Raw genomic sequence first — 57,671 nt, 5'->3', positions numbered from 1 at the left:
AATCAAAAAAGGGCTAGCTTATGTAGATGATTTATCTGCTGATGAGATTCGTGAATACCGTGGTACGTTAACAGAACCAGGGAAAGAAAGTCCTTATCGCACCCGTTCTGTGGAAGAAAATCTTCAATTATTTGAAGCAATGCGTAACGGAGAGTTTGGAAATGGTGAAAAGGTTCTTCGCGCAAAAATTGATATGGCTTCTCCTAATATTAACTTAAGAGATCCTGTTATTTATCGTATCGCCCATGCAACACATCATAATACTGGAGATAAATGGTGTATTTATCCAATGTATGCATTTGCTCATCCGTTAGAGGATGCGATTGAAGGTGTCACACACTCTCTTTGTACAACAGAGTTTGAAGACCAACGCCCTCTTTATGATTGGGTTGTTCGTGAATGTGAAATGGAAAGCACGCCTCAACAAATTGAATTTGGTCGTTTAAATATTACAAACACGGTAATGAGTAAACGGAAATTAAAACTCCTAGTAGACGAAAAATATGTGGATGGTTGGGACGATCCTCGTATGCCTACTATCTCTGGTTTAAGAAGAAAAGGTGTAACGCCAGAAGCAATCCGTAATTTCTGTATGGAATTAGGTATCTCAAAAGGATCTGGAGCAGTTGATTCTGCAATGCTTGATCATTTTGTTCGTGAAGATTTAAAATTAAAAGCTCCTCGTACAATGGGTGTCCTAAATCCTTTAAAAGTCGTCATCACGAACTACCCAGAAGGACAAATAGAAATGTTAGATGCGGAAAACAATCCAGAAAATCCAGAGATGGGAGTGAGACAAATTCCATTCTCTCGTGAAATTTATATTGAACAAGAAGACTTTATGGAGAATCCCCCGAAGAAGTACTTCCGCTTATTCCCAGGAAATGAAGTGCGATTAAAGCATGCTTACTTCATCAAATGTGAAGAAGTAATAAAAGATGAAGAGGGAAATGTAATGGAGCTTCACTGTACGTATGATAAAGAAACAAAAAGTGGGACTGGCTTTACTGGCAGAAAAGTAAAAGGAACATTGCATTGGGTGGAAGCAACGCAAGCTATCCCTGCTGAATTCCGCTTATTCGAACCACTTATTAGTGATGAAGAGGAGGAAATAGAAGAAGGAAAAACGTTCTTAGACTATGTAAATCCTAATTCTCTAGAAGTGATTCAAGGCTTTATTGAGCCAAATATGAAGGATGTTAAACCACAAGATAAATTTCAATTCTTCCGTCATGGCTATTTTAATGTGGACCCTAAATATACAACATCTGAAAAGCCTGTATTTAACCGCATTGTTTCCTTGAAAAGCTCATTTAAATTATAATATTTGCTAGAAATAAAGGGAGAAGAATAATCACTATTTCGATTAATCTTCTCCCTTTTTTCAATCACTTATATCCATGTCGTTGCAGGCTTAGTTGTATTAGCAAGCCAATCGTACTGCAGCAAACGTAATTCGAATAATTTCAATGGATCATGGAACATTTCCGGATTATTCTTTAAACGTTCTAGTAAATCTTTGTATTCCACTATGTCTTTTGATTTTTCTTCAGCAACCTGCTCTAATGTTACCTTTGGACTGATAAAGAACATCTTGATATCATTTTCCAATCCTTTTTCATAGAAATCAAAATGCTGTAAAACAGCTGCTGAAACAGATGAAACCACTTCAGAAAAGTCTTCCGTTTCGATATACTTTTGATATTTTGATTGGAGCATTTTTTTATTTTGTTGAATAGCTCCGAGTAGCTTCCCTGCACTCTTTAAAAATACTTGAGACGCATTAAAGCGATTGAAAATATTTAATGGATCGATTCGTAGCCCACTTGATAAGCGGCGTGCATCCCTTCTCCAATCTTCAATGATTGTAAAGTCACAGATAAGTTCCAAAGGATGCTCTTTATATATGCCATTAAATCCTTCACAAAGCTCTTGAAGAAATTGCTGCCCTTGCTCTAATTGTTTATGGGAAGAGTGAATCCATTCCTCTATACTTCGATGAACGCGCGGTGATAACGTTTCGTTTATATAGTGATTTATACGTTTATTCATCTCTTCATTAAGAGCAACATGCATCTTAGTAAAATCACTATCTTCTTTTACAAAATCCTTACAGCCTTTTAAAATAGCTGGAATATCTTTCTTCATTGCTTCTTGCGTTTCTGTTTTGATTTCTTCAAATTGTTTTGTAATTGATTCAATTTTTGACGTTTCCATATCCATAAGCTGATTTTTTGCACCAGTAAGCTTACTTACCATTTCCTCATACAATTCTAGTGATCCCTTTAAACTATTTTCCATATCTAGTCGCTTATCTAATAGATTTGTAATTAAATCTTGAATGATGGAAATGCAGCTTTGTAGACGTTCTTCCTTCATGTTTCTTCCTTCAAAATGCTGTTGATAGTAGAGACTGACCTCATCTAATTGCATTTTTCTATCCTCTTGCTTAGAATAGATAAATATTTTGCTATCTGGGAAATAATGCTGAATAGCAGCTGTTGCCTTTTGCAATCGTTTTGTTGCCACTTTCTCATTTTCCGCATCATCCATATAAATTAAGAATTGAACAGTTAAGAACGATGACTTTTCCTTCCATTGCTTTAATCGCTCATATTCATTATAAGAAAAAACAGAGTGTTCATTTATAACAAATAAGAGACTGTCTGCCAGCATGGCATAATCTGCATAAGATTCTTTTTCAACAAAAGGAGCAGTAGTAACAGTCCATCTATTTTGATTTAAAAAGTGAGAAGGTGTATCTAACTGAAACACTCTCGGATTCACAGAATCTGATTGTTGCATCAAAAGCTCTTTATAAAAATTGGTTAGTGTATCAATTGGACGTAATCCAGCGTTCGTTACTTCCTTAATCTCAAGATAATCATTATCTTTTACTGTTAGAATCGCGCTTGCTTCTTCCGCCAGAACAGTTTCCCCTACAAGCTCATTAATATAAGCATTCACACCACTTCCATGTGATCCTACCATCAATAATTGATAATGATCAGATGGAAGGTAATCCTGCACTTTTTGGGTAAATTTCTTATCTAGTGGAATATCATGTTTATCTGCCCAATCTATAATAGATTCAAATAAATTCATAAATTGTTGGAACGAAACATTCGCTTCCGGTGCTTCATTAATGACCATTTCAGCTTTTGATACAACGGAATATTCAATAGAATGTTTAAACATTTCATTCCAAGCTAAAACAGCAGATGCTGCAACTACAACATGTCTTCCAGCAGAAGATAAGAAATAATTGGATAAAAGTGCTGGAACGATTTCTTGTACTTCTTTAATAGGATAGCTACCACTAATTAAATGAGCATATGCTTTTTCTAATATAAGCGTCAGTCCCTCTTCAGCTTCACTTGGTGCTGGCTCATAGACTGTATTAAACACAGTTACCCATGTTAAATAATGTGCGCTATCTTCATAGTTTTTCCATAATGATATCGCCAATCTCTCAAAAGTAGCAGTATCTAATTCTTGAAGACTTTTCAAGTTTTCCATAAAATAAGATGGCTCAAACTGATTGATTACACCAAGGTTGCTATAATGAATCAGCGCTTCATACCATTTTAATGCATCTGTTCTTTTCCCTTCATTAACAGCAAGCTGGATTGCTTTTTCCCAATTTTGCTGTTCTTCATAATACGATTTAGCAACAGTTGTTATATTGGCATAATCAGGATTAGTTGCGACAAGATTATTGATAATCTCTAACGCCATTTCATGATTTTCTTTTTGAAAATATAAAGAAAATAGCTGCATCGAAATTTCTGTCTTTAAAAGATCAGAATCGGTAACAATTGATTTATAAAAGCTTTCTGCAGTTGAATATTCCTCTAATTCCAAATAGGCATCTGCAAGGTTCTTTTGCGCCCATGGTTCTAATTCATTACTAATATTCTCCCATTTAAAAATAGCCGCTTCATAATCATGGTATTGAAAATATAATTCCCCTTGCGCAAAGCGGATAGAAGTTAAATCAGGAACATTTTTTCTTTGTTCAGCAATATATAATTGTCCTAAGACTTCAATTGGTGATTCGTCTCTATCTTTTAAGTATCCTTCATAATACGTTTTTTCGATTAGTTTTTTTTCTAATGTCATAACTTCCCCCTGCCATCCATTTAGAGTGTCTTCCTCTTTTTAAAATACTATCTTTATGCAAAAATCTTTCTAATTATGTCTTAGTAGGCTATCCTTCATTGTAGCAAACTAGATTATTTCATGGATTTCTAATTTGAATCAATCTCTTTACAATATAATAACAGTTAGGTAATCCTACCTGTTTTTCCTACTTAACTGAAGTCTCTATCATAAGATTGCAGAATGTTCGCTCTTTTATCACACTATTATATTTAGATTACTTATTATTATTCTCTTCCTCTAGTGCCAATCGTACCTTTCTTTCCTGCTTTATCTATCCAGAAAAAAAGTTCCTTGTATCTTTTGACCTACTTAAAAATCTTTCTCTAGTTGATTTGATATAAAAAGAAAATGATCATCCCTTGAATTTGGAGACCATTTTCTTTTTTCACTTACGGAGTTGTGCCAGTATTTGCATCAGGAAGGATAATGTCACCAAATCCATTATCTTCTCCACTTCCGCCAGGAGTAGAATAAACCGTAACAGACGTAGACACCGCTTCACTAGAACCTACTTCATTTGTGGCAGTTACTGAGATCATATACGTTTGTCCAGGCTGTGGCCTCTTCAATGTGGCTTGTTGCTCTGACGTCGTTGCTAAGGTTTGAGGGATTCCATTAACCGTAAAGGAAACAATGTATTGGTTATTTTCACCTTCGCTACTAGGTTGCCAATGAATCAAAATGCTATTTGATGCTTGATCATAGGTTGCTTGGAGATTGCTTGGACTGTTTGGTGCTTTGGCTTGTTCCTCCACTGTGATGGCAGTGGAAGCTACATCACTTTTTACTCCTTCTACACTTGCCACAACCGTAAAGACATATTCTTCGCCTTTATGAGGATTCGGAAGAATGACCTTTTTATCCTTTGTAGACGTTAAGTTTGTTGTTTTTCCATCTACTGTATAAGTAACTTCAAAGCTTGTTTCAAAACCGCTAATCGAAGAGTGGTTCCATGCTAATTCAATTTGATTTGCTTCTTCCTCATAAATGGCGCCAAAATCGGTTGGTGTCACTGGTTTCGGCGGTTGTGGTTTCTCTCCACCCTTTACGTAATACTCCATTCCCGATTTCCCAACACTTTCAGGCTGCTTAAATCGCTCTTGACTTGTTGCTGCCTTCGACATAATGGCTTTGAAAACGAGTAGGGAAAGATCGTCTGTTGTGCTATTTAAATAATCACTCGAAGAAGTCGTTTTATCATACCCAGTCCATACGGCTCCAGTATATTGTGGAGTATACCCCACAAACCATGCATCCCTTACAGCATTATTTGGGAGGCTGTATTTCGTAACGGTTTTTTCATCAAAGTTCGTCGTTCCGGTTTTTCCAGCAAGGTCTATATTAGCGATATTCGCCTTAGCCCCAGTACCTGAATGGACGACTGACCTTAGCATATCGGTCACTAAGAAAGCTGTATAATCTGCCATTACTTTTTTCTCAGTCGGTGCTAATTTCTCAACACGCCCATTTGAATAGACAATTTTTGTTATAGTATGGGGTTCTATATAGTAACCAGCATTACCAAAGGCAGAGTATGCACCGGCCATCACAAGTGGAGAAGCCGCATCAATCCCACCAATGGAGTTTGCTTCATTTCCTTTTTGTTCATCTGAAATTGGGAAACCTAGACTTCTAGCAAATTCAGTTGCAGCTTCTGCACCAACTTCTTGAAATGTTTTTAATGCTGGAATATTGCGTGACCAAACAAGGTGGTCTCTAATTGTCTTACTCCCTGCATAGGTACGATTTGCGTTTCGAATCGGAGTCCCATCACTGTAATGATATTTTTCATCTTTTATCTTATGGGCTGTTGACCAGTTCAATTTTTCAATGGCAGGACCATAGTCAAGAATCGGTTTAATTGTCGAACCTGGCTGACGTTTCATCATAATGGCATAATTATAAGAATTAGTTTGAAAATTTCTCCCACCACCAATTGCTTTAATTTCTCCAGTTTGTGTATCGGTAATTACAACAGCTGTTTGCAGCTTTTCATTTTCTGGGAAGCTGACATAATCATTGGTGGACAGCACATCTTCTGTCAATTGTTGTATGTCAGAATCGATGGTTGTATAAATTTCTAATCCATCTTCGAAAATATTCGCATTTGTTTTGTCTTGTACCTCCTTTAACACGGTATTTACAAAGGCCTCATATTTATTTGCTTTCGGTTTCTGTATGTTTATCGTCTCTTCAATAGGGGTACTTTGTGCTTCTATCATTTCTGATTTGGAAATATAATGATGTCTATTCATATAGTTAAGAACCATATTTCTTCGTTCTTCTGCACGTTCTAAGTTGTCTTCAACGATTGGCATGTATCGATTCGGACTTTGTGGAATTCCTGCTAAAAGCGCAGCTTGTTCAAGTGTTAATTGGTTTAATTCATCCACATTTAGACCAAAGAAACGCTCCGATGCTTTTGCTACTCCATAAATATCGCAACCGTATAAGTTTTTGTTGAAATACATTTCCAGTATTTGCTCTTTAGTAAAGCGACGTTCTAGTTGAATTGCTAAGTACCATTCCTGGATTTTTCTTGTTGGTGTTTGTTCAATCGATAAAAAAGAATTTTTTACTAGCTGCTGTGTTATGGTACTTCCTCCACCACTTTCTAACGATCTTGTCGTAATTACTTTAAAAATCGCAACCATTGTTCGTTTTACATCAATTCCGTGATGCTTGTAGAAACGAGAATCCTCGGTTGCTAAAACAGCATCCTTTAATACCTCTGGAATTTGTTCTATACCGATATCATCACGTTTTTCTGTCCCTACCTCGGCGATGACTGTTTTTCCATCACTAGCAAATAAGCTAGACGATAAAGGGTCTTTTAATAATGTTTCGTCAAACTTTGGAGCATCTTTGATAATCAAAATAATTGCACCAACTCCAACCAAAAAGAGTACAACTCCAACGATAAGGCTAAAATATAAGAGTTTTTTCCAGAATCTTCTCTTTGGTTTCTGATTCTTTGATAAACGTTGTTCTTCTTGTAATTTTTTTCTTCGCTCAACGCGAGAATGATTATTTTCAGTCATTCGAGTAGCTGCTAATAAAATATAAACATTCCATTTTGTCTATATTCACTTTCTTAATAGCAGATTTTTCACCTCATTTTCGATTTTGTATGATCTAGTAGAGAAAATAGACACAGCTTTAAATAAATGTTTCTGTTTTAGTGTTATAGATTTTCACTTTAAAAATTCGTTTGAAAAATATGTTTTTTGATTTACAAATCATAGCATCCAATCATTTTTGACAAAATGGTAGAACTGCTAGATTTATGATAATTCTTTTATAAGAGTAAAAATAGGAGGGAATCCATATCTTTTAAATGTCTAACTGGGGAGCTATTTGAGGTTAAAGGGACTTATTTTTCCTAATTTATCAAGAAAGCACTTTGTGATTTAAAATCCGATGTATATAATCAACGAGAATCCAAAGAGGGCACTGAAAAAGTCTAGTTCTCCAAATTAATGAGGTTTTATTTATTTGAAAGCAAATAATAAGTTGGTTTGGAGAGGTGTCCGCTCGACTCCTACGGGAGATGCGAGAAAGTCCGAGACCCTGCAGGAGCGTGAGCTGTGAAGCGGCTCGGCGCTCGCCCCGGTGAGTCGTGCGGTAAGCCTCGGAAAACAAAAGCCTACACTAAGTTAGAATGGTTTGGTAACTACCGATTCACCAGGTAATTCACTTTTTCAGTGGCCTCAATCCAAAATGGTGGGGGCTTACTTGATGTAAGCAAAGAAAGAAATCAATTCTAATATAGATAAAAAAAATTAACGTGGTCTAAACCGCCCCTCACAAAAAAAGGAGACAAACGCTCTTGCGTTTGTCTCCTTTTTTGACTCTTCATTATTTTTTCTTCTCATCCTCTTTTTCAATTTTCTCTACAGGAGAATGTCCCATCCAATCTTCTTGTTTCATCCGTTTTTTTCGTCTTCTTTGTGATACAACTATGACAAGAATAATAAGAACGATTAAAAGGAGAGGAACTCCAAAAGCTCCATAAAGAATATTAAAAAGACCACTAAAAAATTCTGACATGGTGAACCTCCTTGTAAATGCCGTTTCCCAACTTCCCATCGTACTTTCCACTATCTATATATACCTTTCCCATTTCACTCTTTTCTAAACAGAATTTTTAGTTCAACAGCCTTACATGAAAAAATCTCCTTAAATAAATTAAGGAGACACTAGGTAAACATTATATTTTATCCGGAGAAATTCTGTAAATCTGAAATGAGCAATATGTAAAGTTTATTTCTTTTCAGGAAGCTTTTCCAAGTAATCGATTGCCTCTTCCAATGTGCTTACTGGCACGATTTTTATATCTGTGTAGCCTTCTTCCTCCACTTGCTCTTTAATTTCCTTTTCATTGGTATCATCTTCTGTTATATCTTTTGGATAAAAGAATATATCTACATCTGCTTTATGGGCAGCAACTATTTTGTGCTGGATTCCACCAATTTGTCCTACATTTCCCTCTGCATCCATTGTGCCAGTACCAGCAATTTTGTAACCCTTTGTTAAATCCTCTTCCACAATTTGATTATAAACTTCTAAAGAAAACATTAATCCAGCTGAAGGGCCGCCAATATTTTCACTATTAATCGCAACATTGATCGAAGGATTTATTGTCATATTATCTTCAGGTGCAATGCCAATTCCGACTTGTCCTGTTTTTTTATCTAATACAATGACTTCAACGGATGCTTCTTTCTTTTCTTTCCCATGTATAAATTCAAGCTGGACAGTGTCGCCTGCTTGCTTGTCTTTTAAATACGCAATTAATTCATCACTTTTCGTAAATTCTTGGCCATCTACCTTTTGAATAATATCTCCAACTTCTATAATTGACTTTGCTTTGGAATTTTCTAATACTTGTGCAACGAAAATGCCATTATAGTCAAATTGAACTTTTTTTCCTGCTTCATGGAGGCTAGCAATAATCGCATTTTGCTTAGAAGTATCCATCATATGAAGCAATAGCTTATTATACTCTTCGTCACTAAGATTCCCTTTTACCTCTTCCTCTTTTCGTATTTCCGTATGAGGAGCGACTAATCCGTATAAATAAATATATGGATTATTTGCCTTTATCGAATAAACAGTTGTTAAATTGAGGCTTCCTTTTTCTGACTTAGTTCCATCTTCTACCGTCACTTTTGGCGCAAGTGCTTCAATGGAGCCTGGCTGGTTTAAATAATAGGGGGTTGGGATGAATAAGAGAATGATGAGTACCCCAAAAAGTATGGTTAACCACTTTCTTGAAAAGACGCTTTTTCTTGATTTATTCATATTTACATACTCCTTAGGATAATAATTTGCTTCTATAAATATATTTACATACATTAAATGAAAAAAGAATGAATTTCAGCTATTTATTCCATTAAAAAATGGATTTTCTATTTGATTCAATTGTTTTTCTTAATAAAAGGACACCCTTTTCGATTTCCTCTAAAGTTAGTCCACCATATCCCATCACAATTCTTTCCCTGTGTTTCCCTTTTACTAAGCTATATTGTTCAATGGGGTATACCTTCACTCCGGAATGTTCCATTTTATGTATGAATGTTGGACAAAAATCTACTCCTGGTATCTCTACAACTAAATGCATGCCTGCTGATTTACCTATAATGGTAGCGCCTTGAAAATTTTGTTGAATGGCTGAAACCAATCGTTCTCTTTTTTCTTTATAGATTTTTTTCATTTTGCGTACATGTCGATCTAAATATCCTTCCCTGATAAACTGGGCTAATACTAATTGTTCTAGTGAGGATGTATGTCTATCTGAAAACCATTTAATTTGCTCAAAGGAATCGACCAATTCCTCTGGTAAAATAACATATCCAATCCGCAGTCCTGGGGAAAGTATTTTGCTAAAAGTACCCACATAAATCACATGGTTAGGTGCTATACCTTGAATGGACGGTACAGGCGCCCCTTCATAAGTGAATTCACTATCATAATCATCTTCCACAATATAGCAATTCATCCTTTTCGCATATTCTATTAGCTGCAGTCTTCTCTGAATAGATAGGATTCCACCTAACGGAAATTGATGGGAAGGGATTACAAAAACAAAGCTTGGTGATTGTTCTGGCAAACTATTTGGGTTAATTCCATTTTCGTCTACAGGAACAGGAATAATCTTCGCATTACTAAATGTAAAAATATTCCTCATTTCATCTGTCACTGGATCCTCAACTGCAATGCTTTTATTATCTTTTCCAAGCATTTCCGTAATAAGCTTCAACCCTTGAGTAGCACCAGATGTAATGAAAATTTGCTCTGCCTTGCATTGTACCCCTCTTACTCTTTTTAAATAGTCAACTAGTGCATCCTTCAACTCTTTCATCCCTGCAGCTTCTCCATATCCAAAGACGGATTCCGATGAATGTAGACAAATCTCCTTCGTTAATTGAGCCCATTTCTTCCTAGGAAAATAATCTATTGCAGGATTGCCAGCTTTAAAATCAATATATGTCTTTTTTTTATCCACCGTTTTTTTGGAAGTGTCTTTCCTCTTCGGTCTCTCAACAAATGAAAGAGAAGTCCCTAGTGCTACAAAGGTTCCTGCCTTTAGTCTAACCTCCAAATATCCTTCTGCGATTAAACGTTCATATGCTTCTAGAACAATATTTCGGGAAACTCCAATAGAGCCTGCCAATTCTCTCGAAGAAGGTAATTTCTCTCCTTCTTTTAATTGTTTTTCTAATATGCCATTACGAACTTGATCATAAATTTGCTGGGTTAGAGAGATAGATTGAGATCGGTCAATCGTAATAAAAATCATAGGAATTTCCTCCAATAAAAACTAAACTGGTACTATGAAAGTATATAATTTCTGGCTCTATTCTATACCAGTATACCATGATATCATGAAAAAAATGGTCGAAAGGAGTCTTACTATGAAAACGATTGGACTTATTGGTGGTTTGAGCTGGGAATCAACGGCAGATTATTATCGATATATGAATACATTGGTAAAGGAAGAAATGGGAGGATTACACTCATGCAAATGCCTTCTTTATTCCTTTGATTTTGAAGAAATTGTCGCACTGCAAAAAGCTGGTCACTGGGAAAAAGCAACGGAATTAATGATACACGCTGCAAAAACATTGGAAGCAGGGGGCGCTGATGTTGTTTTAATCTGTACAAATACGATGCACAAGATGGCAAAAGAAGTACAAGCAGCCGTTTCTATTCCTTTGCTTCATATTGCAGACGTTACAGGAAGTACTGTAAAAGAAGCCGATTTGAAAAAAGTTGGCTTATTAGGAACCATGTTTACAATGGAGCATTCCTTTTATAAAGAGGCACTATTAGCGCAAGAAATAGAAACGATTGTGCCCGAGAAAGAAGATAGAGAAGTTGTCCATCGGATCATATTTGATGAATTATGCAAAGGAATTATTCTTCCTGAATCAAAGGAAATATATTTGCGCATTATCAACAAACTACTATCCCAAGGTGCAGAAGGTATTATATTAGGATGCACAGAAATACCGTTACTTATTAAACAAGAAGATTGCTCTATTCCATTATTTGATACTACCTTTTTACATGCTAAAGCCGCTGTTTCCTATGCGCTCAGTAAAGAATTCGCTTTAAAATAAAGCTTAGTAAAATCCTTTCTTTCCTCACTCGAAACGAACAAAAAAAATACCATGTCTTATGAACTAGGGTACCTTTATCCTAGTTTTTTTTACATTTTCTCTAAACAGCTGTAAAACAAGCTTAACGTCCTTCCGTGATAATAAAGCGAATCAATCATTTGGAGGGAAACAATTTGAACACTAAATCATGGAAAAAAAAGTTATTACCAATCGCCGTAATCTCCTCTTTATCCGTTGCTGGGATAGCAACAGCACTCTTTGGAACAGAGACAGAAGCAAAAAATAACGGAAGCAGTAATGGCAAGCCTAAAAACATTATCTTCCTAATAGGAGATGGAATGGGTGTTTCTTACACTTCTGCTTATCGCTATTTAAAAGATAATCCAGAGACAAAAATAGCAGAAAATACATATTTCGATCCCTACTTGGTTGGTCAGCAAATGACATATCCAGAAGATCCTGCACAAAATGTGACGGATTCTGCATCTGCAGCAACTGCTATGTCAGCTGGTATCAAAACATATAATAGTGCCATTGCAGTTGATAATGACGAAACTGAAGTGAAAACTGTCTTGGAAGCTGCAAAGGAAAAGGGAAAATCTACTGGTCTTGTTGCAACATCAGAAATTACACATGCGACGCCAGCTGCCTTTGGATCCCATGATATAAGCCGCAAAAATATGAATGCAATTGCCGATGACTATTTCGATGAAATGATAAATGGAAAGCATAAAGTCGATGTTCTATTAGGCGGCGGAACAGACCTATTCGTTCGTCAGGACAGAGATTTAACGACGGAATTCAAAAATGCTGGCTACAATTATGTCACCAATCGCGATGATTTACTGAAAAATAAGGATACCCAGCTACTTGGACTATTTGCTGAAGCAGGCATGCCAAAAATGATAGATCGAGACAAAGAAACTCCCTCCTTAGAGGAAATGACGAAAATTGCTATTGAAAGCTTAAATAAAAATAAAAAGGGCTTTTTCCTGATGGTAGAAGGCAGCCAAATTGACTGGGCTGGACATGATAACGATATTGTCGCTGCAATGAGTGAGATGGAAGATTTCGAAAACGCGTATAAGGCAGCAATCGACTTTGCCAAAAAGGATAAAAACACATTAGTTGTAGCTACTGCTGACCATTCTACAGGAGGATTTTCGATTGCAGCAAACGGGGATTACAATTGGTACGGAGAGCCAATCAAAGCAGCAACAAAGACACCTGACTTTATGGCAGAATTGATTACCAATGGGACATCTGTTGAATCTACTTTGAAAAAATATATCAATCTATCCCTAAAGTCAGAAGAAGTTCAATCCGTTCAGAAAGCAGCTGAAACAAAAGATTTAACTAGTATTGACAATGCGATTGAAGATATCTTCAATAAACGGACCAACACGGGATGGACTACAGGTGGTCATACTGGAGAAGACGTTCCTGTTTATGCATATGGACCTTCTAGCAATCTTTTTGCTGGACAAAAGGACAATACAGATCATGCTAAAGTTATTTTTGACCTACTGCAGGCAAAAGTAAAAATCACGGACAATTAAAAAAGGCTATTTTCGTAATGTTTGTTGCTATCGCCCGCAGCCGGAATATCATCTTGCTGATAGGCGGTGGAGATTTCCATCTCTTAAAATTCAGAGATTCTGAAAAAAATAGGCTTCTCTTCGGCTTCTATTTGAAGGGAAGCTTTTCAATTGGGAGGATTCAACCTTGAAACGCTTTTTTATGTATTCATTTGCCTTTCTCTTATTAGCTGGGTGCAACAGCAATAAAGAGACTGAAGTAAATACCATTCAGGAAGTAGAGAAAATAGAAACAAGCATGCAAAATGTTCATGTTATTCCTGTTTCAACAGATGCATATATTCAAAATCCACAAGTTATTGATGATACTTCTCTAATAGCTGTAGGAGATTTCTACCGGGATAGGAAAGGCGAAGCAACATTAAAAGCCCTTGATGAAGAACCGAAGAGCATTCAGATTGATTCGATAAAACTGACAGTCAAAGATGCCAAAATAATCGATTATCGACCTGCATATAGCTTAATTGACTTCTATCATACCTATACACATGATGAGCAATTCATTTTCGTTAAGTTTTTCGTGGAAATCGTAAATCAATCGAACAAACAAAAGAAATTCTCTCCAATTGCTTTTATTCAGACGAATACAGATGAAATGATCACTTGGGAGAAGGATATTTATTTAGAAGATCTCAATGGGGTGTTAAATCCAGGCGAACGAAAGAAAGGTAATATAGGTTTCATTATAGAAAATTCCTCTATCAATGAAATTCAGTTAAGTACAAGTGATGTTTATAATGAGCAAGAAAAACTGATAGATAAAGCTAAAACACTAGACTTCCATTATAAATAATAATAATAACATAGATTAAATACTTCTAAATCGATGAAAGAGAACAAGTACGTCAGGTAACCTTTTTACAGCGAGCTTGCGCTTGTGTGAGCCAGCAAGGTAATCTTGGCGTAAATTTCCTACTAGCATACAATATCATAATGATAGAACCTCTTTGAAAGTCCACTCCATTATCCTGCGTGATAGTCGTTATATTTCATACAATAGGAATTTAGCGATAACCTACTCGTCCCTTTCACTAATTCATGTTTACGAAAATAGCCTTTAATCTATTATTTTTGGAAATGAACATCTTGTTCAATTGCTTTAGAAAGCGTGGAAGCAATCGAAATATCTTCAAATGATAATCCTAATTGGATTGCAGTTGTAGCAATTTCTGGTCGAATACCCGATAGCGTCGTTTTGACCCCAATTAAGCTTAGCCCATTAATAAGTTGAAAGATTTGATGAGCAACCATGGTATCAATAATAATTACACCAGATAGGTCAATAAATAACTGAGATACCTTTTTTTCTGCACATTGTTTGATTGTGTTTTCCAATATTGCAGCAGCACGGGCAGTATCGATATCTCCAACAAGGGGCAAGAGTGCTCTTGTTTTACTCAAGGAAATAACTGGAGAACTTAGCTCATTAATCATTTCTTGCTGTGCTTCAAGCTGTCGGTTCGAATAATGATGATGCTCCTCTGTATATTTTAAAATTATCTTATCTAGAACTTTCATAACAGAATGATTCCATCCAATTACTCGCTTATGACTAACATCATGTTCTGTAGCATATTCTTCAATTAGCTGAAAATATTGTTCTCTCGTACGAATAAATTCCCGAATAATAAAATGGATTGGCGTATCTAAATGTGCTTGATCTGTTGCAATTTCAAAAATCCATTCCTCTATATCTTCAAGAAATAGTTGCTTTTCCTTAATAAAAATGCCAGCGAGTCTGTAATGAAAATCATTATTTTGTTTTTTCATGATTTCAATTACATGTGGGTCAGATGTTGCATAGACACCTTTCGGATCATTTTTTGTTAGATTGTTATACCACTCTTCTGTTAATCTATCCGTATTATCGATAAAATATTGGTAAACTCCTTCATTATAGTGCAACTACTTCCCCACCTCTAAAATTTGTTAGTTTTAAACACGCCTAGAATTTTCATATTCTTTAATTAAAAGTTTAATAAGATTAGGGGAAATATGCAATTTTTTTATTTTTTAAGCAGTAACCAAACGAATCATATTTCCCGAAGGATCATATGTGTATAAATTATCCTTATCCTTTGTGAGAGTTGCTCCAAGCTCTGTCAATCTTTGTGTCAATTCTTCAAGCTTTTCCTCACTAGGTATCTGTAAATCATAATAAGCTAAACCAACATGATTTTTCTTTGGAACAGGTGCACCAATACCGTTCCAGACATTTAAACCGATGTGATGGTGATAGCGGCCAGTGGAAAGAAAAAATGCCTGAGATCCATATTTTTGAACGACATCAAAGCCCAATCCTTTTACATAAAAATCAACTGTTTCTTCTAATTCTGCAACATGTAAGTGAATATGACCAAGAATAGTTCCATCAGGAAGACCATTCCATTTGCTATTACTAGAAGCTGCAAGCACTCCTTTTGTGTCCATATAGGCCGTATCCATTCTTACAAAGTTGCCATCCCATTGCCAATCTGCTGGATTTTTATCGCAATATATTTCAATTCCGTTTCCATCCGGATCAGCTAAATAGATTGCTTCACTGACATAATGATCAGAGGCACCTTGTAATGGATATCCTGTTTCTAGCAAATGCTTAAATACATTTCCAAGCTGCTCTCTGGAAGGGACTAATATTGCTAAATGATAAAGTCCTGTTGTCCGCATTTTCTTGGGCTCGACTTGATCTAATTCCTCGATAAATAAAAATGCTTCCCCTGTTCCTGCACGTAATGCTGCTTGTTTCTTCTCTTTGCTTGCAATCGAAAGACCAATCACATTTTGGTAAAATAATAGTGACTCTTCTAAATCAGCTACCTTTAACTTGACACTTTTTGCATAGATATTTGGGGTTCTGTGAAATGTCATTTCTTTCTCCTCCTAACCATCTTTCGTACTTACTTTATGTAAGTAATTTTATTTTAATAATAAACGATTGTAAAGTAATCTAATTACAATTCATAATATTTTTACTTAAAATAATATTTATTGTATAATTATTGGAAGGGGGGATATTAAAATGAACCAAATGACAATTTGTCCAAGGTTTGAAAAAGCAATGAGTATTTTAAGCCAACGCTGGACTGGTTTAATTATTTATCAGCTATTGAATGGTCCTCAACGTTTCTGTACTATGGAATCCTCCATTGGAATAAGCGGAAGACTTTTATCGGAGAGATTAAAGGATTTAGAGCAAGCTGGAATTGTAGCAAGAGTGGTATATCCTGAAACTCCTGTTAGAATTGAATATTCTTTAACAGAAAAAGGGCGTTCATTAGAGCCAATTATGAAAGAAATTGAAAATTGGTCCCATTCTTGGCTAGAAGTGTAAATCTAATATAAGGATATCTCTGCAAAACCTTATGGTTTCATGCGAAGATATCCTATTTATTTAATAATAGCTTTTTAATCCTCATCTTTAATGTCTAAATCTTCTGGAATCGGCTCACTCCATACTTCTTCCACAAACTTTTTATATTTTTCTACTTGCTTAAAATGTGTATTAAATTGCTCTTTGTTAATAAGATAATCGGCTCCATCAAAAATTGCTCTAATTTGATTTTGTAAAATCAGATTTTTCACCTTGATTTCTGAAACAGCAAGCAATTCTGCAGTTTCCTTCACTGATAAATACATCGATCCACCTCTTTTTATTTGGCTGTTTTCGTAAAGTTTGTTGCTATCACCCGCAGCCTAAATACACTACGCTTTCCATGGGGCGAGCGGCAAGCCTCCTCGGCTTCGCCTGCGGGGTCTCGCCTTTCTCGCTAATCCCATAGGAGTCTACGTGTATTCAGGCTGCTCCATATTTCTAATAAATTTATTTTTCCTATTGAAAAGGCAACAATCTTTTAGAAAACAGCCTTTTATTCAATAGCTTTTTTTCTTTACACGGATTCCATTTAAAATTAACTCTTTCTTTATATTGTCTTCATTAATCAACTGTATAGTTAAGTTATCGGTACAATCAAAGGAGGATGCATAAATGAGTTTCGTACTAAACAGCCTATTTTTAGTAATGATCTTTTGTTGTTTCTCTTTCATATTTTATCAGTCTTTCTTCGCAAAAACTAGAAAAGTAACTGCTCCACGTTCAACATCTCTTCCATTAGAAAAGCATTCCTGTGATAGCGAAAAGACAAGGGTATTCTCTAAAGATATTAAACTTTACGCAGAATAGCTCTCCCACATAAGAGAATGAATTCATTCTACAAAATCCCAGTTACAAAATACAGATACTTTTGCAAAAAGAAAGATCATCCTTTCTTTTACATCGATACGGATGATCTTGATTCCTCTTATTGCTGAATATCCGTTTCACCCTTTTGAAAATGGAATAGCCACTCTTCCAAAGCAAAGACAGTCATTGGCCTCGCATAATAATATCCTTGGATAATTGGCCATTCATTTATAGAAGCTAAATAGTTAATCTGTTCTTCTCTTTCTACCCCTTCTATTACAATGCTCAAATGCAAGGAACTTCCGAGAGCTATGATTGCTTTAATAATTTCTCCGTCTTTTTGGGACTCCGGAACCCCATCAATAAAGGATTTATCAATTTTCAAGGTGTTTACAGGAATTCTTTTCAAATAAGATAAAGAGGAAACCCCTGTTCCGAAATCATCCAGTGTTACTGTAAAGCCAACATTTCTAAAAGCCTGAACAGATTGAATTGCCCCTTCAATATTACCAACTGCACTTGTTTCTGTTATTTCTAACTCAATCAAATGGGGCATTAACTTGTATTTCTCTACATTAGTGGTTAAGCTTGTCATTAGCCTTGGTGAGGTTACATAGGAGCCAGGTATATTAATAGCTACTGGTATATATCTATCTTGCTGTTGCCATACATCTATTTGTTTAGATACCTCTTCAATAATCCAATCTGTGACATCATACATTTTATCAGATGCTTCTAAAATCGGGATAAACACATCTGGCGACAACTCTCCATACAAAGGATGCTTCCATCTTAATAAAGCTTCTAATCCAGCGACTTCCCTTGACTTTAGAAATACTTTAGGCTGATAAACTAAATATAAATGCTTTTCTAATAGGGCATCCTCTATCTCATTCACAAGATGTTTAGCAAAAGTCTGTTTATGTTTTTCTGGATCATACAGGATGATTTCATTTTCAAAGCGAATGGAATAATGTGTTAAAACAGCGACAGCATTTTCATATAGCTGCTTGGAAGTTGCTTTTTTCTCATTGACTGATAATGCAATTGCTGTCTCTACTTTGATGATTCGATCATCAATAGTTACCGGATTAGATAAAATAGCAGTTAATTGATTTAATTCCAACATTAATTTATCTAAGGCTTCATTAGTTGTACTGACAATCGCAAAACGATTTCCCTCTATTCGGAACAATTCTACATTCGTTTGTATTAGTTTCGTACATAATTCTTCGATATAACCTATAATTTTATCTCCAAAGTAATAACCATACTTACCATTCCATTTATTTAAGTCATGTATATGAAGGATTGCCAGACCACTAAAATAAGTGGAGGATTCGATCAACTTTTCGAACTGTCTTCGGTTTGGAAGCTTTGTTAATGCATCAAAGTAATTTAAGCGATAATCAACATAGCGATCCAATAGGCTAGACAAAATAGAGAATAATAAAATAACAAAGATACCGATTGTTACACCAATAATAATTGCTTTTATACTAACATGGTGTGAGTGCGTATGGGTAAGTTCCATTTCTGTATCTACATAATATCGAATGGCATACATCCCTGCATAATGCATACTTGATATCGCTCCCCCCATCAAAAGGGAGGTAACAATTTTCACGATAAAATTATTCATATATCTTTGTAGCTTCATAAAGATAAACAGCGAAAAAAAAGAAGCTATTATAGCAATGAAAATGGATAAAATAAAATAGCCTAAATGGTAGGCATAATCAGCCTCTGACTTCATTGCTTTCATTCCAATATAATGCATGCTACTTATGCCAATCCCCATAAAGATTCCAGCAAAAGCAATCCATTTACTAGAATTCTTTGCCTTACTAGATATACTGAAAGCCAAAAATGTAGCTAATATAGCTGGCACTAAGGAAAGAATCGTTAATGGTATATTGAAAGTCATTTCAATCGGAAGCTTAGCCGCGCTCATCCCAATAAAATGCATAGACCAAATCCCGAAGCCCATCGTAATCGCCGCTAAACCTAACCATATATAGCGATGAAAAAAACTATGATAAACGATTCGTTCATTCATAGAAAGGGACGTATATGAAGCTAAACATGCAATAAATACAGATAAAGCAATGATAGGAACTGAATATTCAACCTGTATATAGGTTACTTGATCGACACTTGGCAATGTAAAAATAGTAATTTCCCCTCTATAAATACGTCTATGAGGGATATCATTCTTGAATTAGCAGCTGTTCCCATTTACGTATTTTACAAATTTAAAATGACTTTTATCCTAAGTCTTTTTACTTATATACTTGAATATAAAGGATAAATCTATTTTAGACAATGGTTTCATTTTGGTATTATATTACATGGAAAACATAAACAAATATAAAAATGTTAACCCATACTATAAATTTCTTCTACCAATACATAGACTTATATATTATAAACTTGTCCTTATCCTTTTTATTCCCTACTTTTACCTCCCCCTCTTTTTCAAAAAATGGATGGCTCTCCATAAAAAATTGATATTCATCTGAGGGGTAATAGAGAATGACTTTCACCAGGCGACTGTTTTCTTCTAGCGAATACATTATATTGCTGACAATCTTTTGAAAGAGTGGCAGAGAAAAAGGATTAAAGAAATAAAAATAATTATCTTGTGGCTGTATTGAATAATCCTCTGCTTTCCCTAACAGAAAGCGTATCTTCTCTTTCCTACTCTTCCTGTTTTTTGAATAGTGTTCTAAATTTACCAAAGCATCTTGATAATATTCTTCATTCATTTCTATTCCAGTTACAGTAGATTGAAATAAATAATGAATAAAAAAGTTTAATCGACCTTTCCCGCATCCAAAATCAACTATATGATCAGTCTCGTAAAGCGGAAATTCTTGAAACAGCTGTTCTAGATGCTCGTATGGAGTAGGTTCATACCGGTGATAATGGTACGATTTATTGAATCCTAATTGCATTTTTTCGGTTTCGATATGTAATATTTTATCGTAGTTCACTTAAAACACCTTTCTTTTTAATTTCTAAATACCTCCGAGTAGATCAACGTATAAAATTTTACTTTAACTTATCTATTTTTTCTTTTCACGATATTCGTTTGGGGAGATGCCAACTATTTTTTTAAATACTTTGCGAAAATATTTATCGTCTTGATAGCCGATCATATTTGCAATATCATACACCTTTAGATTACTATTTTCCAATAATTCTTGCGCTTTTTGTATGCGTATGGATACTAAATACTCAGAAATATTTATATGATATTCCTGTTTAAATTTTCTCGATATATATTCTCTGCTTATGTAGAAACGCTCTGAAATTTCCTGAAGTTTAATCTCCCGATGAAAATTCATTTTTATGTACTTTTCAATTTCTTGGATAATATTTTTGGACGTTCTTTTATTTTGTCTTTTTACTCGTCTAAGAAACAATGCAATTTCTCTTTTCTTCCTGTCTTTATATGCTTCTAACTGAAATACATCTTCTTTATCAATAAATGACTGAATTCTCTCCTCTAAATCTGTAGGTAGGCTAAAGGGAATATTAAATTCTTTGTACCATCTAGCACTTAGCATCTGATATTCATTTTCCAAATGGAAAAGCTGCCTGAGGCATAATTGCTTTTTTTGAATGAAATCTGTTTGAATTTGTCCAATAAGTGAATGAAAAGCATCCATTTCACCTGTTTGTATGGCAATTTTAATAGAACTACCATAATCCATTAAACTTTTAATCTCTATTTCATCATTATTTATCACAATTTTTTCTTGGTTATTTCTTAAAACATTTCTATTCATTATCATAGACTTAGCATGTTGATAAGAAAGACTCAACTGTACTGCAGAGTTTACTTCGATCCCTATTGCAATCGTACAAGTCAAACCTAATAATTGCTGAATATTAATTTGTATTTCCTTAGCTATGATAAGTGATTCTTTTTTATTTTTTTTTAAAAGAAGGACAATTTCCCCTTTACTTGTTATATATCTGAATGCAATTCCACCACTTTTTTTGCTGAGTTGCTCATTTATTATATTTAATAGCGTAAAAAAGGTAATATCTTTATCTCCACCAAATTGCTCAACGGCTATATTACTTACTTGTAGAAGCCCAATGGTATATGCCGTTGCCTTCGTTAAACGAAATTCTTCCCATACAAATTTGTCCACTGGAACATTGTTAATAATCTGCGTTAACTTTTGGTCTCGATATGCCGGCTTCATTTTATTAATAAGCTGGTTTTTACTACGTTTATTTATTCTTTCCTTCTCCTCCTCTTTCCACTCTTTCACTACCCTTATCAATGTATCATTCAACATTTCAGGATCGATTGGTTTCAACAAATAGTCTGAGCTACCATAATGCATCGCTTTTCGCATATAATGATAATCATCATAACCGGTAACAACAATGGTTTTCCCTTCACAGTAATGCTCATCCATCCATTTTAAAAGCTGAGTTCCATCCAATTTCGGCATTTTCATGTCAGAGAATATTATTTCAGGATTTAATGATCGAATAATTTTAATGGCATCTTCTCCATTACTTGCTTCGTAAATTTCCGTAATCTCATTTCCTTCCCAATCAGCAAGAAGCTTAATTCCTTCTCGTACATGCTTTTCATCATCAACGATTAGTGCCCTCATATCCTCCCACTCCCTCTTGTAAAGATACTGGAATACGAACCATTACTGTAAACTCTTTATTCTCCACACTTTCCATTACTAAGGTCGCTTGTTCCCCATAGTAAAGCTGCAAGCGATCGTAAATATTTTTTAGACCAATTGAGTCTTGTTCTTTTCCCTCCTTCATCGTTTCTTTTCGATACAATCCTTTACGAATGACCTCCAATTTTTCTTTTTTTACACCTCTTCCATTATCCTGAACACTAAATATTAATTGCCCCTCCTTTATATAAGAACAGATGGATATTGTTGCATCCTCCATCGTATCGCTAAATCCATGTTTAAAGCAGTTTTCAACGATTGGTTGGAGAATCATTTTTGGAACGAATATTTCTTTCGTATCCGGTGAAATGTTCATCGTTATGTTCAGCTCTTCTTCAAATCTTTGTTTCTGCAGACCAAGGTATGATTTAGTGTGCTTTATTTCTTGAGAGAATAGGACCATTTCTTCTCTCATATTCATACTGTATCGCATCATATCCGATAGAGAAGTCAATAGTGAATAAACAGGAATTGCCTTCATCTTTAGTGCAAGTGTGCCAATAGACTGAAAGCTATTGTATAAAAAATGCGGATTTATCTGTGATTGTAATACTTTCAGTTGAGCTGATTTATTTTCCAATTGTAATTTATATTCTTGGTCTATTAACCTATTGATTTGTAAAACCATCGATTTAAACCGTCTACCAAGCATGCCAATTTCATCATTTCCTCTGATTTCAAAATCAGTCTCAAAAATGCCTTGCTCCACCTTTTTCATATTATCGATTAAAACCTTAATGGGAGCTGTGATTTTAAAGGAGATGATTATCGTTATGATTAAAACAATGATTAAAGCTACTAAGGCAATAATCGTATTCATATATGCCGTTTCCTTTGCGCTTTTGTAAAGACTGGAGTAAGGAATGCTTTTTATCATATACCAACTATTATCTTGAACAGCAATATTTTCATAAAAGATTACTCCTGAAAAATCCTTTCTATCCCAATTCATGCTATTTTGATGAGGATTATTCTGTACTGCATAAACCCATTCATCCTGACTTTTCTCCCCTATTAAAGCCTTATTAGAAGAGTAAATAATCGTTCCGTTCTCATTTATAATGGAAAGATTTTCATTATCCTTATATAGCCTATTCACAATTCCATTTATTTTTGAAAGATTTATATCAATAGACATAAACCCTAGAATATCGTTAGATGGCACATTTCTAATTTTGTTATGAAAAGATAGGACAGTTGATTTCTCTGAGTTAGGGATAATGGACAATCCATTATAACTATATATCGTATGTGGTGGTTCTATTAATGAATAGTTTGTTTTATCCTGCTCTAATTTACGATAATAAGGATGCAAATAGATTGTTTGATTTTTCCCTCTTCCACTTATTCGAGAGTGATAATTTGTAAAAGAGTCTCTTCCTTTATTAATATATAAATGCATCTGTTCAATCTCAGAACGAGAATTATATACATATGCTAATACACGACGTACCTCCTCCATATTATCTTTGTTATTCTCTCCGACCCCTTGAGTCAACACATTCATGAAAGGAGTATAACGATATAATACAGTGGATATTAATGCAATATCCTCTAAGTAAGTAGTTAGTTCTTCCCTTCCTTTTACCATTAACTCTGTGTTATAAGAAAGGGACTCTTTGTTAATATTCTTTATCGTCTGATAATAAGTAAGGAGTATGCCGGTACCAAAAGGAAGAATAGTAGCAAGAAGTAAGAAAATCATCAGTTTTTTCCGTATACCCCATTTCATTTATGATCGAGAAATTTCAAACAACTTCATCGTTCCAATACACAGCACTAAAAGAAGTCATTCTATAAATTCTCTTCCCCCTCTCAAAATTGTATCCATATAAAAATAATACATAAGGATTGGTCAATATATTACACCTTACTCGTCAATGTAAACGGTTACTTGTTTTATTAATCTCATTATATTATAAATACAGGAGGTGCAGAAAGTGAATAATCAAAATAATGTAGAAAAAATAATCCCCCCCCTTGTTCAACAGTCAAATGTGAGCAGAAAACATTCACTCTCTACAAAGAGAAAGAAAAAATGGAAGGAAGTAGGGTTGTTTTCCCTTTTTGTAGGTCCAGTCTTTATTGCGTTTACAATAGTTGTTCTCGTTCCATTCTTTTCTGGTATTTATTACTCATTTACTGATTGGAATGGAATTACAGGAGAAATCAAATGGGTAGGATTGGAAAACTTTCAGTACATATTCACAGAAGATACTCAGTTTCTCCAATCTTTCAAACTCACTGCTCTGTATACCATTGTGGCAATTATTTTGACAAACACAATTGGCTTTGGTCTAGCCTTGCTTGTAACGCAAAAACTAAAATCTAGTAATTTATTACGTACGGTGTTTTTTATGCCTAATCTACTTGGCGGCCTCTTACTCGGATTTATCTGGCAATTTATATTCATTAGAGGGTTTGCCTCTATTGGGGAACTAACTGGAATTCCACTATTTGAGCTCGCTTGGTTAGGAGATAAAAATACTGCCTTTTGGGGAATTGTAATTGTCAGCGTATGGCAGGGTGCAGGATATATTATGCTCATTTATATTGCAGCCTTACAAAATATTCCGAAAGAACTAATCGAAGCAGCAAAAATCGATGGAGCGAACCATTTTCAAGTCTTACGAAATATTAAAATCCCGCTCGTAGCACCGGCAGTCACCATCTGTTTATTCTTAACAACTGCATCTTCATTTAAAATATTTGATGCGAATCTTTCCTTAACAAATGGAGGGCCGTTTAAATCAACAGAAATGTTAGCGCTTAATATTTATACAGAGGCATTTGTAAATAATCGCTACGGAATCGGGGAAGCAAAAGCACTTATCTTCTTTATTGTCGTAGCAACCATCTCCATTATACAGGTTATGATTACAAAGAAAAAAGAGGTGGAATCTTGATGGAGAATAAATACACTAGCAAAACTTTATTGGTGGAAATCTTCGGTATAATATTAGGCTTGCTATTTTTAATTCCATTTTATTATGTTATTTCGAATTCACTAAAATCTTTTGCCGAAATATTAACCAATACATCTGCATTACCAAGTTCACTTCATTTTGAAAATTATCTAAATGCTTTTGAAAAGTTAAATTTTCTTAAAGTATTTAGCAACTCTCTTCTTGTAACTATTGCAAGCAATCTTGTATTAGTAGTGTTCTGTTCGATGGCCGCTTACATGCTTGTCAGAACAAAAAAGAAAATAAGTAATATCATCTTTATGGCCTTTGTTGCCGCAATGATTATTCCTTTCCAATCGATTATGATTCCACTTATTAAAACAGCATCTAGCTTACACTTACTTAACAGTATTTGGGGTCTAGTGTTCATGTATCTAGGATTTGGGTCTGGGATGACAATCTTTTTATACCATGGTTTTATTAAAGGAATTCCAGTGGAATTAGAAGAAGCAGCTATTATAGATGGTTGCTCACGGTTTGGAGTATTTTGGAGAATTGTTTTTCCATTATTAAAACCGATTACAGTAACAATCATTATCTTAAATAGCTTATGGATATGGAATGACTATTTATTACCATCACTCGTATTACAAAATCCAGAATTGCGGACGATTCCACTTGCTACATTCTTTTTCTTTGGTCAATATACAAAACAATGGGATCTTGCATTAGCCGCACTTATGATAGGAATCATCCCATTATTAATTTTCTTCTTTTCTATGCAAAAACACATTATCCAAGGCATTACTAGCGGGTCTATTAAATAAGGAACAAAGAGGTTGTTTTCATAATTAATTCTTTTATTATAAAGCTGCCTCTTCCAAATAAATAAGTTATTTTCTATAACTAGGAGGAAACCAAATGAAATTCAAAAAAATGAAAAAGTATTCCTTATTAACTGGTATCTTAACTGCTTCCCTTCTTTTTGCAAGTGCTTGTTCCAATGAAGGGGCTTCAAGTAATAATGAATCTAGTAAAGATGATAAAGTAGTGGTTGACTTATTTAATGGGAAAGTAGAAATAGCTGATCAATTAAAAGCACTAACAGACCAATATACAAAAGAACATCCAAATGTAACATTTAATATTGAAACAGTCGGTGGAGGTGCAGATGGAACAGCAGCCTTAAAAGCGAAATTCGCGTCTAATACGGCTCCTGATATTTTTGGAAATGGTGGATATCAAGAGGCGTTGACTTGGCTAGATAAATTAGAAGATTTATCGGATCAACCATGGGTAGATGATGCTTACGAAAGTGCGTTAGTGCCGATGACAGTTGATGGAAAAATCTATGGTCAGCCTGTGAATCTAGAAGGATATGGTTTTGCCTACAATAAAGAGTTATTTAAAAAAGCAGGAATTACCGAATTACCAACTACTTTTTCTGAATTAGAAACTGCAGCAGAAAAATTAAAAGCTGCTGGCATTACTCCTTTTTCAATTGGGTATGGAGAATGGTGGGTATTAGCTAATCATGGACTGAATGTACCCTTTGCTTATCAAGATGATGCAGATGCATTTATTAAAGGATTAAATGATGGCTCTACAAAAATCGCAGGCAATGAGCACTTTAATAAATTCTTTGATTTACTAGATTTAACTATAGACTACGGTAATAAAAACCCGTTAACAACAGACTATAATACACAAGTAACCTTGTTTGCAACTGGCGAAACAGCAATGATTCAACAAGGTAACTGGATTCAACCAATGATAGATAAAATTACTCCTAACTTAGAAGTAGGCTTTATTCCAATGCCATTAAGTGATGATGAAGAAAAATCAGATAAACTAATGGTTGATGTACCTACAAACTGGGTCGTTCATAAAGATGCCCCTGAAAAAGACAAAGAAGCAGCATTAGATTTCTTAAACTGGATGGTAACTTCCGATTTTGCAAAAGACTCGATTGTAAAAGATTTTAAGTATGTTCCTGCATTTGAAACAATCCAAGCAACCGCAGATGACATTGGTCCATTAGGAGCTGAAATTCAAAAGTATTCACAGGAAGGAAAAACCTATACATGGCAATTTATGAAGTATCCTGATGGTGCTGGCCAAGAGTTCGGTGCTAGTCTACAGGCATATGTCGGAAATCAAAAATCACGTGAGGAAACAATGAAATCATTAGATGATACGTGGGAAAAACTTAAAAAATAGACTAAAAAGTGAGAAATGCTAAACACTATCGTAAGCTATTCCATATCCAGTTAATCTTAACAATTTATTTATAAATTATTGATAATTTCGTCATATATTATTCATAATATATGGGTATGATAATTATATAGTCATTAATAGCTTTTTCAAGTCCCCCCTTGAAATTGATAGATTTAAGGAGTGCCTAATAGCACTCCTCCTTTTTTGCATATAAATTCTCCGCCAAAATAAAAAAAGACTCTTCATAATAAAGAGTCTTGCATATTAAGATAAAAAGTAATAGTAAATTAGTTCAATATTTTTATTTTCACAGTTTTGCGTCCCCAAGCCTTTGCTTTTTTGGTTGAAGGCATTAAAACATCTATTTTATGTCCCTTAATAGCCCCACCAGTATCTCCTGCAATGGCTTCTCCATATCCTTCTACCCAAACTTTCGAACCTAATGGGATGACAGATGGATCGACTGCAATTAACTTCATATTCTTATTCTTTTTTATATTATATCCAAGTGCTGTATAATCAGATTTTGTATCTTCATGACTATAAGCAGTAGCCGTTACATAAATAACATCTTTATTACTAGAAGACTTGCTAGTCGATTTACTAGAAGATGCTTTACTTGATACACTTGCCACTTTACTTGTTGAAGCTGCCTTCCCTGCATTATTCTTCTTTGCTTCTTTTTGTTCTTGCTTTAATGCAGAATCTGCTTCATTAATTTGTGCAAGCACGACATTTTTTTCGCTTTCAGCTAGTTCCACTTCTTTTGAAACTGCCGCAAACTTTTTCTGCACAGCTGAAAGTGCTTCTTGTCTCTTAGCTAGATTTTGTTGCAGATCATTTTGAGAAGCAGCTAGTTGATCATATTGGCCTGTTAGTTCTTCTTCTTTCAGATCAATTGCTAGTTTCTCTTCTTCAATTTTCTCAAGATCTGCTTGCTGCTGCTCTAATATATCTTTATCACCATCAAAAATAAGCGAAATAGCTGTTGCTCTACTAATAAAGTCAGCGAAGTCCTTTGCATTCAATAGTACTTCTAAAACGACGTTCGTTTGGTCTGTATTCTGCAAGGATACTAGACGCTCTTTCATAACGTCTTTACGTGCTAGTACTTTATCTTCTAAAACAACAATCTCTTCTTTCTTTTTCTCTATCTGTTGTTTCGTTTCTTCAATTTTTGCTTGCAGATTCGCTATTTTTTCTTTATTTTGCTGCATTACTGTTTCAACGGCTTTTAAGTCTTCTTGAACAGTTTCCAACTCTTTTAAAGTTTTTTGCTTTTCTGCTTCTTTTTCGTTAATCAATTGCTCATTTTGGTTCAATTGATTTTTCGCTTTGTTAAGTGTTTCTTGACTCGTTTCTGCTTGTACCATAATCGCTGATGCCAAAAAGATGACACTGCTTAGCGAAATGGCCATTAGTTTTTTTAAGGAACGCATCTAAAAACCCCTTTCTCTATTGTTATAACACATGAAAGAGGTTTCTAAATTACAATTCTATTAAAATAGTAAGTCATTCTTTTTAAAATTAGTTTACAAGCAAGCTAGTAATTTTCGAATATTCTCTAGCATTCCGTAGGGCTAGAAGGGAATATTACAGTTTGTTACCTTTGTAATATTTCTGTCAATTACTAATATTTATCTTTTTCTAAAATGGATTATATATCCTGTATCAGCCTTATCATATCCACACACTGGATTCCATTTTCATAGATTTCTTCCTCATAGTTTATGAGAAAAAAATCTTTATCTATTCGATTGAATCGAAACCCACATTTTTGATAGAGTGCAAGTTGACCAATACTACTATTGCCAGTACCTACTTCTATCACTTTATATCCTAGCTTTTTCGCTTCCTTCACCGCATGCATCACTAATTTTTTCCCTAATCCTTTTCCTTGATAGATTTCAACAACCGCTAGATTTATTAACTCGATTGATTCTTCCTTTATAGGTAACAACACATAGACACCAATCCATTGATTCTTTTCTTCCGCAATATAACATATACCCGTTTTAAGATATTCCTTTACTAGACGTTCAGATGGATCTGCTGTTAATAATAATTCAATGGGAGGACTTTCCTCTTGTTCTAACTTTCGAATAATCATGAATTCATTCCCGCCTTCTTTGGACAATGCATCATCGCTTCTGCCTCTTCCCAAGTAACGGTATATCCAGCTCCTTTTGCACAAAAAATGGAGGAGGATGTATATTCCGGATCAGCATTTTTATCATAGCCTAGCCTGTCGATCACATCCTCTTCGTTATGACAAGGATAATAACCTGCAAATGTTAAGGAAAGCTGCCCTTTTCCTTGTGTGAATGATGCAAGTGTCGTACTATATTCCATAAAGGTAGCAACAGGAACCTTACCTGTGAGAACTGCTTTCTCGTCTATAGTTTCAGGCGTATTAAATTCCCCATATGCTGTTTGAATGTCAGACAAAACCCTGCCCATTTGTTCTATATCTACTTTTATTTTAAAGGAATAATACGGTTCTAATAAGCGGTTACGTACTTTTTCTAAACCTTGGCGTAATGCTCGAAAGGTAGCTTCTCTGAAATCTCCGCCATGTGTATGTTTATTATGCGCTCTTCCCGTTAACAGAGTGACTTTTATATCCGTTAACGGAGATCCTGTTAAAATCCCATGATGCTCCCTCTCAAAGAGATGCTGGCAAATGAGATTTTGAATAGCAATAGACAAATCATCTGTATGACAATTGCTCTCAAATACAATCCCGCAATTCCTTTTACCTGGCTCTAATTGAAGATGTACTTCCGCATAATGACGCAATGGCTCAAAGTGTCCATAACCGATAGTGTCTGTCTCAATCGTTTCTTTATACAAAATTTCCGGCCGTTCAAACTGAACCTGGATAGCAAATCTTTCAAATATGATTTCCCGAAGAACCTCTAGCTGTATTTTTCCCATAACATGTAAATGGATATCTTGCAGCTTTTCTTCCCATGTCACATGAAGGGAAGGATCCTCTGCTTCTAATAGTTTAAAAAATGTAAGGGCATCCTTTTTATTCATCCTTGGTTCTAAAACTACCCTAGAACGAAGAGTTGGCACTAATTCATACTCTGCTTTCTCCAGAAGTTCTCCGACTCCATCGCCTACAGCTGCATTTGTAAGGCCTGTTACAGCAAAAAGCTCTCCAGCATTGACTTCATTTACTTGCTGAAATTGAGTCCCATTATATTTACGTATTTGTGTGACTTTCTCCATGTCACCATTTCCATACATAAGCTCCTCTCTCACACGCAACGTTCCACTTTTAGCTTTCATAAAGGTAATCCTCGTTCCAGAATCATCATAGCGAATTTTATAAACCCTTCCTGAAAACGGCTCATCCTTTTTGTACAATGTTGTCGTCAAATGATCAAAACAATGGAAAAATTCCTTTACCCCGATATCTTGTAAGGCAGATCCATAGCCACAAGGATAAAGACGAGAAGAACGAATCATTTCCTGCATTTTGTCGATCCAAAGTGTTGGTTGAGAGCCTTTATCCATATAGTAATCAAGAAGCTCTTCGTCTCGTTCAGCCATAAATTCAATAAGCTCTTCAGACATATTACTGCCATCAAATGAGGATATATCAAATACCTCGGTCGTAAATTGTGAACGTATTTCTGTGAGAACACGCTCTACATCCGCTCCAGTTCGGTCCACTTTATTGATAAAGAAAAACGTCGGAATCTGATGTATTTTTAAAAGACTCCAAACTGTTTCCGTATGGCCCTCGATGCCCTCTACTGCACTAATAATGACAATCGCAAAATCCATTACTTGAATCGCTCTTTCCATTTCTGGAGAGAAATCAACATGTCCTGGGGTATCGATTAAATAATACGTTGAATTTCCATGTTCAATCATGCCTTGGTCAGCAAAAACGGTGATACCTCGTTGTTTTTCAATTAGATGACTATCTAAAAATGCACTTTGATGATCCACACGCCCTCGTTTTTTTATACTATTTGTGTGATAAAGAAGCTGTTCGGAAAAAGTAGTTTTTCCTGCATCGACATGTGCTAATATTCCAATCGTTTTATTCATTTTGCAAGCGACTCCTATTCTAAATCTATGGCTCCATTAAATGAAGTAAGTTATATCTTATAATGACTTTACAAGCGTATCATTTTAAAAAAATGGACTCTAGCTTACCTATCATCTTTTTCTGCAAATTAATAATTTATCCACCAGACATGCTATTGCTATCCCAGATAAATAGCGGACTAGATCAACGACAAGGAATCCCCTTCCTAATATCAACGCACCCATTGTCGAATTTCTGAGCTCATTTATCCAATCTGCTTGATATAATTGACTGAATTCTATTCCAAAACAAAATAGGATACTACCTACCATAGCAAGCAGGATTTTTTTTCCCCCAAGAAGAAAACGAAAGCCAAAATAAATCATCATTGACCACAACATGTCTCCTGCATGTTGACTAATAAAGTCCGGAAGTAGATTACTAAATCGTCTGGAGAAAAGTCCTAATGCCACCATAAAAAAGGCAGCAACTAGGTAATTTGTTCTCTCCATGCTTTTCAATTTCTCATTTGATTGTTTCATTTTTCACTCACTATGTTTAGATTTTTATGAATATCTTTATTATAATTATTCCCTATAAGGCTTTCCATATTTTCGTTTTCAAATATGTAGACAAAATGAAAGAGACCATTACACAACTGGTCTCTTTTCATCTTCATTACGTTAGGATTTTTCCGTCTATTAGCTTGGGGACTTACCCCAAGAACAAATCTAGAATATTAGAACCTTTTGATGTTTGTTTATTATAGAACTCTGAATACCCACATTTTTTGCAAAAAACAACAGTAAATGTATTATGCTGAATATCCATTAGCTTCGATAAGCCTGTTCCTGTCATTGCTACATCTTTTGTACCTACTTCCGTTCCACCGCATTTCACACAGCCTTTACTTTCCATATTCAACCACTCCTTATTCTTAAATGTATAACCTTACGTGAAAACCTCGACAAATCCCATAATACCTCTTTAATTTGTTATCTTCCTATATCTTTACGTATGAAAATGGTTTAAGTTTCACTTTCGTTATCCTATATAACGATTAATAATCTTCAAAAGCTTGTCTTTATTTGCTGGAGAATCATTTTCGCTTAATCGTGCGGCTGCAATGATGGGCATCCATTCTAATATCGCCTCTTTTGTATCCCCGGTCTTGCTACAATAGATATTCAAATATAAATCAGCTAGTTCCTGATGATTTTCCAAATAGAGGAGATAGGTTCTACATATATCTGCCCGAACATCTCCTGCTCCAGCATCTACCCAATCGATTATCCATACTTTGTCATCTGCTTGCACGAGATTAAAAAGGTGATAGTCCCCATGGCAGAGTCTGGTCTCATTCGGCATTAACTTTAACTTAGCTAAAATCAGTGATTTTGTTTCAACCTCTAAAATATGCGAGCCTTCAATTTGTCTACGCCACTTTGCCGTGATTGGTTGTAGATCGTTTCCTTCATGATGATGAATTTGTTGTTGGATATCGATAGACTTGCTCATATAATATTCAGCCATCTCAAGATTCTCAAACAAGAGATCTCCTAACGTTTTTCCTTTTATGTATTCCATTATTAAAACTTGATTGTTGTTCACTTTCGTTATTTCTATCACTTTTGGAACAGGTAAACCACAAGAATGAGCAAACCTTTGTTTCGCTGCTTCCATTGCCGATTCCGTTGGTGGAAGATAGTCTTTATATATTTTGAAAATTTTATGATCATTTAAGTAAATCTTTGCTGTATTTCCAGTAGCTATCGGTTCTCCTAAATTCACTCTACTCCCTCCCTACTTTTTAACAAACCAAATGATTAATTAAGAAATAGCTCTAGCAAATCGTAATGATACCTGCTCTTCTCCTGTTTCTGTAACGGTTATCTTTTTCTCTTGAAAAATATATCCTCTTGCTTCATAAAACGGGATTCCCCTGTGATTTCCCTCTTGTACAGAAACCCATTGCCTTGTTGCGCCAAGGGCTACCTGGTCTTTCGTCAATGCTTCAAGCAAAAGTCTTCCAATCCCTTGATAGCGGTATTTTTCATCTATATAAAGAACAAAAACCTCCGAGACATTATCTCCCGTTATTCCTCCTCCAATTACGCCAACTACTTCAGAATCAAAAAGAGCAACATAGGAATAGCTCCCATTCTCTATATCTTTTTCTATTCGATTAAGCTTGTACCAAAAATCAACCGTTTGGTTCTGACATTCTTCACTCAGCTTGCCTTCTACCGTTTGCCGCCAACCAGTTGAACAAATTTTTCGAATCATTTCCGCATGTTCCTTTTTTGGTTTTTCAATAGATATTTTTGTCATGCTTTATTCCCCTTCTTCAAAATTTAAGTTCCTTTTTTTCAGCTATTCATATGCTTAAAGAATACCATTTAATTCGTAAAGCACCTATAAAAATTACTGGAATTTTATAAGTATTTAAAATAAACTGTATTTTAAGAGGATGTCTCATAGAATAAATGGAAAGTGATAGTTTAGCGAAAAGGCAAATATTAAATTAGGAGTGATTGTTTGGAATTAAATGATGTTATACATGGCCATAGATCGATAAGACAATATGAAGATAAGGAAGTTAGTCAAGAGCTATTGGATCAAAACTTAGAAGCAGGAATCCGTGCCTCATCAAGTGGTAATATGCAGTCTTATTCTATCATTGTTACGAAGGATAAGGAGCTTAAAAATCAATTATACAGTGCACATATGGACCAATCCATGGTTGTGGATGCACCTATTCTCCTTACATTTTGTGCAGATTTCAATCGAATGAGAAAGTGGCTGGAGCTTAATGATGCGCCAGTACATTTTGATAATTATATGAGCTTTATGATAGGTGCGATTGATGCAACATTAGTATCACAAAACTGTGCTTTAGCAGCAGAAAATGCTGGCCTTGGCATTTGCTATATGGGCTCTACTCTTGCAAATTGTGATCAAATCGGCAAACTTCTAAATTTACCAGAGAATGTTGTACCTATTGTAGGCTATTCTTTAGGGTATCCTGCAGAAAATCCAGCTCCACGTGATCGACTGCCAAAGCATGGGCTTGTTCACTATGATACCTATCAGGATTATTCAGACCAAGATATTCTTGAAATATATAAAGAACGGGATGAAAAGGGCTGGAATCGCTATATGGATGTCCCTCGACTGAAAGAAATGACAGAACAATTAGGATTAAAAAATCTAGCTCAAATCTACACCATTGCAAAATATACGAAAGAATCTCATCACGAATTTTCACAAACTGTATTAAATTACTTGGAAAAACAAAATTTTATGAATAACGGGTAATAGTTTACTTCCTGGAGAAAGTTTTTGTGTTTTTATTATAAAATAATAATGAGGCATGGACAAAACTAAATAACCAAACTTTAAAGACGAACTATCTCTAATTTAGCTCTTAAATAAAGCTGCTTTCTCATGATGGTTATCTATGTTTTTAAATATAGTCAAGTGTAAAAACTAAGTCGTTCCATTGCGTTACAGACGCACGATGCGCCGGGGAGGAAGTTAAGCCTCCTCGCTGCGTGGCCACTGAAAAAGTGAATTACCTGGTGAATCGGTAGTTACCAAACCATTCTAACTTAGTGTAGGTTTTTGTTTTCCGAGGCTTACCGCTCGCTTTCCACGGGGCGAGCGCCGAGCCGCTTCGTCGCTACGCTCCTGCAGGGTCTCGGACTTTCTCGCATCTCCCGTAGGAGTCGAGCGGACGCCTCTCCAAACCAACTTATTATTCACTTTCAAATAAATAAAACCTCATTTTATTTGGAGAACTAGACTTTTTAGTGCCCTCCTCGCTGCGCTGCGGGGTCTCAGCCTTTCCTCTACTTCCCGCAGGAGTCGAACGTCCTCCACTCCATTCCACTTTGTTTTTAAACCTTTATCCAAATAACAAATACGAATATTCACGTGAATCAATTACATAATCGTTAGTTTTTATTGTTAGTTGAAATGCTTATTTCCCAGCCTCATTATCTTTGTCGCAAACCATGTAACAGAATTTGCTTGTATACTATGAAAGGATCTCCATCTTTCGCACAACCAAACTTTTATTTCAATGCCTCTTATCTTTTTTCATTACTTATATCTTTTAGCAATCCTTCAAACCATTGAACATTTACTAAATGATGTGAACGTGAATTTTCCAACATCTTTTTGAAATAAGTAGGAATCGTTTCATTATGCTGAAGCGTTTGTTCTAATAAAAAAATTTTCTTTTGCGTTTGTTCGATTTGTATATTTATTAGTTTTGTTAGTTCCTCTTTTGTATATTCATCTGCAAATAACATTGCTGCATAAAAAGATAAATTTATATAATCTGTCTTAGAACCATACTTAAACATCAATTTTTCGAATTCTTTATCACCTAGTTCTGTGATAATATAATTACGCTTTTCTCTAGTATTATCTAATTGGTCCACTTGTTGAATATATTGCTTTTCTTCTAATTGTTGAAGATTATAATAGAAGGATCCCTTAGTAAAATTCACTATATATTGATAATGTCTCTCTTCCATTAGTGCCAACAATTCGTATCCGTAAGAACCTGGTTTTTGTTTTAATAAGCCTAAAATGAGTAATGGTATCAAAAAAACACCTTCTTTTATTCTTCCTTAAAAGTATTGGAATAGTTATTGCATTTTTTTATCGTTTACTTCTTGTTTATTTGTATGAGCTGAGATTCAAATTCGTCATATGAAATTTTCCCTACCGCTAATTCTAGCGTCTTCCTATATATCTTTTCTGATTTGGTATTTACTCTAGTATGAATAAGGTTTATCAACTCATTTTCATTATTTAACGGTTCCAATACATGTTGTTTTTTAGAAAAGGCTTCAAAATACCGCAAACCAAATTTTCTTTGAGAAATTGCATCAATATGAATACCATCTGGATTAGAAGTTAAGCCTTCTGCAGTGACAAAATAGCAATTGTCTTGTTCAAAAGCAAATTTTTGCAGCTCTTGATTAATAAAATTATATTCAGCAGAATATTTCCCAAATCCCTCTTTTCCTAGAAAATCTCCCAAACCACCAATAATAAAAGGAATATCTGGAGCATTTAACTCCACTCTAAGAGCCTCAACAATGGAAAATAATTTATTATAATAGACTTTGTAATTCCCATTCATACTATCGCTTTCTCCTTGATGCCATAGAATTCCTGTTAACTCACTATTCTCCATAGCAAATTTAGCTTCGGTAATTGCATGTCGAAAAAGCGGTTGATCAACTGCCCATTCATCTAGCGTGCTTCCACCTTCTGCACAGGGAATAAGGCCAATCTTATCATCTTGATTTTCGCGACTCCATGCTTCTGCAAAGGAACCAACTAGACTAATTCCTGAAACAGGACGGTCATAATTGACAGGCTCCGTCATCATTTGCCATCTTCCATTACGCAACATTTGTATTCTCTCATTATAAATCGGAGGAACTTCATGGATAAATCCTCGTCCCGCCATATTCGACTGTCCTATCATTAAAAACGATTTAATCATTTTTTTCATCCTTTCTTTTAGAACATATTTTAATTATTGCCTTCGATACTTTTTGAATATAGCTACTGATCAATTTTTTAATAGTTGGGTTGTTTGAAACAATATCTTAGTAGATTATCCTCGAAAGCAAGGTCTATCCATTTCACATTTAGTCTAATTAGACTAATCACTCTTAGAATATTATAGTCTAATTAGACTGTTTGTCAAATGTTTGAGAGGACTAACCACGACGGTGTAGCGAATAATGCATAATTTATTTGATAAGTTCCCTCCCCCCTCTTTCTCCCTAAAATAGGTTCCATCATAGAATAATATTCTTTTTATTAAAACGATCTGCAAGCACTGCTCCAAAAAAATTAACAAGTAGAGAGGGTACTAAACTAAAAGCCAGATAGTCAAGAATAATGGGAATTCTAAGGAGATTTGAAAATGGGATAATGATCCTTCTGATAAATAATATAAAATCTTTTCCTCCCGATACTCATCATCTGGCAATAAAAACGATATCCAAGATTTCATTACAACTCCACCTCCCAAAAGAGATCATCCAGTGTTTTATTAAGTTCATTTGCTATTGCTATACAAAGTTGAAGACTGGGACTATGTTTTCCATTTTCGATCAATCCGATTGTCTGTCGAGCGACTCCTACTCCTTTAGCTAACTGTTCTTGAGTAATTGACAATTTCATCCTTATTATTTTCACATTATTTTTCATAAACTCACCTGCCATGTTAATACAATAATTTCTAAAATAAGGTGGTTAACTCTTCTTATTGGATTAACCACCCTTTACTTTAAGTACAATTCTTCAAAAGCCTAATGAATCTCCGTTTTGATGACTTACGGGTGCTTATCCCAAGGTTCAATTTGGCCAATGGTTAGTATCTTCTTCTTTTTCTTAATCGCTTCAATGATTCCATCTGAAATTTCCTTATTTGTTAACCACCTTGAACGGGAACCCTCTGTTACAAATCCCAATTGAACTTGATAATATGAACAACCCGTAGGCATTGTAACTTCTCTCTTAATTTTATTTAGATCTGAACTACTGCCTAAAACATGGAATAACTCCCATTCACTTTTACTAATTAAAACCTCTTTCGCTATTATATTAAGTGCATTTGGAGCAGTAGAGTGAATCCATGCTACTACAATATCAATAGCACCATTTTTATTTATTGTTGCATGCACTTTCTTTTGTAATTCATCATGATTACTATAATCAACAAATAGTGGTGTGACATGACTATCTAAGTCTGTTTGTTCTATTAAATTCTTCATCCGATCAGAATTCCTAGCGATGATTGAAACATGATACCCTTGTTCTAATAACCAGAGTGATACCCCTGATAACATACCTGTTCCACCAACTACTAATGCATGCTTCATTAATTTTCCTCCCCATTATGATACAATTTTTATAATAACTAAGAAGGTGATTATGTGAGTTCAACAAAACTATTACTAGAAAACAATAATGGAGTTTTCTTATATAAAAAAGATTTCGGCCAAGAAAGCAACTGGCGTTCAGATAATTATTATAAATTTATTTACTCTTTAATGGGAACGATAGATTACCAAACGAACAGAAGTCAGCTTACCCTTCATAATCAACATTTTATTTTATTCAACCCACTAGATGAACATAAACAATTAGCAATAGACGATAGGAAATTTTTAATTGAATTAAACCCTTCTTTTCTTAATGAGGTTTCTCAAGCTCTCTATCCTGTTCACAATGATATCCAGTTTGCTACACATATCCAGAAGAACTCTCAAATTTCAAATTGGGTTAGATTTGTATTAGATTTCGTACAACTTGAAAAAGATGACACAAAATCTATGGAAATATTTTTGGAACACAGTTTCACTCAATTGGCTTTAATGTTACTGAAAAGTGCTGTTGGAACCCATACACAAGATATAAATTTAAATACCTATAAAACAATAGATCCACAAATTTATAAAACAATATTAGCTTTAAAAGAAGATTATCAGCATTCTTGGACCTTGAATGAGATGGCAAAAGTAGCGAATTTAAGTAAATTTCAATTTGCCCATTACTTTAAAGACATCTTAGGGATTTCCCCATACTCTTGGTTACAAACTTACCGAGTCGTCAAAAGTCAGGAAATGCTAAAAAAAAAATATAACACTGTATTAGAAATTGCAATGGACTGTGGTTTTTCATCTGTTACTGTTTACAATCAATTATTTAAGCGATTATATGGTATTACTCCTGGCGCTTTTCGAGAAATGGTTAATAAGTAAATACCTGAACAAATAACCATCATAATTCCGCATATTAAAAACAAGATTCTTGTAGACAAGAATGAAGAGATGAATCCGAATACTCCAAGAGAAACAGCATTTGATAAATATAGAAGAAATGCATTAAAACTAAAGCCCCTACCTAGTTTTTCTACGGGAAGATATTTCTGTAACAAATATACTCGTGATAAGCCAGATATAGGTAAGCCTATTGCTGCAACTAATATCCCTATAAAAAACATTGGAAGGCTATACGCAAATCCTAAAAGGAGAATGCCTATACCCCAAATCAGTGAGCCAAAAAGATAAATTTTCACACTTAACTTTTTCCAAATTAATGGGATAAGCAGGTTAACTGCAATTACAGCAGCACCATACCATCCTAAAAGTAAGCTGTATAATTCCTCTCCATTTGGGGTTGTTTCGATTAGTTGCAGTAATAAACCGACTTGCCATACCCAGGTATTGAAAAACACAATGATTACTGTAACTATAAATATGGTTCGAATTGTCGTTTGTTTTTTCACCCAAATTGAAAAATCCTTTATTGAGATAAATATATCACTTATTTTTCTTTGATTTGGACTTTCGCCTGTTATATTTTTTTCTGTAAATTGAATTTTATAAATAAGAATAGCACTTATAAGATATGTTAGTGCATCGAAAGTAAAAAAGTGGATAATGTTAATGGTATTCATTAAGCCTACACTAACAATAGGTCCTAATACAGTAATGCCCCTTGTAACTGTGTCAAGCAAACTGTTAACAGAAGATCTTTCCTCTTCCCTTGTAATAATGGGTAATATAGCCCTATGAGCAGGATTAAAAAAACAGCCTAGACACTGAATAAGAAAACTCACTATTATTAAATGCCAATAGTTCAGCAACTCTAATTGTTGAAATAGCACTAATGATAATATTAGAGGTACTCTTATAAGATCGATTCTTATTAATATCCTTTTTTTATCTACCCAATCAGCAATTACTCCCCCGATTAATCCAAATAAAAGATAAGGGACTACTTGTGAGATTGCAACACCAGTTGTATGTATACTTGATTCTGTCATCTGATAAGTTAAAAATAGGAAGGCTAACCCAGATATAACATCCCCCAAACTAGAAGTCCCAGCTCCTAACAAGTAAAATAATACATTTCTATTATTTTTTATAATTTTTAAATACACATTAAATCACCTCTTCCCTGAGTGTACTTTTTATTTGAGGTGATTTCTTTACTAATCTTGCTAGATTTTCTTGCAAGATTATAATGTACTTACCAATGTTTATTTTTAACCTTGTACTAACCTGCCCATTTAGTTCAATAACTTCTACATAAAAAATAGCGTTAATCCTTCTAGAATTAACGCACCAGTTAGCTGAAGAAAAAATAAAATAAATGTTATTATCCCTCTACTTCTAACTTCATCATCGCACCATAATACTGTTGTGAGGTCGTAAAACAAATAAACGCAACTAACTCGCTTATTTCCTTCTCAGAAAAACAACCTTTTAATACATTAAAAACAGAATCTGGTATATCCCCTTTTTGTTTTAGAAAAACTTCTGCAAATCCGACTGTCCTATCATTAAAAACGATTTAATCATTTTTTTCATCCTTTCTTGCTATTTATATTTAATCATTGCCTTCCATTCTTTTGATTCAGCATTTGATTAATTCTTTAATAGTATGGTTGTTTGAAACTAGATTTTGTAGACATTCCGTGAATGCAAAGTCTACCAAAAAACGATTAGTCTAATTAGACAGCGAAGTGTATTCTGGCTGCGGGTCATAGCAACAAACTTTACGAAAACAGCCAAGAAAAAAGACTGCAAACTCCTGTATTTGAGCAAGGTTTTTACAGTCTTTTCTGCAATCATTCGGCAAAAGTACTGTTAGAAGTGAAAGGTAAACTTCCCAATCCAATACTACTTTCGTTACTTTTTTCATTCTAATTTTTGTTTTTTGGGTATGCCCCTTTTATTTCTGCAATTTTCCGCACGAAATGGGGCGCCGGTCTTTGGGGTTTTGGCTTGTAGAGATTCAGACCGCCCCTACTCTTTCTTGTGGAAGTTTTGGTTTTGTATTGCTAACCGTTATACAAAAGCATACAATAAAGAAAAAAGAAAGGTGGAATGATTTATGGCAGCTAAAACTGCAAATGTCCTCGCTCGTGTTGAACCAGAAATAAAAGAAAAAGCTGAAGCAATCATGTCACAATTAGGAGTGCCTGCTTCTGTTGTCATCAATATGCTTTACAAACAAATCATCATGACAAAGAGCATCCCATTCCCTCTCTCCATTCCCACTGCACCTATTGCTCTCGATGAAATGGATGCAAAAGAATTCAATGCCATGATGCATGCTGGGTTTGAAGATGCAAAAGCGAACCGTTCTCGTCCTGTAGCCGATGTATTTAATGACTTAAGACGGGAATTATAATCGATGGCTGAAACCTACGTTGTAAAAATCACAACACAGGCACAAGAACAGCTACATCAAATTACACACTACATTGCTTCTGAACTAAAAGCCCCAGATACAGCACTGCATCTATTGGATACGTTAGAGGATGCGATTTCCTCTCTCTCCGAATTTCCACAGCGAATTGCCCTCACTGAAGAAGAACCATGGCACAACTACGGAATTCGTAAAATGCCTGTTAAAAATTTTCTAGTCTATTTCTGGCTAGACGAGGATCATTTAATTGTTCAGGTAACCGCTGTTGTTTACGGAAAACGTGATCTGATTCGTCAGCTTTCACAAATGGATATGGAATAAAGTGAATATAAAAAACCCTTTCAACGCTAACTTGAAAGGGTTTCTATTTATTTCCTCATAAAGCATTCATAATCTACCTTGAAACAAGGTTTGACTCTTCATAATATCTTTTTTCGTGATGGGGAAGTGTTTTCAGTATTTGAACTCTTGGAATCTGTCCTCAGTCATTGTCTTTCTATCTTGGCACGACTTACATAACGGTTGCCAATTGGTTTCATCCCAAAACAATTCTTAGTAACCTAGATGGCGAACACTATGGTCGACACCCATGTAAAGTTCTTGTTCTTTTTTGTTCATAGCTACTTCGATACGATTACTTATTTTCTCTGACATCTTGAGAAAATCCACAGCTTTCATAGATATACAAATATCAGAAATCAGATCTGTATAACCAATATAAACCCTTCCGATTTCTCCCCTCTTCAACCCGCATTCCACCGTTCCAGTTAAAATAAAGATTTCCGACCGAACCCCCATTTTGAGTAATTTCCGATTCAAAAATGACCGTTTTTTCACCTGTTTTTCGTTATTTTTTCACGTTTTTTTGGGAGTTAAAATAAAGATCTCCGATTTTGAAAAGAAGAATAAAAGGAAAAATGAATTGGGGAGATAAGATAGAACATGGAGAAATGAGAGAGAAAAGATAGGGTGAAGACCTTGGGTCTCTTATTGAATACATGCCTGAGTAAACTATTGAAGAAAGCCTGATATAGTAAGGATAGAGGAGAAAAAGAGTAAGGAAAAAAGAAAGAAAAACTATTGAATTTCTATTGAAAAAGAGAAGAAAAAATCCCGGATTCCTATGGAGGAAAACCCGGGAGATTATTGATCCAGAAGCGGAAATCGGAAATGTTTATTTTAACGGAAATCGCATCTGATTCGGAAATGTTTATTATGGTTCGGAAGTGTTTATTGTTGGGTTACATAGGAAGAGAGAGGAGTTTAAAACTAATTAAAATTAAATAATTTCACCTGCTAGTTTAGAGAAAGAAGAATTCAATGATTATTATTCTTAATGTTCAGATAAAAGCACTGTAAGATGAATAACAAAAAGCCCAAAAATACATTGAATAAAACAATGTACTTTTTTGACTCTTTTTAAATATTGGATTAATTTAACTAACGCCTCCGTTAGTTAAAGTGAAGGGATTCACAAAGTTAAGTTTTACAAATATATTTGTATTAAAAAAGAAGGGAAAAGCCCTCCTTCTTTTTTACTTATAAATTGATTAACTTCTTAAATTCTTCTAAATCCACTGTTTCATTAAATAATACTTTTTCTACAGCTAACGTGACCATATGTGGAATCTTTATTAACTTATCATTTTTAAAATCTAGGTTAGTTAACATGATAATGGTCTTATTATAGTTTTTGTAACTTATAAGTCCTGTACAATAACCTGCCCAGTAACCATCATGTAGCACAATGTCCTTATATTTTGGATGATTTTCTAACTTCCATCCAAGACCATACCCACCATAATTATCATGCAATCCAGGGCAATATCCTGTTGTAACGTTTCCTATTAATGAAGCAGGATCTAATAAGAGATTAGTGGCTTCTTGTGAAATTAGCTTATTATTTAATATTGATTTTTCCCATATGAGAAGATCATCAACAGTAGACTTAATACCACCATCACCCTTTATACCATCCAAAAAGTAAACATACTTATGCTCAACTAACTCATTGGGATGATAATATAAATCTTTTTCCCAATCATAGATAAAACCAATAGAAAAATTCTCTAATTCATTATTTATAAATTGCGAATACGTTGATGTATTTCTCATTTCTAGAGGGGTAAATATTCTATCTTGAAGAAACTCACCATAAGTTAGATCAGAAACCATTTCAATTACTTCTGCTAACAAAACATATCCCGTATTACAATACTCCCACTTTGCATTAACTTCAAATAATACTTCAGGTTTCTGCTCTTTTAAGTAATTTATTACATCCTTATTTGTAGCGATTCTACTATGATCCCAGTTTGATGTTTCTTCGAACCACTCCATATAGTCAGGCAGTCCTGAGGTATGATTTAAAAGGTTCTTGATAGTAATACCTTTATACGGGAGTGAAGGAAAATACCTTGTTAGATCATCATCAAGCCCCATTCTTTTCCGGTCGATTAACATCATGATTGCCATTGCAGTAAAACTCTTTGAAATAGATGCAATCTCAAAGATTGAATCAAGTGAATGTTCTTCTGAATCGGATTTCCTTCCTATAGCCCTTTTGTAAAAAACTTTACCTTCTACAGACAAAAGTATAACTCCACTAAATAACCGATTACACTCTAAGAAATTAAATAACTTATCAAGCTCTTTTTTTCTTAATTCTTGTTTATCCATTTTCTATTTCCTCCATTTGTGATCTGATTTTATTATTACATTCCAATCATTTATGGAGGTCCTCTGATCCTTGGTTATATAAAATTAAAAATAGAGTACATAAATGAATTTCCCCTTATTTATTTAATTATTTATTTTAACAACTCAATTAGGTTTTTACCAATAATACCCACTGAACTATTCTGCCACGTTTGTGCCATATCAGTGGTTATTTTAGTTATTACAGGAATGCTGCCCCTATTGTTATACAAGAAAACAAGAAAATAACAAGCTACTCGGGTGTAGCTTGTTAATAAAACTAACTAACTTTTTTATTATCTTCTCCTCGTTTTCTCTTCATGATTTCTATTAGTTCTTTCTTTGTATCTTCATGCAATATTATTTTATCGGTAAGATCTAAACTTGAGGGTTTAACCTTTCTTCCCCATTTTCTTGAAAAGGATCTCCAATCACAAACCATTTCCATTAAATATTTTCTCGGCATAGGCACTGCCTGATTGTTATTGGGGTCAATAACCCAATACTCCCAATGATGTTTATTTTGATGTTGGTGGTTAAGCCAAGCATACTTCCATTTTAATTCGTCTTCTGCATTGTTTTTTCCTTTGTAGAAGAACTTTTTAGAATAAGGGAAAAATTCTTTTGGTTTAAATTTTGATAAATCGTGCGTAATACCTTGTATGATTAATCCTTCTTGCCAACATTCAACTAAGACATTAAGTTTGTGTTCAAGGATGTATAGAAAGTTTCTCCAGTAAGACTTAAACATAAAATTCGACCCCCTGACAAGAAAATTATTCTATTCATATTCCATGTGTTTAATATAAATTCCTTTATTGAAACTTAATTACTCTTAAACTAAACTCCCCTATAGTGCCACAAGAACACAGCTAATCTGTAATGGAAATATTAAACTCCAATTACTTCAATAAGAAAATACCCATCTGAGGATCACCTCTATAGAATTGTTGTGATTTTTAGATCCGTTTAGAATTAAATCAGCATACCATTTTGTAGGTTCAACAAACTCGTTATGACGATGCCTTACCAAATCAAGATATTCTGAAGTAATTTCCTCAAAGGTTTCTTCATTGTTATCTCTTTTTATTCTCCTAACTAATCTTTCATCAGAAGGACAATCAACATATATTTTTAAATTAATTTTCTCTCTAATTTCCTCAAAGTACAGGACCATCAGTCCTTCAACAATAACAATATCAAAGAGATTAGAGGAAATGGCATGATTAAAATCTCTACTTAATCTGTCAAGATCAACAGAGGTTGGATGATCATAATCAACAAATTCTTTACCATTATAAGGAGCTTTAACTATTGGTTTTAACTCCTTAAAATAATCATCAGTAGATATTATTTTAACTTTGAATTTATCTAAACTCTTTCCCAAGTTATTACTATAGGTGGTTTTCCCACTACCAGAGCCTCCTGCTATTCCAATTACAATACAAGGTTCTATTTTCCTCATTCTGTCTCCTTTATTCTTAACTCATATTATTCTCGTTGTTATTGACTTGCGAAATCTAATCTAGGATCACAACTCAAACAAATCATATATCGGAAGTTCAATTCTATTCCAATTCATTCCTAACATCTCTGCTAAAATGTCCATTCCCCCAACAAGTGAAGCAAACTCGTTTCTTTTATATTCTTCCCAATTCTCCCATGCTTCAGGATTAATAGTAATGTTCTCACTAATCATAGGGAGAACATTATTTATATAATTTCTCTTATCCTGTTCATTAAGACAAATCAGTTGTTGATGAAATTCTGAGAACAAACTATCGTTTTCTTTTAGCCATGATACTATACAATAAGTCTTATCATCATCCGAGAAAACCATAACAAATATGTGCTTAGCTAAAATGTCGGTATCTAATAATTCCTGAACTTTTCTGCCTTGTAAATCTCTAGTCATAGCTTCAAACCCTGTTCCTGCGAAGTTCACCGATTGATTGAATTCCCATACAACGCTCGTTAATATATCGTAATCACCATCTAACAATGCTCTATCAAACTTATTCTTTACCGGATGAAAATCATTTAGAGACATCTGCATCCCACTATAAGGATTATCTTCTTTTGATAAATGTAGTAAAGAAGGTTTTTTAGTAAACATTAGCTGCCCCATATTCACTTCTTCTTGTTTTTTATGATATTCAACCGCAAAACAGCGGTATGTATACAAAAGATATGTTCTTTACTTTTATTAAACACACTATCTTCTATTGGCTGAAATACCGTTTTATCATGATGGCCGCAAAAACCAGTAAAAACAGTAGCTTCTTTTCTTCCGTACTCAGTCATTGAGGCGAATGGGTTGTCAGCTTTAGGACGGGGCATGTAGACTTTACCATTACTAGCAATATTCTTGAGTATTTTATTGTTTTGTATAGAATGGGCTTTTATTATTTTTTCAGAACACGCTTCTTTATCTGGATGTAAGCATTGTTTTATTCTCGAGTCTCCTCTTATTTTTTTGTATAATCTAGGAAAGTTTTCTATTTTAGAATACTCTTCATCATCTGGTTCATTAAATCTTTCAATACAACACTTTTTGAATTTTTTTCCACTCCCACATGGACAAGGAGAGTTTCTAGGAATCTTCCTAATCATTTATATCCCTCATTTTAATTGCTGTCTTTTCTCTCTTCTTTCTTTGTACTTTGTAATTGGGTGAGAAAGTTATCCGTTGTCACCAACAGTTGATTTATCTGCAACTAAACTTTCAACATAGTACGACTGGTCTACGAATTCTATATTTTGTTCAAGGTATTTATAGTTTTCCTCTTGGATATTAGGAGCCCAAACACATAATAACTTTCTCGCTCTTGAAAAAGCTACATAACCTACTCGAGCTTCTTCCGTTTCATCATCGTCTTCCAGCCATTCCAATAGTTGTTTCTCTGATTCAGCTATTATTAAAACACATTCTGCCTCTTGCCCCTTTGCAGTATGTATATTAAACACATGACTTTGAGTGTCTGAAATTCTATTAACCTTACCCGTATCTTCTAATAATTCAGAAATATTTATTTTCTTAGAAGCCTTCATTTGACCTTTCCAATTGTAATTGAGCATTCTTAGTCTATTACCAATGGATATCCCGTATAATTTTTTTGATTGTTCAGAAAGAAATTCTTTTAATTTAACGAAAAGTAATTCGACTGAGGTTTCATTTAGATTCAATCCAATTAGAAAGTTAATTGTAAATATTTGCATCTTTTTCCACATAAATTTGTTATACCCAATACCATCTAATGATACAAAACTTGGATGCTCATCGAAAATTAGCCAACTTAGTGCCTCAGCCATTTTTTCAATAGACTCTTCAAATTGATTTTCTTGTTTATAGGAAATAGCCAATAAAATATTGTGTAATATTTTATAGCGGCGATAGTGTTCTTTACTTAGCTTTTTAAGAAATGGATTAATTTCAAAGTTTTGTTTTTGAACAAAGTGAGCTATATTAGATAAATACTCATTTCTTCTAGCTAGTATCATGTAAGGATTATAATCTTCATCATATTTTACTTCTCTTCGAATAGAGTGGAATAATGGTATCACTTGAGAAAGGTCCTCAATGTTCTTAATAAAAACTACTTTATTTTTATAAGATGCGGTTTCTCCAGCTTCTTCTTGTTGAACATTGGTCTTACGGTTTGTAAAATTTACAATATGCTTGGTACTTCGAAAATTATTAGTTAGAGTATAATTTAAGAATTTTTTATCTACTATCTTTGATAGAAAATATTCAGATTTAGCACCAGTAAAACTAAAAATAGATTGATTTTTATCACCTACAAAAAAGAATGTTGAATTATTCAACAGTGAGAATACTTTATCCTGATAGAATGTTACATCCTGAAACTCATCCACTAAAATATAGGGAAACCTTGAACTAAATGCCTTTCTTATATGTACATATTTATTTAGTATTAAATAAGATAAATAGATAACATCTTGTTGGTCAATACATCCTTTAGTCTTCAAAAAGTCTTTCCACTTTCTAGCTCCCTCTGGTGAAATCCTACCTTTAAAGCAGCAGGGATTCCCATTTTCATCTCTTCCTAAACTATCAAATGCAGCCAAGGTAGCTTCATCAACGAAATAATTAGCTCTATTCAATATATTTTTTATCTCTGTTTTGTTTGCTCTTGCAAAACCAGGTGAAGCTAATTTATAGGAGGTACGGTCTTTTCTCGCAAAATGTGAAAATGGTTTAATTAAAAAATCTAATAGAAAAGAATGAATGGTTCCAATAAAAAGTTCTGCGGGTAATTGTACCCCTTCGGTTTGTAATCGACCTATAATTTCATCTTTTGCTGCATTTGTATAGGTGATACATGCTATTCCTAAAAAAGACTTGGAACGATTATTAATAATATACTTCAATCTTTCAATAAGTAGGGATGTTTTCCCACTTCCAGGACCTGCTTGTACTACAATAGAGTTAGTTAATGGTGCACTAGCTATACTTCTACGAAAATTTTCATTATCTATCAACTCGACATTCACCATCTTCCTCTAGTAAAAAGTCAAATGCTTGTTTGATATATGTAGGAATAATCAATTTTTTTCCTTCGTTGAGTTTATCTAATATCAGTTGAGCAAACTCCCCTTTTTCCTTTGAAATCAAATTGTAGCATTCTCTTGCAAAATCCTTTCCTTTTGATAAAAGAATTCTCTCTCTATCTTTCTGTGTTCCTAATTTATACTCTTGAATAATATCTAAAAAGAAAGAGGTATTATTTTCAAGTAATAAGTCATATTCAAATGTTTTTATATTATTAGACACATAGACATTGGAAATAGGTCGGAAGTCATTTAATAAGTTAAGAGTTCTTTGACAACTTTCAATCTCCCCCATTTTTGACGGGTAAGCCTCTTCTTTCAAAACCTTATTATCATCTAAAGTTATTATTTCTCCTTTGTTATCTCTAACCGGGATAGCTTCAGGATCACTATCTGTTAATACTGCACATTTTATATTCAATCCATTCTGTCCAAATAACTTCAAAAATGGACGAAACGCAACTCCATCAACAGAAATAATTGAAATCCCCTGACCTTCAAGGGTTTTCCCTCTTTCTACTTTTTCACCATTAATAACTACTTTTTCTTTATATAATATGGAAAAGAATTTCGGCATTAAAAGCCTTTCTGCAATCCCTTCTACCAAAAGTACCTTCCTTCCAAAGAAAATATCAGATTTTGTGGCATCTAACCATCTTTCTAAATATCGTTTATATTGGCGATGATCTTTATTATTCATGTCAAAAATAGAGCCTACACGTTTAGAAATCGTATTTCCTGCAGCCTTATAAAATACTATTAAACTATCTAAATTGGAATGGGAACTAACATGGGTAGAATGAGATGTCATTATTACTTGTCCTGCTACCTTTTGTTCAAAGAAATAGTTAGCTAGAAATTTTTGTAAGTGACTATGTAAATGTGCTTCAGGCTCTTCAACTATTAAGATAGGATACATATAATCATAATTTTGCAATTTTTTCTCTTTTATTGAAGTGTATTGTGTTAATAACAGACTAATGTATAGAAGGTTGTTATATCCTAAACCATTCATTTCTACAGAATGAACACTATCTTGATTGGAACCAATTAATACTTTTAAGTCTTTCAAAAGGGAATCATAATCACTTTCTCCCATTTGTATTTTAACCTTTTGGCTTGAGGTACCTGTTAATCTTTCTAAATATCTATTAATGTTACCTTGAACTTTCTGGATTTCCTTGCCCTTTGTTATTTGCACATTTAACTCATCAACCTTATCTGCAATTTTACTGAGTTCATCTTCTGTAAGATCAAAGTTTCTAAGGATTCTTTGCAATTGACCAGAGGATCTTTTAAGTTCTGCAGTTGCATCTCTTAGTGCTCCCACGTATTCAATACCAAACTTCGACAGCATATTAAAATCAAAAGTATCTAGTGTTTCACGTTCGCCTCCATAAATTACCCACTCATATTCATTTAATGGAAGCTGAACTTTTTCAATTGAAATAGATTCTTTTGGAGGATTCACTGATATGTTAGCTTTCGGTCTATATTTGTATGTTAGTTTACCTTCTCCTGGATTTCTAGTTAACCATCTACTGGTAATGGCAAGTTCATCTTCAGTATTAATACCTTTCAAGGTAGCTTCAATCACAATTTCTGGCCAAACATCTTTAACAATTAAGCCGTTCCAAAAGTCTTCCTGAAGCAAAGATCTTTTCCTAATAGAATAATTGCTGTTAAAGATAAGACTTAGGGCCTCTAAAAAGTTAGATTTCCCTACATTGTTTTCACCTATAATAATTGATAGACCTTCATTTAAACTAACATTAAATTGGTCAAAACTTCTATAGTTTGAAATGTATACTTCAGAAATATACATATACTTGCTCCTCTCTTCTCTCTATATTCTACTAATATTATACAATACTAAATGTTGTGATAACTGATTATTTCATACATACTTAATTCATTTAAAAAACCTGATTTCTAAAAAAAATCAGGGGATAAATGTTCTCTTCACTCAATTTATTATTTAATAAAGTATTACCTCAACTACATTAGTCTATGATTTAGGACTTTTCTAATATATGAGAGACTAACCGACTTACCTCACCACTTTCCGCATCAAATCCAGCATACCTTTTTATCTTATAGGGTGTTAAGGATAGTCCTTGTTTAGTCATTTCGTTGATAGCCCATTTGATTTTACGAATTCGATAATTATTTATGTCTTCAGTGACCTCTTCCAAATATCTATGGGTTTTCACTAGCTTTTGCTTCTCGAACCATCTACCTGCCCCTATAGCCCTTCTAATACTTAATGGTGTTACCCTGGCTGGCTTACCTTCTTTCGCAAGAATTACCTTCACAGCTTCCTTTGCTAGCTTCAAGCACTCCTCATCACGTTTCTTCCAATCAACGGATTCAGCCCTTTTCTTCCTCGATTGATTCTTTGGAGTAACCTCCTCGTACCATTCTCGATCGTATCTAACAATCCATGTATGAAGTCCCTTTCCTATATCCTTCAGCTGACTCCGACTAGCATCTTTATTTTCCTCTAATAACTTTACCCATTTGTTACGTCTTTCGTTAAGACTAAAGGATGGGGTATACTGTTTTGAAATGCTCTTCTTCCCGATTATACTCCCCATATTAAAGAATTCATCTGTATCCACTTCAAGAAACTGTAGAAAGAGTAAATGACGTAAAGGACTTCTATTCTTATTATTAGACCTTATAAATAAACGTAGCCAATTAGATGGCTTATTGGGGTCAAAATCACTTTGCATTAATCTCAAATATCGCTCTGAATGGTAGCTCAAAAACTACATTTCGGGTATCTTGTTCAATGAGGGATTGATTTAGGGGGGTTTTAAAGTGGGCATTAAGTTCAAACATTAAGTCTTTTGCTTCCATCGGTGTATATCCTAGCAAAAGTGCATGTGATCGAACCATGAAGCATAAGAACCTCCTGCCATCCATATCGCCATGGAAGTAATCGACAATACGGAAAAAGTCTCTTAATCTCTTTTTGTTGAGAGAAAAAGTATTCTGAAGATAAATGACTTTGCCCTTTTTCTTTGGCTTAGATTTCCATTCTAAATACCAATCAGGTAGTGGATCTAGCCATTTCTCTTTTAGCACTTCTATTTCATACTCATGACCAAACATTTCAATTTGAACGGTACTACCATCTTTGCTATTGATACTACCAGCAATTCTCCCATGTGATGTAATTGGTTGAGCTTCCGCCCCATACTTGGACAATCTTCTTGCAAACACTGTCGAGAGCCTTCTTGCAATGTTTTTAGAAGCCTTAGAACCATTCTTCACATATAAATCTTTCACCTTAAATAGCAACCTTAATTGATGGCCATATTCAATCGCTGATGGATGCGGAATGGTATTTCCAACCTCTTCTTCGAGAATGAGTTCCCATACCCATTGTGGTTTTTTCTTCTTGAATTCGGGTACTTTTCGATAGTCAACATCTATCTGTATAAGTGGAATGGAGAATACGTTCTCATCTGTTGCACTCTTCATTGTCTTAAAGGTAGATAGAGAATACATCAAGTCTACATTCCTAACAAAACGGTTGGATTGTAAGATGGAGGATAGCTTCACTTCATCTTTAAGGGATTCGATTGGTTGGAAGTAGGTTTCTCCAGTCTCTTTATTCAAGAAATGAACAAAGACACTGGCGTCGGTATCAAAGGCGAAAGAAAAGAAATTTGCCAGTTTGGATAGGTTGGTAATGCGAGGTTCTATTAGGTCAGTGGATTTTGCAGATAACTTTTTTTCTTTATTTTTCTTTTCTGTTAGATCTAATTTTTGATAAATATAATTTCTGTGTTCCCAAAAACCGTATTTCTTTAAGTTATTTTTCACTTCCTTTTTAGAAAGACCAACCATGACTTGCATTAAGTCTTCTACGCTCCTTGGCTTGTAAACACAATAGACCTTCTTCGTTTTGGGATCGAATGTGGGAACCATGTTTGGAAATTTAAACAATTGTTCTTTATGACTTCTACAATATTCCGCAATAGCTCGTTCTGATTCCGAATCTTGGTGTTGAAACAACTGCTCTGCTAAACTCATAGCAAATCCTCCTTCTTGTGTAAATGTTTGCTACTCAAGATTTCTTTTCAAAAGTTAATTCTTTCTTTATAACTTTTTTCTTTATTTTACAGGTAATACAAAAATTAAAAAACCTTTTACATGTCTTAGCAAATTCGAGCACTCTTCCCTGAGTGGAAATTAAACCAAATAAAGGGTTTTCACTCTTATATTCACCCCCCCATTATAAAAAATAAAAATCGGATCCTTATGGGATCCAGCTTGAATCGATCTTTATTCAGCATTGATATTCACTTAATATTTATTCTCCAATTATTTATCCTTTCCCAAACCTTATCTGAATCCCCCTCATTGCCAATTCGAAATTCTTATCATCCAGATTCCGAAAAATGTCTAAGACCGAAGGAGATGAATAATTGTTATAGAGGTTATAACCTAGATTAACCAAGGCTCTTGTACCGCTTGACAAAGTACCTTTTGAATTTTCCTCTACGCAAATAACTCTCTCCCTAAAATCATATAAACCTTCTATTCTCGCCATAATCTCACTATTACTTGCAAACAAATAAAACATAGCTTTCCTTTCTACATCATTTTGATGAGTGCCATCCCTTTTTAATAGGCTTTCAAAGTTTTCCTGATGAATTTGGAATAAGAACATAGTTTTCCTCCTGTTTTTTATTTTAACTCCTATGTTCTATTCAATTTGACATGGAATAACAATTGTTTTGTAAGAGAGGCAGAGAAATAAAAAATTATTTAAACCCTCATTAGGAATGGGATTGAAAGGAGGTTGAAGAAATAGGAAAAAGACTGGTTCCTATTGGATGGAAACAGCCTGGATTTTTATTAAACCGTACTAATGAAAAGACATTGAATATGTAATGATTCAAACTTCCTTTGTCCTTTCTTCTTGTCTTTTGGAAACTTGAAGTAAACAACTATTTAAAATTATTCATTTTGCGAAAAATAATCGGGTTCTTTATCGTCTACTATACTCCAGCTAACTGGTAATGGGATATTATAAAATTCCAATGGGCTCTGTTTAATTTCAGTTAACTGACCATTACTCCTTCTAACCCAATAAACCCCATTAGAATCAGTAAAGGCAATTTCTACACCAAATTCAATGTGCATCCCTTTTCCACCACTTTCTGAAACAGAATAGAATTTACCAGGTGGGATTGTTGCCAACATTTTACGATATGGATATTCCCAATCAACTTCTTCTCCATTTCGTGGAGGACCAGCACCTTGAATACCAACTAATGTTATTACTGCTTGATATACAGGTAAGTCAGAAGCATTCTGTATAGAATATAGCATTTCGGCTCTTCTATTTTCAGAATCTATCCAGACTGAAATTTTTTTTGCCTGTGACCTCTTTTCATTCTCATTTGTGATTTTCCGCTCAGAATGTAATTGATAAAATGCAAAAAATAAGGTTGCAATAGTACCAGCTCCAGATATAATTCCACCAAGGTATGAACCAAGAAAGCCTAGCCATCCACTGAAATCAGCTTGTGATGTGATACTGATATGATTGGCTATCAGATTTAAACAAAAAGGAAATAATGTTAAGACAACTAATACTATTAAACTCCATACCACTAAAGCTCTAACTTTCAATATAAACATCCTTTTTAATATTTCATATTTTTTCTAACGACACCAAGGAAAGATCCTTGTGTCCAGCTATATTCAAAAACTAAACTATCGCTCAAACAAATTAACCCTTATGTAATTTTAATGGTTAATTAAAGTATTAATAATACTTTAATTTTATTCGCTGGATTCAGCCCAAATTTATATTGATTTACTATTGAATAAAGATTAAGTACATATTGCTCGTCTGCCCTTTTTTTTCGCCTATCTTCCTTCCACTTTGGATATCAACTATTTAGTATGGGTAAGCAGAAAATAGCATGGAGATAAGAATTAATTTCAAAAGAAAAAAGTCTTAATTTGCACTTAAAAAGAGGATTCTTGTTTTATGTTGGTCTCACTGACTACACTTGAAAAAGAATGTATATAGTACAAGTGCTTTTCGCTTGTATCTATCTAACAATAAACTACTTACTATACCCATGCCTAAAATTATTTATATATGGTGTATAATATTCTTTTCCATGAGGATCGTAACCATCATCACCATAACCTCGGACAAAATATGCTTTCACATCCCACATTAATGAAATGCCTCCACCTCCTTTCTAATGTAATCATATATGGCAATAATTCATCTCTAAAGGCAGTTTCAATTTCTTCCTTTAGTTTCGCTAGCTCAAATGGATTATCAGGAGCATCTTTTTTATCTGCTAGAAAATCAACAAATGCTAAGTAGTTTGTATATTTATCATCATAATAAATTGCTCTTAACTGTAAATCTATTCCTTGAACGCCTAGATCTAATTCTTTATATACATCTTGTATAAAATCATAGATCTTACTGATGTATGTAACTGTACTAAAGTGAATACTTAATCTCGATGATAAATAGAGAAAAGCACTTTTATAATGTGCAGTCCAAATGGATGGAAAAAGAGTATTATGGATTTTCCACCCTACATTACCTGAACTCTTTGGAAAAAACTGATTAATCAAAGAAAAGTTACATGGTTTTAACAACCTGTCCTCTAGTTTGACTTCATCCCAATAATCAATAACTATATTTTCATTAGCTTGTAAATCCTTATAAGTATTTATTAAGCCAGTAATTAAAGCCGTAGTACAAACCAATAAATTACCATCAGCTTTCGCACTCTTACTGTTTGTTATTATTGAATACGAATCTTCTCTTCCAACGCTTTTTCCCGAATGAGCCTTATGCTTACATTGAACTAACCATGTTCGCTCAAATTTACGGTTCTTGCACTTTTTCAACTATCAATAAATCCCTGCCGCCATCAGGACCTTTTCCAGTCCAAAGAGTCTCATAACCCTCACGAACGAAAATTCCTCTAACTAAACACTCTAAATCAGTCCCGTCTACAGACAATTCCTTAAAATTCAACAAATATAGACACTCCCCTGGTTTTTCCTCATACAGTAAGAAAATCCTTTTTTACACTCCCTAATTCTTCTCTTAAAGATTTTCGCATTGCCTTAAACATTTCCTTCATCTTTTTATTAAAATACTTAGGCTTATTCGGATGATTAGCAGTATCTTTTGTAATTGCATCTATTAATTGAACTAATAGTTTATCCTGATATACTAGAGAATCTTTGACGAGCTGATAGCAAAGTTTTTCTTCTCTAAAATCATAAAAATCCTCACCTTCTACTGTTACAATATGTTCAAAAAGTTTGGTAAATACAAAAACTACAAAGAAGCGAGTAACTACTGGATAATTATTTTTATTTATAGTAAAGCCTAAACTATCATCTATATAAAAATTACTGATTCCAAAATTACTATGACCAACAGATGATAATAGATCATAGAATAAACTATAGTATTTTTTATCATCTCCAAGTTTGAATTTACTTGGATCCAGTCTTTCTGCTATCAGGACCCCGTTTCGGTCTCTAACAACATTCTCTGTTGAATTGTATACGTACTCCTTGGAGAATAACTTTAAGTTTACTAGTGTTAATTCGTTGAAGTCTTCCTCATTTTCATTTAAGTACCTACTACTTAAATAATTTTCAAATATGCTCCTTACAAGAATTAAAACATCTTCGTTATGCCCCATTTTTAATAAACTACGAATACTAATTATGGTTTTGGTACTCTTAGTAAAATTAAAATACTCATGATCATAAGTGAATTTATTATTCGGATCAGATACACGTAACAAGTCTGCTGCACCATATGAAAAAGCAGACCATTCTACGAATTTCTTTGACCGCAATATAAATTGGTTTATTAATTTATTTAACTCGTTTACATACAATTTTTGATCTTCGGTCATATTTTCTATCAATCTATTCCCTTCTAACTTTTTTATTTCTATTATAATTTGCCAGATGTCAAAATATTAAGGTAAATGTCCACACCTTGTTGCTAACACAACTATTTACGAACCTTCAGTATCTAATTCACTTAGTATTCTTATTAGTTTATCTTCAATGAACTCATTTGCGTCTTGTTCGTTCTCTAAAGCCATCTGGATAAACTGAAGAACTTCTTCATTTAACTCTTCTCTTCTGAAAGGTGCTTTTCCTACAGGATGATTAAGGCCTATATTTTCCATTTATAATAAAAATAACTATCAATTCATAAAAGTAAGTGGTTACTAGAACTATTATTTAACGTCAAAAACCCTTCTTTTCCTAGGGATTTAATGACATTTTTCATCTCTTTTTTATTTTTTCAATGCTTAATATTGATTTTTCTTGTAATGGAAAAATCACTTCTTGTTCAGCCCTGATAGCCGGTGAGTTTAATTCAAAATTTTTATTATCATATTTCATAGCTTCTATAAATCCCTTAATACTAATTCCCGGATTATCTTTTGTTGCTTCTGCTGTAATTATTGTATGATCACACGATGAATTGAACCAATATAAATCTTCTAATTTTTCCGCTGATGTCCATGAAACATAATGATTATTATAATTCACTTCATTCAGGTCTAAATGAACTCTTCTTATTTTCCCTGTATAAAGTAGATATTTTGCAAAATCATTATCATTTTTATCTTCACTGCTCTCC

At 34.1% G+C, this 57,671-nt stretch carries 55 protein-coding genes and 2 pseudogenes (1 of these 57 running past the window's edge); 13 read left to right on the top strand and 44 right to left on the bottom strand.

Annotation, left to right across the window (positions count from 1 at the left end; all coding sequences use genetic code 11):
• Positions 1–1,324, top strand: the 3' portion of a protein-coding gene (locus ACWNMZ_RS04475; RefSeq protein WP_048719018.1) for a glutamine--tRNA ligase/YqeY domain fusion protein. 326 nt of this gene lie to the left of the window's left edge; 1,324 of the gene's 1,650 nt are visible here — the last part of the coding sequence; the start codon falls outside the window, past its left edge; it ends in the stop codon at positions 1,322–1,324.
• 68 nt (positions 1,325–1,392) lie between these two features.
• Here the strand turns inward: ACWNMZ_RS04475 and ACWNMZ_RS04470 are convergent, their stop codons facing one another.
• From ACWNMZ_RS04470 to pdxR, 5 genes are all read right to left on the bottom strand, one after another.
• The gene (locus ACWNMZ_RS04470; RefSeq protein ID WP_035416695.1) at positions 1,393–4,122 is read right to left on the bottom strand and encodes a tetratricopeptide repeat protein; all 2,730 of its coding nucleotides are present in this window, start codon (positions 4,120–4,122) and stop codon (positions 1,393–1,395) included.
• A 431-nt stretch (positions 4,123–4,553) separates the two neighbouring features.
• On the bottom strand, positions 4,554–7,205 hold the full coding sequence (locus tag ACWNMZ_RS04465; protein WP_053094386.1) for a PBP1A family penicillin-binding protein: 2,652 nt from the start codon (positions 7,203–7,205) through the stop codon (positions 4,554–4,556).
• Positions 7,206–8,022: 817 nt separating this feature from the next.
• Positions 8,023–8,214 carry a hypothetical protein gene (locus ACWNMZ_RS04460; RefSeq protein WP_031540242.1) on the bottom strand — a complete coding sequence of 64 codons (192 nt, stop codon included), beginning with the start codon at positions 8,212–8,214 and terminating at the stop codon, positions 8,023–8,025.
• 213 nt (positions 8,215–8,427) lie between these two features.
• Positions 8,428–9,468, bottom strand: a complete 1,041-nt coding sequence (locus ACWNMZ_RS04455; RefSeq protein ID WP_251627735.1) for a SepM family pheromone-processing serine protease — start codon at positions 9,466–9,468, stop codon at positions 8,428–8,430.
• Between the two features lie 91 nt (positions 9,469–9,559).
• Entirely contained in the window at positions 9,560–10,966 is a 1,407-nt protein-coding gene (gene pdxR, locus ACWNMZ_RS04450) for a MocR-like pyridoxine biosynthesis transcription factor PdxR (RefSeq protein ID WP_449598288.1), read from the bottom strand.
• Positions 10,967–11,081: 115 nt separating this feature from the next.
• On the opposite strand from pdxR, the gene ACWNMZ_RS04445 reads away from it, so the two are divergent.
• The 3 genes from ACWNMZ_RS04445 (at position 11,082) to ACWNMZ_RS04435 (ending at position 14,180) form a co-directional block, all read left to right on the top strand.
• A complete protein-coding gene (locus ACWNMZ_RS04445) occupies positions 11,082–11,789 on the top strand; it encodes an aspartate/glutamate racemase family protein (protein WP_449598287.1) in 708 nt (235 codons plus the stop codon).
• A gap of 173 nt (positions 11,790–11,962) precedes the next feature.
• Positions 11,963–13,348: an alkaline phosphatase gene (locus tag ACWNMZ_RS04440; RefSeq protein WP_449598286.1), complete on the top strand. Its 1,386-nt coding sequence runs from the start codon at positions 11,963–11,965 to the stop codon at positions 13,346–13,348.
• A gap of 166 nt (positions 13,349–13,514) precedes the next feature.
• Positions 13,515–14,180, top strand: coding sequence for a DUF4352 domain-containing protein (locus tag ACWNMZ_RS04435; protein ID WP_048716457.1), 666 nt, complete (start codon positions 13,515–13,517; stop codon positions 14,178–14,180).
• A 272-nt stretch (positions 14,181–14,452) separates the two neighbouring features.
• Here ACWNMZ_RS04435 and ACWNMZ_RS04430 read toward each other — a convergent pair whose 3' ends face one another.
• A complete protein-coding gene (locus ACWNMZ_RS04430) occupies positions 14,453–15,292 on the bottom strand; it encodes an STAS domain-containing protein (RefSeq protein ID WP_031537164.1) in 840 nt (279 codons plus the stop codon).
• A 108-nt stretch (positions 15,293–15,400) separates the two neighbouring features.
• Entirely contained in the window at positions 15,401–16,255 is an 855-nt protein-coding gene (locus tag ACWNMZ_RS04425; RefSeq protein WP_048716454.1) for a VOC family protein, read from the bottom strand.
• A gap of 151 nt (positions 16,256–16,406) precedes the next feature.
• Here ACWNMZ_RS04425 and ACWNMZ_RS04420 point away from each other — a divergent pair, with 151 nt between their 5' ends.
• Complete coding sequence (locus ACWNMZ_RS04420; RefSeq protein ID WP_031537169.1) at positions 16,407–16,718, top strand: winged helix-turn-helix transcriptional regulator; 312 nt, start codon at positions 16,407–16,409, stop codon at positions 16,716–16,718.
• A gap of 74 nt (positions 16,719–16,792) precedes the next feature.
• Here ACWNMZ_RS04420 and ACWNMZ_RS04415 read toward each other — a convergent pair whose 3' ends face one another.
• A complete protein-coding gene (locus tag ACWNMZ_RS04415) occupies positions 16,793–17,023 on the bottom strand; it encodes an excisionase family DNA-binding protein (RefSeq protein WP_449598285.1) in 231 nt (76 codons plus the stop codon).
• A 349-nt stretch (positions 17,024–17,372) separates the two neighbouring features.
• On the opposite strand from ACWNMZ_RS04415, the gene ACWNMZ_RS04410 reads away from it, so the two are divergent.
• Positions 17,373–17,567, top strand: a complete 195-nt coding sequence (locus ACWNMZ_RS04410) for a hypothetical protein (RefSeq protein WP_031537172.1) — start codon at positions 17,373–17,375, stop codon at positions 17,565–17,567.
• A 118-nt stretch (positions 17,568–17,685) separates the two neighbouring features.
• On the opposite strand, the gene ACWNMZ_RS04405 is transcribed toward ACWNMZ_RS04410, so the two are convergent.
• From ACWNMZ_RS04405 to ACWNMZ_RS04390, 4 genes are all read right to left on the bottom strand, one after another.
• Complete coding sequence (locus tag ACWNMZ_RS04405) at positions 17,686–19,731, bottom strand: bifunctional diguanylate cyclase/phosphodiesterase (RefSeq protein ID WP_349205257.1); 2,046 nt, start codon at positions 19,729–19,731, stop codon at positions 17,686–17,688.
• A 238-nt stretch (positions 19,732–19,969) separates the two neighbouring features.
• Positions 19,970–20,563 (bottom strand): methyltransferase, encoded by a 594-nt coding sequence (locus ACWNMZ_RS04400; protein WP_435406680.1) that lies wholly within the window; start codon positions 20,561–20,563, stop codon positions 19,970–19,972.
• Positions 20,564–20,635: 72 nt separating this feature from the next.
• Positions 20,636–22,210: a response regulator transcription factor gene (locus tag ACWNMZ_RS04395; RefSeq protein WP_449598284.1), complete on the bottom strand. Its 1,575-nt coding sequence runs from the start codon at positions 22,208–22,210 to the stop codon at positions 20,636–20,638.
• Positions 22,191–24,023: a cache domain-containing sensor histidine kinase gene (locus ACWNMZ_RS04390; protein ID WP_048716440.1), complete on the bottom strand. Its 1,833-nt coding sequence runs from the start codon at positions 24,021–24,023 to the stop codon at positions 22,191–22,193. The genes ACWNMZ_RS04395 and ACWNMZ_RS04390 overlap by 20 nt, the downstream gene beginning before the upstream one ends.
• Positions 24,024–24,288: 265 nt before the next feature.
• Here ACWNMZ_RS04390 and ACWNMZ_RS04385 point away from each other — a divergent pair, with 265 nt between their 5' ends.
• The 3 genes from ACWNMZ_RS04385 to ACWNMZ_RS04375 all read left to right on the top strand — a co-directional run bounded on the left by ACWNMZ_RS04385 (position 24,289) and on the right by ACWNMZ_RS04375 (position 27,417).
• The gene (locus ACWNMZ_RS04385) at positions 24,289–25,197 is read left to right on the top strand and encodes a carbohydrate ABC transporter permease (RefSeq protein ID WP_396953867.1); all 909 of its coding nucleotides are present in this window, start codon (positions 24,289–24,291) and stop codon (positions 25,195–25,197) included.
• Complete coding sequence (locus ACWNMZ_RS04380; protein ID WP_031537182.1) at positions 25,197–26,024, top strand: carbohydrate ABC transporter permease; 828 nt, start codon at positions 25,197–25,199, stop codon at positions 26,022–26,024. Before ACWNMZ_RS04385 ends, ACWNMZ_RS04380 begins: the two co-directional genes overlap by 1 nt.
• 94 nt (positions 26,025–26,118) lie before the next feature.
• On the top strand, positions 26,119–27,417 hold the full coding sequence (locus tag ACWNMZ_RS04375; protein WP_251627750.1) for an ABC transporter substrate-binding protein: 1,299 nt from the start codon (positions 26,119–26,121) through the stop codon (positions 27,415–27,417).
• Positions 27,418–27,704: 287 nt separating this feature from the next.
• Here ACWNMZ_RS04375 and ACWNMZ_RS04370 read toward each other — a convergent pair whose 3' ends face one another.
• The 7 genes from ACWNMZ_RS04370 to ACWNMZ_RS04340 form a co-directional block, all read right to left on the bottom strand.
• Positions 27,705–28,856 (bottom strand): 3D domain-containing protein, encoded by a 1,152-nt coding sequence (locus ACWNMZ_RS04370; protein ID WP_251627752.1) that lies wholly within the window; start codon positions 28,854–28,856, stop codon positions 27,705–27,707.
• A gap of 218 nt (positions 28,857–29,074) precedes the next feature.
• Positions 29,075–29,527 carry a GNAT family N-acetyltransferase gene (locus ACWNMZ_RS04365; protein WP_048716433.1) on the bottom strand — a complete coding sequence of 151 codons (453 nt, stop codon included), beginning with the start codon at positions 29,525–29,527 and terminating at the stop codon, positions 29,075–29,077.
• A complete protein-coding gene (locus ACWNMZ_RS04360) occupies positions 29,524–31,485 on the bottom strand; it encodes a translation factor GTPase family protein (protein ID WP_349205259.1) in 1,962 nt (653 codons plus the stop codon). The genes ACWNMZ_RS04365 and ACWNMZ_RS04360 overlap by 4 nt, the downstream gene beginning before the upstream one ends.
• A gap of 111 nt (positions 31,486–31,596) precedes the next feature.
• The gene (locus ACWNMZ_RS04355) at positions 31,597–32,007 is read right to left on the bottom strand and encodes a ribosomal maturation YjgA family protein (RefSeq protein WP_048716427.1); all 411 of its coding nucleotides are present in this window, start codon (positions 32,005–32,007) and stop codon (positions 31,597–31,599) included.
• Between the two features lie 172 nt (positions 32,008–32,179).
• Positions 32,180–32,383 carry a zinc ribbon domain-containing protein gene (locus ACWNMZ_RS04350; protein ID WP_031537193.1) on the bottom strand — a complete coding sequence of 68 codons (204 nt, stop codon included), beginning with the start codon at positions 32,381–32,383 and terminating at the stop codon, positions 32,180–32,182.
• Between the two features lie 126 nt (positions 32,384–32,509).
• On the bottom strand, positions 32,510–33,256 hold the full coding sequence (locus ACWNMZ_RS04345) for a phosphotransferase family protein (RefSeq protein WP_251627756.1): 747 nt from the start codon (positions 33,254–33,256) through the stop codon (positions 32,510–32,512).
• Positions 33,257–33,295: 39 nt separating this feature from the next.
• A complete protein-coding gene (locus tag ACWNMZ_RS04340) occupies positions 33,296–33,796 on the bottom strand; it encodes a GNAT family N-acetyltransferase (RefSeq protein ID WP_251627758.1) in 501 nt (166 codons plus the stop codon).
• Between the two features lie 207 nt (positions 33,797–34,003).
• Here ACWNMZ_RS04340 and ACWNMZ_RS04335 point away from each other — a divergent pair, with 207 nt between their 5' ends.
• The gene (locus ACWNMZ_RS04335; protein ID WP_449598283.1) at positions 34,004–34,783 is read left to right on the top strand and encodes a nitroreductase family protein; all 780 of its coding nucleotides are present in this window, start codon (positions 34,004–34,006) and stop codon (positions 34,781–34,783) included.
• A 773-nt stretch (positions 34,784–35,556) separates the two neighbouring features.
• On the opposite strand, the gene ACWNMZ_RS04330 is transcribed toward ACWNMZ_RS04335, so the two are convergent.
• The 5 genes from ACWNMZ_RS04330 to ACWNMZ_RS04310 all read right to left on the bottom strand — a co-directional run bounded on the left by ACWNMZ_RS04330 (position 35,557) and on the right by ACWNMZ_RS04310 (position 38,382).
• Positions 35,557–36,081 (bottom strand): PadR family transcriptional regulator, encoded by a 525-nt coding sequence (locus ACWNMZ_RS04330; RefSeq protein ID WP_048717677.1) that lies wholly within the window; start codon positions 36,079–36,081, stop codon positions 35,557–35,559.
• A 62-nt stretch (positions 36,082–36,143) separates the two neighbouring features.
• Positions 36,144–36,992 (bottom strand): sialate O-acetylesterase, encoded by an 849-nt coding sequence (locus tag ACWNMZ_RS04325; RefSeq protein WP_031537200.1) that lies wholly within the window; start codon positions 36,990–36,992, stop codon positions 36,144–36,146.
• 375 nt (positions 36,993–37,367) lie between these two features.
• Positions 37,368–37,511, bottom strand: coding sequence for a hypothetical protein (locus ACWNMZ_RS04320; protein ID WP_155986742.1), 144 nt, complete (start codon positions 37,509–37,511; stop codon positions 37,368–37,370).
• Complete coding sequence (locus ACWNMZ_RS04315) at positions 37,511–37,708, bottom strand: helix-turn-helix transcriptional regulator (protein ID WP_048717678.1); 198 nt, start codon at positions 37,706–37,708, stop codon at positions 37,511–37,513. Before ACWNMZ_RS04315 ends, ACWNMZ_RS04320 begins: the two co-directional genes overlap by 1 nt.
• A 125-nt stretch (positions 37,709–37,833) precedes the next feature.
• A complete protein-coding gene (locus ACWNMZ_RS04310) occupies positions 37,834–38,382 on the bottom strand; it encodes a short-chain dehydrogenase (protein WP_251627760.1) in 549 nt (182 codons plus the stop codon).
• Positions 38,383–38,436: 54 nt separating this feature from the next.
• Between ACWNMZ_RS04310 and ACWNMZ_RS04305 the strand changes: the two genes are divergently transcribed.
• Positions 38,437–39,264, top strand: coding sequence for an AraC family transcriptional regulator (locus tag ACWNMZ_RS04305; RefSeq protein WP_231512540.1), 828 nt, complete (start codon positions 38,437–38,439; stop codon positions 39,262–39,264).
• On the opposite strand, the gene ACWNMZ_RS04300 is transcribed toward ACWNMZ_RS04305, so the two are convergent.
• Positions 39,201–40,448, bottom strand: a complete 1,248-nt coding sequence (locus ACWNMZ_RS04300) for an MFS transporter (protein WP_048718982.1) — start codon at positions 40,446–40,448, stop codon at positions 39,201–39,203. The two genes, ACWNMZ_RS04305 and ACWNMZ_RS04300, sit on opposite strands and share 64 nt — an antisense overlap.
• A gap of 218 nt (positions 40,449–40,666) precedes the next feature.
• A pseudogene (locus tag ACWNMZ_RS04295) lies at positions 40,667–40,840 on the bottom strand (carboxymuconolactone decarboxylase family protein); the annotation flags it as partial.
• A 564-nt stretch (positions 40,841–41,404) separates the two neighbouring features.
• On the opposite strand from ACWNMZ_RS04295, the gene ACWNMZ_RS04290 reads away from it, so the two are divergent.
• Complete coding sequence (locus ACWNMZ_RS04290; RefSeq protein WP_441131663.1) at positions 41,405–41,704, top strand: type II toxin-antitoxin system RelB/DinJ family antitoxin; 300 nt, start codon at positions 41,405–41,407, stop codon at positions 41,702–41,704.
• A 3-nt stretch (positions 41,705–41,707) separates the two neighbouring features.
• Positions 41,708–42,043, top strand: a complete 336-nt coding sequence (locus ACWNMZ_RS04285) for a type II toxin-antitoxin system RelE/ParE family toxin (RefSeq protein WP_048718977.1) — start codon at positions 41,708–41,710, stop codon at positions 42,041–42,043.
• A 231-nt stretch (positions 42,044–42,274) separates the two neighbouring features.
• On the opposite strand, the gene ACWNMZ_RS04280 is transcribed toward ACWNMZ_RS04285, so the two are convergent.
• The 18 genes and pseudogenes from ACWNMZ_RS04280 to ACWNMZ_RS04195 all read right to left on the bottom strand — a co-directional run.
• On the bottom strand, positions 42,275–42,520 hold the full coding sequence (locus ACWNMZ_RS04280; protein WP_251627764.1) for a hypothetical protein: 246 nt from the start codon (positions 42,518–42,520) through the stop codon (positions 42,275–42,277).
• Positions 42,521–43,261: 741 nt separating this feature from the next.
• Positions 43,262–44,401, bottom strand: a complete 1,140-nt coding sequence (locus tag ACWNMZ_RS04275) for a serine hydrolase domain-containing protein (RefSeq protein ID WP_251627766.1) — start codon at positions 44,399–44,401, stop codon at positions 43,262–43,264.
• Positions 44,402–44,699: 298 nt separating this feature from the next.
• Complete coding sequence (locus ACWNMZ_RS04270; protein WP_251627768.1) at positions 44,700–45,170, bottom strand: DUF5662 family protein; 471 nt, start codon at positions 45,168–45,170, stop codon at positions 44,700–44,702.
• A gap of 156 nt (positions 45,171–45,326) precedes the next feature.
• A complete protein-coding gene (locus tag ACWNMZ_RS04265) occupies positions 45,327–45,884 on the bottom strand; it encodes a uridine kinase family protein (protein WP_251627770.1) in 558 nt (185 codons plus the stop codon).
• Between the two features lie 66 nt (positions 45,885–45,950).
• Positions 45,951–46,547, bottom strand: a complete 597-nt coding sequence (locus ACWNMZ_RS04260) for a hypothetical protein (RefSeq protein WP_251627772.1) — start codon at positions 46,545–46,547, stop codon at positions 45,951–45,953.
• Positions 46,548–46,549: 2 nt separating this feature from the next.
• The gene (locus tag ACWNMZ_RS04255) at positions 46,550–47,032 is read right to left on the bottom strand and encodes an SEC-C metal-binding domain-containing protein (RefSeq protein WP_251627774.1); all 483 of its coding nucleotides are present in this window, start codon (positions 47,030–47,032) and stop codon (positions 46,550–46,552) included.
• 69 nt (positions 47,033–47,101) lie between these two features.
• Entirely contained in the window at positions 47,102–48,922 is a 1,821-nt protein-coding gene (locus tag ACWNMZ_RS04250) for an ATP-dependent helicase (RefSeq protein WP_251627775.1), read from the bottom strand.
• A complete protein-coding gene (locus tag ACWNMZ_RS04245; RefSeq protein WP_251627777.1) occupies positions 48,912–50,816 on the bottom strand; it encodes an ATP-dependent nuclease in 1,905 nt (634 codons plus the stop codon). The genes ACWNMZ_RS04250 and ACWNMZ_RS04245 overlap by 11 nt, the downstream gene beginning before the upstream one ends.
• 190 nt (positions 50,817–51,006) lie before the next feature.
• Positions 51,007–51,612: a TnsD family Tn7-like transposition protein gene (locus tag ACWNMZ_RS04240; RefSeq protein WP_449598480.1), complete on the bottom strand. Its 606-nt coding sequence runs from the start codon at positions 51,610–51,612 to the stop codon at positions 51,007–51,009.
• Between the two features lie 33 nt (positions 51,613–51,645).
• Positions 51,646–51,726, bottom strand: a pseudogene (locus tag ACWNMZ_RS04235) (hypothetical protein); the annotation flags it as partial.
• A complete protein-coding gene (locus tag ACWNMZ_RS04230; protein WP_251627778.1) occupies positions 51,716–53,035 on the bottom strand; it encodes a hypothetical protein in 1,320 nt (439 codons plus the stop codon). The pseudogene ACWNMZ_RS04235 and the gene ACWNMZ_RS04230, both read right to left, overlap by 11 nt.
• 295 nt (positions 53,036–53,330) lie before the next feature.
• Positions 53,331–53,675, bottom strand: a complete 345-nt coding sequence (locus tag ACWNMZ_RS04225; protein WP_251627781.1) for a DUF6075 family protein — start codon at positions 53,673–53,675, stop codon at positions 53,331–53,333.
• 290 nt (positions 53,676–53,965) lie between these two features.
• Positions 53,966–54,643, bottom strand: coding sequence for a hypothetical protein (locus ACWNMZ_RS04220; RefSeq protein ID WP_251627784.1), 678 nt, complete (start codon positions 54,641–54,643; stop codon positions 53,966–53,968).
• A gap of 519 nt (positions 54,644–55,162) precedes the next feature.
• The gene (locus ACWNMZ_RS04215; protein ID WP_251627786.1) at positions 55,163–55,897 is read right to left on the bottom strand and encodes a hypothetical protein; all 735 of its coding nucleotides are present in this window, start codon (positions 55,895–55,897) and stop codon (positions 55,163–55,165) included.
• Positions 55,875–56,012 (bottom strand): restriction endonuclease, encoded by a 138-nt coding sequence (locus ACWNMZ_RS04210; protein ID WP_449598478.1) that lies wholly within the window; start codon positions 56,010–56,012, stop codon positions 55,875–55,877. Before ACWNMZ_RS04210 ends, ACWNMZ_RS04215 begins: the two co-directional genes overlap by 23 nt.
• A 43-nt stretch (positions 56,013–56,055) precedes the next feature.
• Positions 56,056–56,940: a DUF5677 domain-containing protein gene (locus ACWNMZ_RS04205; RefSeq protein ID WP_251627790.1), complete on the bottom strand. Its 885-nt coding sequence runs from the start codon at positions 56,938–56,940 to the stop codon at positions 56,056–56,058.
• Positions 56,941–57,033: 93 nt separating this feature from the next.
• Positions 57,034–57,210, bottom strand: coding sequence for a hypothetical protein (locus ACWNMZ_RS04200; protein ID WP_251627792.1), 177 nt, complete (start codon positions 57,208–57,210; stop codon positions 57,034–57,036).
• Positions 57,211–57,310: 100 nt separating this feature from the next.
• On the bottom strand, positions 57,311–57,671 hold a 361-nt coding region (locus tag ACWNMZ_RS04195; RefSeq protein WP_449598282.1), incomplete at its 5' end, for a hypothetical protein.

It is taken from the genome of Niallia sp. Marseille-Q9988, from assembly GCF_976954375.1.
Note: the sequence above shows the minus strand (reverse complement) of the source record. Positions and strands in the feature narration are given on the sequence as shown.

What these genes read in the sequence shown, in the direction of transcription:
- ACWNMZ_RS04415 (WP_449598285.1), bottom strand. Translation starts at nt 17,023, where the DNA reads ATGTATTTATCAGTGAAGGAAACTGCAGAATTGCTTGCTGTTTCAGAA.
- ACWNMZ_RS04465 (WP_053094386.1), bottom strand. Translation starts at nt 7,205, where the DNA reads ATGACTGAAAATAATCATTCTCGCGTTGAGCGAAGAAAAAAATTACAA.
- ACWNMZ_RS04360 (WP_349205259.1), bottom strand. Translation starts at nt 31,485, where the DNA reads ATGAATAAAACGATTGGAATATTAGCACATGTCGATGCAGGAAAAACT.
- ACWNMZ_RS04390 (WP_048716440.1), bottom strand. Translation starts at nt 24,023, where the DNA reads ATGAAATGGGGTATACGGAAAAAACTGATGATTTTCTTACTTCTTGCT.
- ACWNMZ_RS04280 (WP_251627764.1), bottom strand. Translation starts at nt 42,520, where the DNA reads ATGGGGGTTCGGTCGGAAATCTTTATTTTAACTGGAACGGTGGAATGC.
- ACWNMZ_RS04225 (WP_251627781.1), bottom strand. Translation starts at nt 53,675, where the DNA reads ATGTTCTTATTCCAAATTCATCAGGAAAACTTTGAAAGCCTATTAAAA.
- ACWNMZ_RS04375 (WP_251627750.1), top strand. Translation starts at nt 26,119, where the DNA reads ATGAAATTCAAAAAAATGAAAAAGTATTCCTTATTAACTGGTATCTTA.
- ACWNMZ_RS04310 (WP_251627760.1), bottom strand. Translation starts at nt 38,382, where the DNA reads ATGAAGCATGCATTAGTAGTTGGTGGAACAGGTATGTTATCAGGGGTA.
- ACWNMZ_RS04445 (WP_449598287.1), top strand. Translation starts at nt 11,082, where the DNA reads ATGAAAACGATTGGACTTATTGGTGGTTTGAGCTGGGAATCAACGGCA.
- ACWNMZ_RS04320 (WP_155986742.1), bottom strand. Translation starts at nt 37,511, where the DNA reads ATGAAATCTTGGATATCGTTTTTATTGCCAGATGATGAGTATCGGGAG.
- ACWNMZ_RS04395 (WP_449598284.1), bottom strand. Translation starts at nt 22,210, where the DNA reads ATGAGGGCACTAATCGTTGATGATGAAAAGCATGTACGAGAAGGAATT.
- ACWNMZ_RS04455 (WP_251627735.1), bottom strand. Translation starts at nt 9,468, where the DNA reads ATGAATAAATCAAGAAAAAGCGTCTTTTCAAGAAAGTGGTTAACCATA.
- ACWNMZ_RS04245 (WP_251627777.1), bottom strand. Translation starts at nt 50,816, where the DNA reads ATGTATATTTCTGAAGTATACATTTCAAACTATAGAAGTTTTGACCAA.
- ACWNMZ_RS04275 (WP_251627766.1), bottom strand. Translation starts at nt 44,401, where the DNA reads ATGGATAAACAAGAATTAAGAAAAAAAGAGCTTGATAAGTTATTTAAT.
- ACWNMZ_RS04200 (WP_251627792.1), bottom strand. Translation starts at nt 57,210, where the DNA reads ATGGAAAATATAGGCCTTAATCATCCTGTAGGAAAAGCACCTTTCAGA.
- ACWNMZ_RS04285 (WP_048718977.1), top strand. Translation starts at nt 41,708, where the DNA reads ATGGCTGAAACCTACGTTGTAAAAATCACAACACAGGCACAAGAACAG.
- ACWNMZ_RS04460 (WP_031540242.1), bottom strand. Translation starts at nt 8,214, where the DNA reads ATGTCAGAATTTTTTAGTGGTCTTTTTAATATTCTTTATGGAGCTTTT.
- ACWNMZ_RS04365 (WP_048716433.1), bottom strand. Translation starts at nt 29,527, where the DNA reads ATGATTATTCGAAAGTTAGAACAAGAGGAAAGTCCTCCCATTGAATTA.
- ACWNMZ_RS04380 (WP_031537182.1), top strand. Translation starts at nt 25,197, where the DNA reads ATGGAGAATAAATACACTAGCAAAACTTTATTGGTGGAAATCTTCGGT.
- ACWNMZ_RS04265 (WP_251627770.1), bottom strand. Translation starts at nt 45,884, where the DNA reads ATGAGGAAAATAGAACCTTGTATTGTAATTGGAATAGCAGGAGGCTCT.
- ACWNMZ_RS04420 (WP_031537169.1), top strand. Translation starts at nt 16,407, where the DNA reads ATGAACCAAATGACAATTTGTCCAAGGTTTGAAAAAGCAATGAGTATT.
- ACWNMZ_RS04425 (WP_048716454.1), bottom strand. Translation starts at nt 16,255, where the DNA reads ATGACATTTCACAGAACCCCAAATATCTATGCAAAAAGTGTCAAGTTA.
- ACWNMZ_RS04355 (WP_048716427.1), bottom strand. Translation starts at nt 32,007, where the DNA reads ATGAAACAATCAAATGAGAAATTGAAAAGCATGGAGAGAACAAATTAC.
- ACWNMZ_RS04470 (WP_035416695.1), bottom strand. Translation starts at nt 4,122, where the DNA reads ATGACATTAGAAAAAAAACTAATCGAAAAAACGTATTATGAAGGATAC.
- ACWNMZ_RS04290 (WP_441131663.1), top strand. Translation starts at nt 41,405, where the DNA reads ATGGCAGCTAAAACTGCAAATGTCCTCGCTCGTGTTGAACCAGAAATA.
- pdxR (WP_449598288.1), bottom strand. Translation starts at nt 10,966, where the DNA reads ATGATTTTTATTACGATTGACCGATCTCAATCTATCTCTCTAACCCAG.
- ACWNMZ_RS04230 (WP_251627778.1), bottom strand. Translation starts at nt 53,035, where the DNA reads ATGAGTTTAGCAGAGCAGTTGTTTCAACACCAAGATTCGGAATCAGAA.
- ACWNMZ_RS04270 (WP_251627768.1), bottom strand. Translation starts at nt 45,170, where the DNA reads ATGTTTAAGTCTTACTGGAGAAACTTTCTATACATCCTTGAACACAAA.
- ACWNMZ_RS04315 (WP_048717678.1), bottom strand. Translation starts at nt 37,708, where the DNA reads ATGAAAAATAATGTGAAAATAATAAGGATGAAATTGTCAATTACTCAA.
- ACWNMZ_RS04255 (WP_251627774.1), bottom strand. Translation starts at nt 47,032, where the DNA reads ATGATTAGGAAGATTCCTAGAAACTCTCCTTGTCCATGTGGGAGTGGA.
- ACWNMZ_RS04350 (WP_031537193.1), bottom strand. Translation starts at nt 32,383, where the DNA reads ATGGAAAGTAAAGGCTGTGTGAAATGCGGTGGAACGGAAGTAGGTACA.
- ACWNMZ_RS04260 (WP_251627772.1), bottom strand. Translation starts at nt 46,547, where the DNA reads ATGGGGCAGCTAATGTTTACTAAAAAACCTTCTTTACTACATTTATCA.
- ACWNMZ_RS04325 (WP_031537200.1), bottom strand. Translation starts at nt 36,992, where the DNA reads ATGATTAAATCGTTTTTAATGATAGGACAGTCGAATATGGCGGGACGA.
- ACWNMZ_RS04370 (WP_251627752.1), bottom strand. Translation starts at nt 28,856, where the DNA reads ATGCGTTCCTTAAAAAAACTAATGGCCATTTCGCTAAGCAGTGTCATC.
- ACWNMZ_RS04340 (WP_251627758.1), bottom strand. Translation starts at nt 33,796, where the DNA reads ATGACAAAAATATCTATTGAAAAACCAAAAAAGGAACATGCGGAAATG.
- ACWNMZ_RS04410 (WP_031537172.1), top strand. Translation starts at nt 17,373, where the DNA reads ATGAGTTTCGTACTAAACAGCCTATTTTTAGTAATGATCTTTTGTTGT.